Below are 57,071 nucleotides of genomic sequence, written 5' to 3'. Positions count from 1 at the left end.
CATCCGAAAAAATGATGAATTTACCAGAAACAACCTTACTTACCGCGTTTAGCTTTCTTATGAAAATGCCAATCAGCAATCACTAGAAGATAAATCCGATGATCTAAAGCATGAAGAAATCCAATAGCTCGCTATGAGCAAGGCTGATAAGCGAAAAGTGCCAAGGTTTGACGAGGAGTGATAGCTATTAGACAGTGTAGGTCGGATAAGCGAAGCGCCATCCGACACAGTAAAATACCTTGCCAATTATAATCAATATTTTATGTTGTCGAGTGGCTGGAGAGTGCCAACAGCGGACATTAGTAACGAGACTGTAGAATAACCCCAACAGCCAAATTCAATTAAAAAACGAGCTCCTGTAATTAACTCTAAGCGTTTTTAAAGCATGAGGTAATGTATTTTGAGGTACGAAAAACAGCAAACTGTTTTTTGTCCTTTTGAGCAACTTGTAGTTGCCTAAGCACAACACCAGTGCTAACATTTGTGAGCACAAAATATAATTAAGGTAACTATTATGGATACTCGCATACAATTTAGAGTTGATGAAGAAACTAAACGCTTAGCGCAATTAATGGCTGAAAGCCAAGGACGCACATTAAGCGATGCATGCAGAGAGCTTACCGTTGGCTTAGCTGAAGAACAACGAAAAACAATGACCCAAGATTTATGGTTAACAGAACAAATAAATGCTGCATTTGACAAGATTGATAATGGTAAAGCTAATTTTATTGAACACAATGAAGCTAAAACTCAGATGGAGGCTAGAAAGAATAAGATCCGTAATAGAGATAAAATATGATTTTTTGGGAAGAGGAATCACTCAATGACCGAGAAAAGATATTTGAATTTTTATTTGATTTTAACCCTAGCGCAGCAGAGAAAACGGACCAAATAATAGAAACTAAAGTTGAAAACTTACTTGAGCATCCATTAATGGGTGTTGAAAGAGATATTTTTCGTGGTCGTGTATTAATTATTCCAGAAGTATCTATGATTGTCTCATATTGGTTAGATGGTGACACTATCCGAATAATGCGAGTGTTACACCAGAAGCAGAAGTTTCCACAAGATTAATAAAGGCAACTAATACCTTTATCAGAGCACACTTTCCCTATTTTAGCGCGAAAACGTCCTTATTTTATGAACTTATACTAATAGCAAATAGTGTAAGCTATTGCCAGCTATAAATATTATGCTTTCTGTAGCCTATATAAACATGTAAAAAAGAGGAAAGTTTCCTCTTAGTCTTACTTAGTTGACGGCAAGTCTCCTGAATGACCAGTTATCGCTCATTTTGTCTGTCAGGTTTCAAGTATTAGCTTCTACATATCAATAATTAGCTCTGGGTTTAATCGTACTTGGTCTAGCTCTGTTTAAGCATCATATTGTGATGTTTTCTGTAATAGTCCTCACTATGTTTATGCCTTTAATATATTGCTTAACTGGTTTGTTAGCGCAATTTAAAATAACGATAAAGCAGCGTGCTTACGTTTTTATTAAAGAAGCTAAATTGTGAAGTGAGTTTTAAATTATTAAAATTTAATGAAGTAGCAATGGTTAGTTTGTAACTTTTATTTTGAAGGATATTTAGTTTTTAAAAGCGCGATGTAAAATCGCGCCTACGAATATATCCAAAGCTCGGTACTGTCTCTTACTAAAAACTAAGTACTGTCTCTTACTAAAAACTAAGTGCTGCCTCAGAGAATTACTTTCTAAAAGTCATAAAAAAGCCTAAAAGTGGTTACCCGCTTTTAGGCTTAATAATTTTTGTGTTATAAACACGTATTAAAAATATCTATTTAAAACACTTATTTCATTTATGCAGCTAAATTAGCTGGCGATCATAATGCTTTTAACATTCACAAATTCGCGCATACCAAAACCGCCGTGCTCTCGGCCATAGCCACTGCCTTTAACACCACCAAACGGTAAGTTAGGCTGTGCTAAACCGTAACCGTTAATGTTGATCATGCCGGTGTCGAAGTATTTTTTAGCAAGCTCGATGGCTTTTTTCTCATCTTTAGAGAAAATACCACCGCCTAAACCGTAGCGAGAGTCGTTGGCGATGCGCATTGCATCGTCGTTGTCTTTCGCTTTTATTAGCGAAGCTACTGGGCCAAATAGTTCGTCATCGTATGCAGGCATGCCAGGCGATAAGTTATCTAGTAGCGTTGGTGGGTAGTAGTAACCTGTTTGCGATGGAATTTCGCCACCTGTCACTATGTTTGCACCGGCTTCAACTGATTGCATAACTTGGTCATGAATGCCGTCACGCAAGTCTTCACGTGCCATTGGACCTAAGTCTGTATCATCTGCCATTGGGTCGCCCATTTTCATGGCTTCAAATTGCTCTTTTATTTGCGCTTTAAAGTCATCATAAAGAGACTCAACCACTACATAACGTTTAGCTGAAACGCAGGTTTCGCCGTTATTAATCATACGGCCTGTTACACAGGTTTTAACTGCTAACTCTAAGTCTGCGTCATCAAGTACTAAGTAGGCATCGTTACTACCAAGCTCAAGTACCGTCTTTTTAGCATGCTTGCCAGCTTCTTCAGCTACTTTTTTGCCTGTAGCATCACTACCTGTAAAGGTTACGCCGCTAATTGCTTTGTGCGCAATGAGTGAGCTGGCGGTTTTACCGTCGATGAGTAAGTTGCTGAAACAGTACTCTGGGAAACCGGCTTGTTTAAATAGCTCTTCAATTTTTTCAGCCATGCCAAATACGTTACCCGCGTGTTTAAGTACGGTTGTGTTACCCGCCATAATATTGGCTGCACTGTAACGAATTACCTGATAAAGCGGGAAGTTCCAAGGCTGAATACCTAATAATACGCCCGTTGGTTGGTAGCTAATAATAGCGCGGCCACCTTCCATATCACGTTCTTCGTCGGCAAGTACTTGTGGGCCGTTTTCGGCGGTGTAACGACAAATAGCTGCACACAGCTCAACCTCTTGAAAGCCTTGCTCGTAAACTTTGCCCATTTCTTCGGTCATAAGTTTTGCAATAGCTTCTTTTTGCTCTTCGAAAAGTGAGGCTAACTTATTAAGATATCTCGCACGTTCAGTGAACGACGTTAAGCGCCATTTTAAATATGTTTCGTGAGATTTTTCGATTACCTGCTCAGCTTCCTTTTGAGAAAGTAGTGTGTAGGTATTAATGGTTTGCTCAGTTGCCGGATTAATCGTTTTAACTGTGTTACTCATTTCTATCTCCTTACAAATTAATTATCTATAAGGGTGCAAAACAAAAGCCAGATTAGTAGTTATCAATAAATTATTTATAACTATATGTAATATTTGAGTTTTTATTTTAACTTTTATAAAAGTATAATTTTTATTTAAAATGCTTTCTGATATGTTCTGTAAATAATGCAATTAGCAGAAAAAGTTACATAGGGATTAAAATGATACGTTTCTTCTAATCTTCACTTACTACTTATAGATTACTGATGGTTACTGCGCACGTATAAAGCTTAGTGCAGCGCTGATAATATAAGGTTGTTTACTCAATATGCTAATACGAGTGCAGCTAAAATTCGCAAATGATTAAAATGGCAAATAAATGAGTCAAACATATGTATTTGAACTGGGCGATAGTTATGCCGAGCTTACACACGTTTTAAAACAAAAGCTGGCGGGGCAATACTCAGTTAAGCAATTTTCCCGAGATACAGTGCTATTACAACAAGGCGAAACGCAGCGTTATGGTTATTTAATTATTGACGGTGTACTTGGCGCTTTGCACTCTACAATTGATGGAGGGCAAAGGTGTAAGGAGTTTTATTTTAAAGATGAATTTGCGCTATTGTTTGCTAATTGGCTTACAAACACAGAGGCTTTTTATCAGTTAAAGGTTATAAAGGCTGCCACAGTTATCATTGTCCCATTACATATATTTGATAACAGTGAATGGGTCGACATTAAAAACCAGCTTGTTGTTCAGCAGCTTATATTTAAAGAGGCAAAGGAGGCTTTTTTACTACTTAATAGTCCTGAGCAGCGTTATCGTTATTTATTACTAAAAAAGCCGCACTGGCTTGCACAGCTAAGCTTAACCGAAGTGGCTATGTATATTGGTATATCGGCTATTTCGTTATCACGAATTCGTAAACGACTTAACTTAAGTTAAGGGTAAAAATAGTAAAGCTGGTTAGACTGCTGCTTTTTCAGGAGTCACTATGTTTTTATTTGCTCAGTGCTTGGTAGCCATCGCTACTTTATTAGATTTAGCTTCTTTTCAGTTTAAGTCTCGTTCGCTTATTTTAATGTGTTTATTTAGTTCTGTTTTACTTACGTCAGTTCATTTTTTTATGCTTGGCCATGCTAGTGCGGGCAGCTTAATGCTAATTGCTGCAATACGTTATTTATATTGTGTATTTGCTCGAAAAACATGGGTAATGTTGGCGTTTATGTTACTTAGTTGCTTAGCCGTTTATATTACTTGGTATAGCTGGCTAAGTGGTTTGGCACTTGCTGCAACACTTATTCAGACTTTTGCCTCATTTCAAAAAAATGATCTGTATTTACGCTTAATTATGGTGGTGGGTACATCGCTTTGGATAAGTCATAATATATTAGTAGGCTCGCCGGTTGCGGTATTAATGGAAAGCCTATTTATGGCCAGTAATTTAGTAGGGCTATATCGGTTTTATACCCCTAAAAAATTAGCTTAGGGGTCGGTATATTTCGTTTTCTAAACAGGTAAGTAGACGTTAAAAAAGCTGTTCAGCAATCTTTTTAAGTAAGTAGGTTTCTCGCAAAATAGAAAGCCCTTGTTTTTCGCTGTTGGCAAGCGTGCGCTCGTTATGTGCAATTGCATCATTAATATTGACCCATTTAGCAGTCATGCCATTTTGTTGCTCGTAATGTTCAAGCTGGGCTTTACCAAGTTCGTCGGCAATATTACATACGTAGCAATACGATTTTATATGGATAATGTCAAAATCGTCTTTATACCAAGGGCGATACTCTTCGTAGAGTCCAAAGGCTTTTACTACACTTATTTGCTGTGCACCGGTTTCCTCATTTAGTTCGCGTATTAAGCCTTGCTCAATGCTTTCGCCTTCATCCACGCCACCACCGGGCAAGCTATAATCTTCATAGCGGTTTGTGTACATTAAAAGTATTTTACTATTTTTAATTACAATGGCACGCCCTGTTATGCGAGTAAATTGAGTGCCTTGGTCGATATTAATACCTGAATGAATCAGGGTTTTTAATTGCTGCATTTCATCTCCTTTGTGGGATGTTCATATTATCAGTTACTATCATTGTGTGAATAGGAACGATTTAAATTATTTTTTATGATCGATTTTTTTAAGCATACGTAAATATTGAGTTGGTAACATAAGTAGCATCAAATCACTTAATTATTTAAGCTATAAGGTTTTAAGTACGCCTTTAAATTAGTATTTATGATGCGTAGAATAAGAAAAAAGCATAGGGATTTATCATGTTAAACATACTTTTAGTAGATGATGACGTCGAGTTTAGTGACGTTGTATGCCACATAGTCGAATTCCTCGGCCACAATATAAGCACCGCCACCAGTTTAAAAGAAGCACATCAATGGTTTGAAAATAATACCTTTGACCATGTGCTGTTAGATTTTATGTTGCCAGATGGCAGCGGCCTGCATTTACTCGATCATTTAAAAATGATTGGGCAATCTCCAAAAATTACACTTATTTCGGGCCACCCTTCAGTGAAGGGTATTTTAGCTGAAATGTGTGAGCCAAATGTTGGGCATTTATTAAAGCCATTACAACGCGAAGATTTAGAACTGGTTTTAAATGGCCCTAAAAAAGCAGTTAAAAAAGCAAAGTCGAGTGGTATAACGCGTCACTTTGGTGGCTTAATTGGCGAATCAGAGGTAATGCACAAGCTTTACAACATGATTGAACGCGTTGCTAAAACAAATGCTAACGTGATGCTCATGGGTGAAAGTGGTGCAGGTAAAGAAGTTGTAGCTCAAGCTATCCATAACGCCAGCCAGTGTGAAGGCCCGTTAGTGGCGAGTAACTGTGGTGCGCTTTCAAAAGAGTTAATTGGTAGTGAATTATTTGGCCATGAAAAAGGCGCTTTTACCGGTGCTATAGCTCGTAAAGAAGGGGTATTTGAGCAATCAAATAACGGTACTTTATTTTTAGATGAAGTAACCGAAATGCCAATTGATATGCAGCCAAATTTACTGCGAGTGCTTGAAACTAAAAAAGTAACGCGCGTCGGTGGTAACAGAGAAATACCAACAAATTGCCGTGTTATTTCAGCCACTAACCGCTCGCTTACCGATTTAGCGCAAAATAATATTATTCGTGAAGATATTTACTTTAGGCTAGCGGTTTTTCCTATTGATATACCGCCACTTCGCGATAGAAAAGAAGATATTCCTTTATTAGCTAAAGCGTTTTTAGATCAACTTAATGACGAAAATGGCACTGCCTTTAGTTGGACGCCAGCACAGCTTAAAGAGTTGCAAAGCTATGAATGGCCGGGTAACGTGCGCGAAATTCGCCATGCGATACACCGTGCATTTATTATGAGTGATCCGCAAACTAGCGATATTATTTTGCCTGATAATTTAGAATCGCCGTTTTCGCGTGTTAATAATCAAACTGCAGAAAAGCCAGTATCGGCAGGGCAAACAATTGAAGAAGTTGAAAAAGAACTTATTCATGCAACGCTTGATAAAGTGCAAGGTAATAAAACACTTGCTGCGCAAATGTTAGGTATTAGTACAAAAACACTTTATAACCGCCTTAATGCGTATGGCGGTATTGGCGAATATAAATAGATCTGAGGAAGGGTATGACATCAGACAATAAAACAGAGCAGCTTAATAAATTAGTACACGATGCAAGAGGGCCGCTAAATCGTATTTCGATGAATGCCGAGCTTATTAAATTGGTACTTGAAAACGATATGCCAAAAGAAAAAGCGTTAGATGCACTTGATAAAATTATCAATAATTGCCAACAGTGCAGCGAAAGTTTACAAAAAATATCAGACTCTCAATAAATACAGTGTTGTTTAAACACTAACTCGGGAAGCTAATGAACAAGCAAAAACATCAAAGCAAAGCGAATATTACTTGGGCAGCTTTTATAGTTGTTGTGTTGAGTATTATTGTAGGTAACGCATTTTTAGCATTGAACACTATTCAAGGTTTAACACAAACCCAAAAGAGTTTAGACAACACAAGTATGCTGACAACGGCAATTGAGCAATTGCATTTATCTATAGTGCAGGCTGAGTCGGGTCAGCGTGGTTATTTATTAACGGAAGAGGCTGATTATTTAACGCCTTACTATGATGCGATTGGGCAAATACAGGCACAAACAGATCATGTTAAATCGCTTCACTCTGAAATTGATGGCCAAGCAGATCGTATTGCTCAGTTACTAGTGCTTGTAGATAGTAAAATTAACGAGCTTAAAAAAACCGTTAACCTTGCACTTGATGATAGAGAAAGACGTGCATTGTATGTGTTAAATACACATAAAGGGCGAGATCTTTATAGGCAAATCCGTGAACACGTAAATGAAATACAAGACCGCGAATTACTTTTCAAAGTGAGTCATTTTTCAAAGTTAGCAAAGATAAAAAATGAGGCTAAAATTACGTTTGCTATAACGGCAATAACAAGTGCACTACTTATTATTGGTATGTTTGTAATGACGCGTCTTAATTTAAGAAATGCTGCAAAGTATCGTTTTGAGCTTGAAAAACAAAACGAAACATTAGCAACGAAAGTGTCTGAACGTACGCAAGAATTAACGTTGTATTCTGACGAGTTGAGCCGAAGTAACCGAGAGCTTGAAGAGTTTGCTTTTGTGGCGAGCCATGATTTACAAGAACCACTTAGAAAAATTCAAGCCTTTAGCGATCGTCTTGAAACAATGTTTAAAGATGAACTTGGTGAAAAAGGGATTGATTACATTGGCCGTATGAAAAATGCAGCTCAACGTATGTCTAACTTAATAAACGACCTATTAGAGTTTTCGCGTATAGCAACGCGTGGTAAAGACTTTGACGATACAAATTTAAACGAAGTGGTAACCGATATATTAAGTGATTTAGAAATTGCGATAGATGAGTCTAATACACAAGTAGATGTAGAAGACTTACCGGTTATTCAGGCTGATAAAAGCCAAATGCAGCAATTGTTTTTAAATTTGTTGTCGAATGCGGTGAAATTTAGACGCCCAGATGTAAGTCCACATATTAAAATTAGTTACCAGCATGAAAATATCTTTAGTGCTGATCATAATACCGAATTAAGTTTTCAAGTTATTACAATAGAAGACAATGGCATTGGTTTTTCACAAGACTACGCCGATAAAATATTTGTACCGTTTCAGCGTTTACATGGCCGCTCAGAGTATAAAGGCACGGGTATTGGCCTTTCTGTATGTAGGCGTATTGTGGAGCGACATGGCGGAACAATTACAGCCCAAAGTAAAGACGGTGAAGGTGCAACTTTCACCATAAAACTACCTGTGGAAGCTGCGCTTTTCACATTGCAAGGAGAGGCTTAAATGCCCTATACAAAAGTAAAACCGATTACTATTTTAATGGCAGACGATGATGAAGATGATCGTTTATTAACACAAGATGCCCTTGCCGAAAGCCGTGTACTTAACGAACTTCACTTTGTTGAAGATGGTGTTGAGTTACTTGAATACTTAGAGCGTAAAGGTAAGTTTGAAGACAAGACAACATCGCCTCGCCCAGGGCTTATATTGCTTGATTTAAATATGCCTAGAATGGATGGCCGTGAAGCGCTTGAAGCAATTAAAGCAAACCCTAACTTAAAGGGTATTCCGGTTGTAATTTTAACTACGTCTAAGCAAGAAGAAGACATGGTTAAAGGGTATAACCTAGGCGCTGCATCTTATATTACAAAACCTGTAACGTTTGATGGCCTAGTTGATTTAATGAAAACACTTGGAAAATACTGGGTAGAATTTGTAGAGCTACCGACAACATTTAACGATTAATGGAGATTGTATGTTAGATAAAGTGACTCAGTTGCTGCTTGTAGAAGATGATGAAGATGATTACATACTCACCTGCGACTATCTGGACCAATTGGATTCACACACGTTTAACATTCAATGGATAAGCTCCCCTGAGCAGGCAATTGAAACGCTTAGCAAAAATGAGCACGACATTTGCCTGCTTGATTACCGCTTGGGTGCATCTAATGGTTTAGATGTATTAAAAGAAGCCATTACTAACGGCTTTAGCGGACCTATTATTATGCTTACCGGGCAGTCAAACGACGAATTAGATTCAGCGGCACTTGATGCTGGCGCGGTAGATTATTTAATAAAAACAGAAATGAGCTCTAGCCGCTTTGCGCGTGCTATTCGCTATGCTTTGGCGCGTAAGGATGTTGAAGGTGAGCGAGTAGAGCGTTTAAAAGCCGAAGCAGAAAACCGTTCAAAAGACCGATTTTTAGCGCACTTAAGCCACGAATTACGAACTCCTCTATCGTCTATTTTAGGTTATACCGAGCTATTAATGCAGAGCGACTTTAGTCAGCAAGCAGAAAATGAGTTAGGTGTAATTTATCGAAACGGTAAACACTTATTGAGCCTATTAAACGATGTGCTCGATTTATCTAAAATAGCCGCCGATAAACTAGAGCTGACTCTAAGCGAAGTTAACCTTGATAGCATGCTTGCCGATGTATACACGTTAATGCGCGTATCGGTGTTAGATAAGGGCCTTACGCTGCGATTTGAATCACATCAGCCATTGCCTTTAGTTGCACGACTTGATGCAACAAGAGTTCGCCAAATTTTAATAAATTTAATAAATAATGCGGTTAAGTTTACCGATAAAGGCGAAATTGTTGTTAATGCGTGGACGCAGTGGGTTGATGACACCGAAATGCTGTTTTTTAGTATTAAAGATTCAGGAATGGGTATAGCCCCTGAAAAACAAGAACTGATATTTAAACCGTTTGAGCAAATAGCTGATGTAGAATCGCGCTCTGTAGGTGGTGCAGGTCTTGGCTTAGCAATATGTGCTGAGCTGTTAGCGCGTATGCGCGGTGATATTAGTTTGCACTCTGAAGTTGGTAAAGGCTCTACGTTTACTATTTCGGTTTACCCAGGTGATATTAGTGAAGTAGAGCGCCAAGTACTTAACTTTAGCAGTGCGCCGCAACTACAAAGTAAATCGGATCCATGCAAAGTGCATGGGCGAGTATTAGTAGTTGATGATTTACGTGATTTACGCATGCTAGTTGGTCATATGATCAGTACTTGTGGTGCGCGCGTCGATTATGCCGAACATGGCCAGCAAGCGCTTGAAAAAGTGCGTATTGCAGATGCGTATAAAGCGCCTTACGACATTATTTTTATTGATATTCATATGCCTGTAATGGGCGGCAAGGAAGCTACCATAGAGCTTAGAAAAATGGGTTACAAAGGCCCAATAATCGCGCTCACTGCTGCTACTATGAAAGGGATACATGAAGAACTTGCTGCGCTTGGCTTTAATGATGTAATACCAAAACCGGTTGATAGCACCGCTTTGTATCAATGTTTGCAAGATTATTTGGTAGCGCCAGAACATGCTCCTCAAGCTAAAGATATAAATAGTAGTTCGGACTTAACAGAGAAAAAACAGCGCTTTTTACTTGTAGAAGATGACCACGATGCAGCGCAAATTACACAGCTACTTTTAGAAAGTTTAGGTGTAGAAACTGTGATTGCGTCTAGCTGCGCGCAATGTTTGCAAATACTTAATCACGACCAACAATTTAATAAAGTATTGTTAGATATGCATTTACCTGATGGGTGTGGCGTTGATTTAGGTCAGCAAATTAACGACCGTTACCCTGAACTACGCTTAGTGATTGTAAGTGGAGCTGAGCCAGACCCAAGAGAAATAAAAGATTTAAATATTGACCGAGTTTTACTTAAACCTATTAATTTGAGCTTGTTAGAAACACTAATTAGCTAGGGCCTGTTTATCTTTCGAGGTTGAATTTGCAGCAGTATGTTTGGTATTTAGGCAAGGCAGAGCCTGTATAGTGTGGTTACTCCCCATAAATAGGCGATAACGTAGAACAAATGCCAAACATGCGCTGCCCGAAGGGTTCTGCCCAGGGACTATTTACTTTTTGTTGCCTACATGGATTTAGGTAAGGGGCGTGAGCAGGACGCGGAAGCTTTGCTCGGTTTTTACTTATTCTTACATGGATGTAAGCCAGTAGAGTAACGCAGGAGCAGTTACCGAGCCCACTAGGTTACAAACCTCGCGCCGCGATTAAATAGCCCCTAGATTGAACAAATTTCAATCCTGAAAGGTCAACAGGCCCTATTAACTGAGATGTTATTATATGCATTCAATAAAGTTATTATCTGAGAAATTAACACCATCAAAAGTAGTCTGTGTTGGCCGTAACTATACCGCACACATTGCAGAGCTAAATAACGAAACGCCAGATCAAATGGTTTTATTTAATAAGCCAAATAGCGCAATTACTAATACGTTATTTGCAGCTCACAACGGCGATACGCTGCATTATGAAACCGAGTTATGTTTTGTAATTAAAAATAAAAAGTTTGTAGGGGTTGGGCTCGGCCTTGATTTAACTAAGCGCACTGTGCAAAGTAAATTAAAAAATAAAGGGCTACCTTGGGAGCGGGCTAAAGCGTTCGACGGGTCTGTTATTTTAAGTGACTTTGTTGAATTAACAGATGCAATGCAGCACTTTACCTTTGAACTTAAAATTAATAATGAAGTGACTCAGCGAGGGGATACTCATTTTATGCTGCATAACCCAGATTCAATTTTACAAGAAATTAGTGAATTTATGAGCTTAGAAGATGGTGACGTAGTAATGACAGGCACACCGTCGGGCGTAGGCGAGGTAACACCTAAAAGTATTTTCTCTGTTGCGCTTTATGCTAATGATCAGTGCTTGCTTGAGCATCAGTGGAAGGTAAGTAAAAATTAATGACTTGCTGTTGGTAGTGTTTATCAAAGTCGGCAAAGGTGGTTTTAAGCCAATTATGCTGACTTTGCTGATATTCAGGCGATTGTAGTACATTAGTTTTTAGTGCGCGATTAATTTTTTTAAGCGCCTGGTCTGCAAAATTATTAGGTGCGTTAGCCGCACAGCCTATTGCTCCTCTTATAAATTGAACATCATTTTCTGCTATTGGCACACTCTCTATATTGTTAAATTCCCCTTGTTTATTAAAGTAATCAGCCATAAACGGGTAATCAATTGAGTAGTCTAAAAAGCCGTGACTCAAGCGGGCTATAACGGCCTGACTTTCGTTTTCACTGCCCCAGGTTAATGACGATTCTTTATCTTTTTTTGTGTTTTCAATAATCTTATTTATTTTAGTTGTAAATTTACGTGCTGCGGCTTGCCCATATACGTATTGTGGGTCAGTTAATAAATTAATCAAATGAATTGGTGAACCGTGTTTTTTCTCTAATTGCGGTTTTAGCTCTTTAGTCGTGATAATCGAAAATGGGGGATATACCGTTGTTGGGTTTGAATAGTTAAGTAATTGGTTATTATGTTTATTATAAATAACACACGGAAAACATACGTTTTTTCCTTCACTTAAATATTTATTTATACGCTGCTGAGGGACAATTAAACGAGTATGTTTTACATCAGTAATGGTTCTGATTAGTTGCTCGGTTAGGTTGTCGCAAATCCCACCTTGTGGTGCATTTTCGCTTGTAGCCATATGAAAAGGGGGCGTGTAACTTTGTAGCCAAATAATCTCCTCAATAGGTTGCACTTTTTGCTCAGCGGCGTATGCGTTAAATACAGTTAATAAGCAAAATGCGTAGTATCTGTTTTTAAACATAGTTAAACGCTCGAGCATTGATAAAAGTTAATTAAAGTATAGTGTTAGTCTTTGTGGGGGCAAACTTTTGCGGCGGTTTTTAATTTTAAAAAAATAGCCTTGCAATAAGGCTATTTTCAATTGAAGTATAACTAATAAGGCATTGGGTGATTTTTAAATATAACCCCAATTTCGCTAAGTAGCTCATCGCTAAGGGTAATGTTAAACGCGTCTATATCTTCTTTTAATTGCGCCATACTTGTCGCGCCAATAATTGAGGACGTAACACCATCAACTTGGTTACACCATGCTAGCGCAAGCTGCGCTGGGGTAATATTATTTGCATGAGCCAGCTCAACATATTGCTTAGTTGCTTGTTCTGCATTTGGTGTATCTCTAAAAATACCGTTGCGCTGCATGAAGGTCCATCGAGAGCCTTCAGGGCGAGCACCATTTAAGTATTTACCCGTTAATAAACCGGCAGCCAGAGGCGACCATGGTAAGTAGGCAATATCTTCATGAACACATTGCTCTATTAAATATGGCCAATCTTTAGCATGCGCTAGGCTAAATTCGTTTTGAATAGACACCATACGCGGTAAGTTATGCTCTTTAGCTAAACTTAAAAACTGGCTTATACCCCATGGCGTGTCGTCAGATAAACCGCAGTGCTTAATTTTTCCTGCTTTTACACATTCATTAAGTCCTTCTAGAATATCGAGCATACTAGCTTGCTGCTCTTGTGTATTTACGTCGGTAAATTTAAGCGTGCCAGGCCACTGCCTACCAAAATGTGGTGTTGAACGGTTTGGCCAATGTAACTGATATAAATCGATGTAGTTGGTTTGAAGGCGCTTGAGTGAATCGTCCACGGCTTCTATTACTGTTTGGCGAGTAATATTGCCACCATCACGTACCCACGATAAACCATTGCCTGCAATTTTTGTGGCAAGTACTACATCGCCGCGTTTTTGTTTATTACGCGATAGCCAATCGCCAATAATTTCCTCTGTTTTACCATAGGTCTCTGGCGAAGGAGGCACAGCATACATTTCGGCTGTATCAATAAAGTTTACGCCTTGCTCTAGCGCGTAGGCTATTTGCTCATCCGCATCGTTTTGAGTGTTTTGTTTGCCCCAAGTCATACTGCCTAGGCACACTCTAGATACGTCTACACCACTGCTACCTAGTGGGCTGTATTTCATAAAAATTCCTTAGCTAAATTAGTGTTGAGCGTGGCTAGTTAAAGCCGATAAAAGAGGCTCAGAAATCGCAGCTTTTTGCCCTGTTGTAAAATCAAACATGACAACTTTAGAAGTACCCGTTGTTGTTATAGCCTTTTGAACATGGCTGTAAACGGTGTAATTCATGGTGAAGCGGTCTGTTTTTATATCAGTAATAGTAACACCCACTGTAAGCGTATCGGGAAAAGTGACAGGGCGTTTATAGCGAATATTATTTTCGCTAATTACTGGGCCCACACCATTAAGGCTTATTGTATCGAACAGATTTATTTTATTTAAGAAGTCGATTCGGGCTATTTCAAAGTAACGTAAATACACTACATTATTTACGTGTTGTAGTGCATCCATATCAGCCCACGCTACGGTGATGTCGGTATGGATAGGGTGCTGATCTTTAAACGTTTGCATGCACTTTAACTCTTTATTTTAAAGCACTAGATTACCAATATGACGATATGACCTCAAGGTAATTAGTGTGCTGTTTTTATGTATGACGAGTTTACTAAACTTGAACCCACCATAATAAATCGATTAACCAGAGTTTAGGAGCTTGCTTATTAATAATGATTAAATAATAATGGCTGTATAAATAAACAGTGTTGTAATGGTGATGAAAAAGTTTATTCACATAGACATGGATTGCTTTTACGCAGCAGTAGAAATGCGAGATAACCCAAAACTTGCACATGTACCGCTTGCTATTGGAGGCAATAGCCGACGAGGCGTGCTCTCAACTGCTAACTATATAGCGAGAGAGTATGGCGTGCGCTCGGCTATGTCGAACTATCATGCTAAACAATTATGCCCCGATTTAGTTATTGTTCCTGGGCGCATGGCTGTATACAAAGAAGCTTCAAATCAAATACGCGAAGTATTTAACCGCTACACAGACTTAGTTGAACCTCTTTCTTTAGATGAAGCCTACCTAGATGTAACAGACAGTAGTGCTTGTAAAGGCAGTGCCACGCTTATAGCACAGCAAATAAGAGCGGATATTTACACAGCCACAGGGCTTACTGCATCGGCAGGTATTGCACCTATTAAGTTTATTGCCAAAATAGCCAGCGACGAAAAAAAACCGAATGGTCAATTTGTAGTTTTGCCTCACGAGGTCGATGACTTTTTGGCGCAATTACCGCTGGGTAAAATTCCGGGTGTAGGTAAGGTCACCCTCGAAAAACTCAATTTAAAAGGGTTATATACCGGCAAAGATGTACGCGAAAAAGGCGTAAATTGGATGCAGCAACATGTAGGTAATTTTGGCGTGTCGCTTTATCAAAAATGTGCAGGTGAGTATGTTGGTAAAGTATCAACAGATCGCATCAGAAAGTCGCTGAGTGTTGAGCATACCTACGAATACAATAAAACAAGTTTGCAAGAGTGCTTAGATGAGCTTCCAAAACTGTTAGACGAATTAGTTTTAAGGCTTAATAAGCAACAATTACAAAACCGTATAAATAAACTGAGTGTTAAAGTGAAGTTTGCAAATTTTGTAGTAACCTCAGCCGACCAAGCATATCACGAGCTGAATACTGAAATACTTGTTCAACTACTTACCAAAGCCTATCAACGAGGTCTACAACAGCCTGTTCGGTTACTTGGTATAGGCGTTGGCATTAAAAACGAGCCAGAACAAAACTTCCAACTGAGTATTCTCGATTAAGCTGTAAAGCCTGTAACCCCAAGTTGCCATTTATTGGCAACTTGTATAATTAGCTCATCGCACCTAGCTGGTCTTCAATATTTAAATCGACGATAATAGATGCTTATGTTTTCTAACAGGACTTTATTTATGGCATACCCTCAAGCGGTTAGTGCAAGCCTTGAATGCACATCTCATGATGCGCTTATTATTATTAGTGATGACTTTTCTCAATTACCAAATAACTCATTACGTGATGCTATTTTAGACCAAGCAAAAGTTGATTCTCGCATTGGTAAGCAAGTTACTTTATTAGTGATTGAAAACAAGCGTGTTGTACTTGCGCCAACCGGTCCGTTAAATAGAGATTACGACGACGTTCGTCGTTATTTTGATGCAGCTAAACTAGCAATTAACGAAGCAAAAGCATCGGGTAGTGTTAATCCTACATTATTTTTACCAAATTTAAATGGTGATAGCCGTTACCAACATGCGCTAGAAGTTGCTTATTTAGGTGCTTGCCAAGCATTATGGCAGCCATTAGAGGCGCGTGAATATCACGGTGAAAGTATTGAGCCTATTACTCAAATTGGCTTAATGGGCGCGAACGAGCAAACAATTAAAGCAGTTAATGCCATTGCAGCAGGGCAGTATGCAGCACGCGATTTATGTGGCACTGAACCAGAGCGTATGGCTCCACCGCGTTTTGCTGATTACTGCGTTGATTTGTTTAAAGGCTCAAATGTGGCCGTTGATGTAATTGATGATATTACTGCTATTGATAAAAACTACCCAATGCTAAGTACGGTTGCTCGTGCATCATACGCAGTTGAGCGCCATCACCCACGTGTTGTTAAGCTTGAATATGTACCAGAGGGCGAAATTACTCGTACACTTATGTTTGTAGGTAAGGGCCTTGTATACGATACAGGCGGTGCAGATCTAAAAGTAGGCGGCCATATGGCAGGCATGAGCCGTGATAAAGGCGGCGCAGCATCTGTTGCGGGCTTTATGAAAGCTGTTGCAGATTACCAACCTAAAGGCGTTAAAGTAGTATCGTATTTAGCTGTTGTTCGTAATTCTATTGGTTCAGATTGTTTTGTGCCAGATGAAATTATTACTAGCCGCGAAGGTGTACGTGTACGCATTGGTAATACCGATGCAGAAGGGCGTTTAGCAATGGGCGATCTACTTAGCGAAATGAAAGATTTAGCTAAAACGCAGGTTAATCCAACGTTATTTACTGTTGCTACATTAACGGGTCATGCGGCTCGTGCAATGGGTCCTTACGGTGCGTATGTTGAAAATGGCCCTGCTCGAAGCGCTGGTGTATCTCGTCAAATTGCTGACCTTGGAGATTTGTGGGCTGATGGCGCTGAAGTATCGCGTTCTCGCCGTGAAGATTACGACTTTATTAAACCACGCACACTAGCTGACGATGTTTTATCTAGCAATAACGCGGCATCGGCTGTTACCGCTCGTGGTCATCAGTTCCCAATGGCATTTATGGCTATTGTTGGTGGGCTTGATAAACACGGTAACGACTCTGCACAGCCTTTACCTTATGTGCATATGGATATTGCGGGTAGCGGTGTTGAAGGTGGTGATTGGCAGCACGGTAAGCCAACTGCCGCATCAGTAACGAGCTTGTTTGCACGTTACTGTTTGTAAGCTAAAAACTTACATGCAATAAAAAAGCCCTGTTAATTCAGGGCTTTTGCGTTTCATGATAACGGTATCGCTATCAATCTAATTTAAAGCGATTAACTACGCTCGAAAGCCCTTGGCTACTTTGCTTAAGGTTATCGCTGGCATTTGTAAGCTGTTTAGTATTATTAAGTGACTGCTCTGTTGATTGAGATAGCTCGTTAATACGTAAATTAACCTCGTCGGCAGCTTGAGTTTGCTGCTCTGTAGCACGTGCAATTTGGCTGTTCATTTCGGTAATAATTGAAACAAGTCGTTCTATTTCATTAAGTGAAGTATTGGCAGACGACGCCTGATCTACGGTAGAAACCGAAAGTGCTTGGCTTGATTTAACTGCTTCAACAGCTGCCTTTGCACCTTCTTGTAGTTTAGTGATCATGATTTGAATTTCGTCTGTGCTTTGCCCTGTACGGCTTGCCAATGTTCTTACTTCATCTGCAACAACTGCAAATCCTCGGCCGTGCTCTCCTGCGCGAGCAGCCTCAATGGCGGCGTTTAATGCCAGTAAGTTTGTTTGCTCCGATATACTTCTGATTACATCAAGTACAGAACCTATATTATGACTCTCGTTGGCTAAATCTTCTGTCACGCGGCTAACGGTTTCTATGTTACTTGAAAGTGTTTCTATGGCTGTTATTGTTTGCGCCACCACATTTTTACCCGTTGATGCGTTTTTTGCTGCATCTTTAGCTGCTTGCTCTGCGGCTTCGGCGTTACGGCTCACATCATGTATTTGGTGAGTCATTTGCTCCATGGCAGCTGCAACTTGGGTTGAGCTATCGTTTTGAAGCTCAATAAATGAGTGGCTCGTTTTACTTGATTCGTCAACGGTATGCGCATGCTCGCTTACGTCGCTTGCGCTTTGTGATACATGAACAAGCGATTCTCGCATTTTTAAAACAAATAAATTAAACGAGTGTGATAGTTCAGATATTTCATCGTTACCGGATTCATTTAATGTACGAGTTAAATCGCCTTCGCCTTGTGAAATATCTTTCATCATATCGGCTGCTAAACGAGTAGGTATTAAAATGCTTTTGCCTATAAAGTAACTAAGTAAAATAACAGCAATAATCATAATTGTTGCACTGACGACTATAAGGTTTCGTTGCTCACTAAATGCTTCGTCTATTGAGTCAAGATAAACCCCTGAGCCAATAATCCATTGCCACTGATTAAAACCTTTAACAAATGCGATTTTTTCAACTGGTTTTTCTTTACCTGGTTTTGGCCATTTATAAGGTATAAACCCTTCACCATCACGCTTAACTATATTAGCCATTTCTACAAAGAGCGCCTTGCCATCTGGATCTTTATTATTACTTAAATCTTTATTATCGAGAGCAGGCTTCATTGGATGCATTATCATTGTAGGCTGATAATCATTTATCCAAAAATAATTAGTATTGTCATAGCGCAGTGCTTTTATTGTTTCAAGAGCTTGCGTTTGAGCTTGCTGCTGGGTGAGTGAGTTACTTTGCTCAAGGTCATAAAAGTGCTCGATTATACTGTACGCAGTTTCTACTACATTTTGTGTTTTAAGGTACTGCTCGTTTTTAAGAGAGCTATATTGGTGAGTTAGGCTAGCTACACTAAGCGCTATAAGCCCAAATATCACAATTGCTATGAGCAGCGAGAAACGTTGAAATATACTAAAACTACGTAAACTAGGCATACATTTATCCTCAAAAAGTGTGCGCTTTAGCGCATAGAATAAGCGTAGCTAAAAAGAGAGTTTAATCTAGGCTTAACAACCATTAATGCAAAAAAAAGGCTGATTTATCAATCAGCCTTTAGTCTACTTTTTAAACTTGTTTAACTATTTAACATCAAAATGACGATTAAAGAAGTTTGTAATTGTTTGATGCAAGTGCGTTTGCACTTGTTTACCACGTAGGCTGTGCTTAGAGCCTGGGTAGGTCATCATTTCAAACTGTTTTTCGTTATCTTGTAGTTGTTTAAACAATTTAGTTGAATGCGTAAACAACACATTGTCGTCGGCCATTCCATGATAAATCATTAATGGACCTTTTAAGCCATCTGCGTATGGGAATACTGCGCTGTCCTCATAACCTTTAGCATTTGTATCAGGGTGACCTAAATAGCGCTCAGTGTAATGCGTATCGTATAGAGCCCAATCAGTTACTGGAGCACCCGATACGCCTGCTTGAAAGTAATCGCCCGCTTTAAACATAGTCATAAGTGCCATGTAGCCACCGTAACTGTGGCCATAAACACCAATGCGTTGTGGGTCTACGTAATCAAGTGTTCGTAAAAACTCTACGCCTTTAATTTGATCGGCAACTTCCACTACACCTAAGTGTTTATAAATAGCATCTTCAAACTTTTTACCACGGTTGTACGAACCACGGTTATCCAGTTGAAAAATTACGTAACCTTGTTGCGCCATGTATTGAAAATACAAGTTTTTGCTGCGCCAGCTATTCGTTACTCGTTGAGCATGCGGACCACCGTAAACATTAACAATAACAGGATGCTTTTTGCCATCGGTTACGTTACTTGGCTTAAATAAACGGTAATGCATAACTTGGCCATCTTCGGCTTTAATTGTGCCGTATTCTGGTTTTGTTAAATCGCTTAAATAAGGGGTAAGCGGGTGGCTACTATCTAGCTTGTTTTCTTCAAGCCATGTAATAAATTCGCCGTTTATTTTGCGAAGCGCTGCTGAGTTTGGTGTGTTATCAGATGAGCTATTATCGATAAAGGTTTTGCTGTCTTTTGCTAGCACAACATTATGGTACTGACCTTTTTCGGTGATACGTTTAGCATCGCCTTTTTTAAATAAAGGTGCGCTGTATAAATGGCTTTCAAGCGGTGTATCTTTTCGACCGGCAAAGTAAACAATGCCTTTTTTCTCATCAATGCCTTTTAAGCTATCAACAACCCAATCGCCAGAAGTAATTTGGCGAACAAGTTGACCGTTAGTGCGATATAAGTATAGATGTTTAAAACCGTCGCGCTCAGATGCCCATACAAAGTGCTTTTTGTCTTTTAAAAACTCAAGATCAAAATGTAGATTAATCCATGTATCGCTGTTTTCGGTTAGTGCTACTTTTTGTGCTTTAGTTTCGCTGTTATAAAAACGAAGTTCTAATTTATGTTGCGAGCGATTTTGCCATTGGTACGACAATGTATTGCCGTCTTTTAGCCATTTAGCACGCGCTATATAAATGTCTTCATCTTTACCTAAATCAATCCAATCTACTTTTTGATCGTTAAGTTTAACAACACCCAGTTGGATTTTTACGTTATCGGTACCTGTAAACGGGTAGCGTTGGTTGAATAACTTAACTTCATCAGCGTAAATTTCGTTACGGATAGCTTCTTTTACTGGGGTTTCGTCAACACGGGTATAGGCAATTTTAGTTTCATCCCCTGACCACCAGTAACCCGTCATACGGCTCATTTCTTCTTGAGCAACAAACTCGGCCATACCGTTTTTAATTACGCCACCGCCATCTTTACTAAGCTGAATCTCTTTACCTGATTCAAGCTCTAAAGCATAAAGATTTTGTTCACGAATAAACGATACATAATTACCTTTAGGTGAAAAGCGTGCATCGGTTTCAAATGTTTCAGTGTCGGTTAGCTTTTTACTTTTACCAGAGGCTAAATCGTAATAGTAAAGGTCGCCGTTAAGTGGGAATAAAAGTGCTTTACCGTCTTTAGACCATTTGTACTCAAGTATGCCTTTACCAAAAATACGTTGGCGTTCGCGGCGAGCTTTTTCTTCATCGGATAGATTTTCTGGGCCTGAAAATAACTTTGCCGAATCAACTAGCACACGGTTGGTGTTATCTTTTAAATTGTATTCCCATAAATCGTAGCGGTTGTAGTCATCGCTTTTACCTTGCAGGTAAGTTACACGGCTGCCATCAGGCGAAAATTTAAGTTGTACAGGTGATTTACCTGACAGGCTTGGATCGTCAAAAATACGTTCCAACGATAAAGGTTTTGCTTGAACACTAATAGCGCCAACCATTAACGGTAGGGCTAGTGAGAGGTGTTTTATTTTTTTTAGCACAAGGTTGCCTTAGCTTATTATAAATATTGCTTTGATGTTAAAGCCAAGCGTGTGCAACTGCAACTAAATGCTATAAAGTGGCGATTATTAAAGACAAAGTAGGACATAACAATGACAAACCCTAAATTTGAACTTGCACCAGAGCTTAAACGTGACTGTATAGAACTTGCTGATTGGCCGCTGTGTAAAGTACTTTTATTAAACGATAGTCAGTATCCGTGGTTTGTATTAGTGCCAAGGCAGGCTAACTTAAGAGAAATAATTGATTTATCTGAGGATGATCAAGTAGTTTATTTAAAAGAGTCAGCCAAGTTAAGTAAGTTATTAATGGATGTGTTTAGTCCGGATAAGTTAAACGTAGCGGCTTTAGGTAATATGGTACCGCAATTACATATTCATCATATTGCGCGCTTTACGAGTGATGCTGCTTGGCCTGCGCCAATTTGGGGTAAATTTTCTGCAGTCCCTTATACTGATGATCAAATAGTAAAATTAAAAAACCATTTTTAATAGCTGTTCGGGTTTATTTATCTTTCGGGGTTAAATTTTTAGTAGTCTGTTTAGTTTTTAGGTAAGGCCGAGTTTATGTTTATGTTGTGCGTCTGCTTCGCATAAATAGGCGATAACGTAGTATAAATGCCAAATATGCGCTGCCCTAGGTCGAAAAAATTTTAATACTGAAGGTCAACAGACTCTAATCAATAAGGAATAAAATGAAACTAATCAATCAACTTTGTACGGGTTTATTTATTGTCGCATTATCAGGAGGGTACTTTGCAGTTGCAATTGAGCAGCCAGTTAACACTGAAATTATTAAAAAAACAGACATACAAAATTTAGTTGAACATAGTAATCATGTTTACTCTGCTGCCCAACCCAGTGCAGAGCAAATTAAGCTGTTGTCACTTGCAGGTGTAAAGCATGTAATAAACCTACGCTCCTCTAGTGAACAAACGTGGGATGAAGGTGAGCTTGTGCGATCTTTAGGGATGAGCTATCACGCATTACCTATTGCAGGTGCGAAGGATGTTACTGTTGAAAATGCGCGTAATTTAACAAACTTACTTAATGAGTTTGAGGGAGAATCGATTTTAGTGCATTGCGCAAGTAGCAATCGAGTTGGAGCGTTGATTGCAATTTCTGCACATGAGCAGGGTCTTGATGTAGGGGCCGCGCTTGATAAAGGAAAACGCTGGGGTATGAAAAGTCTAGAGCCTGTAGTGCGTGAAGTGGTAAACGATAAATAATAAAAAAGCGCTGCAGTTATAAACTACAGCGCTCTTAAATTATCACCGTGCTAGGTTATTTTAAACCTAGTACTTCCTTACCTTGTTTAAACGTAACATCTACAGGAATATTTGCTTTGCTTAGTTTTTCTAAGTCTTTAGCAAGTTCTTCTTTAATATCACCATGAGTTGCGATTAGTTGATCTACTTTTTCGTAATCGCCATCACCTTGTAAGGTTAAAATTAAGCGAGATAGGTCAGCAATAGCAGTGCTCATTTTTTCCATGTTTATACTATATAAGCCCGCTTCATTTTTAGAAAACGCGCCTTCTTGTGCAAAAAAGTTAAAGCGGATCATATTCGCTTGACCATGCGCACTTGATGCACCAAAACGTACTGAGCGGAATATGCCAGCCATAAACGTCGTGTAGTAATCTTCAAGTGTACCTTCAGTGATCTCGCCTTTTTTAAGCAATTGCTCAACCATGTACAAACCTAAAATATCGGCTTTGCCTTCTTCAAGCGCACTCGCGTGCTCTTGTAATGATTGACGAACAGTTCCTTTACCAGTGATTGTATTTTTAATACCTAAACCATGCGCTACTTCATGGAACATAGTGTTGGCAAAAAAGGCATCAAAAGTAATGTGTTTACGCTGCTCAGGTACAATTAACTGCTCTGAAATTGGCACTAAAATTTTATCAAACTTAGCGCGCATTGCATTTTTAAGTTGCAGGCGACGAGTCCCTTTTTCTAACTGTACTTGCTCATCGTTTGGTAAGTTAATTGCAATTGTTTTGCTGCCAGCGTTTGAATGCCCTGCGTAGTAAACAACATCATAGGCATTTAGATCGGCGTCAGAGCCTGGTACTTCTTGTTTGTACTTAGCATCAACAGGTAAGTCTTTTTGAAGTTCAGGTAAAAATGCTGCAAATTTAGCTAAACGTTCGCTCCATTTTAAATCTTTAATAAGTACGTAAGATTCATAAGCAGCACGGTAACCAAATAATTGATCTTCATAAGTTTCAATTGGGCCAATAACCACATCTACTGGGTTGTTTTTCATGTCCATCCAAGCAAAGTCAGAAACTTGGAAGTCATCTTTTTGTAGAGCGTCAGCACGCAGGTTTAGGTAATTAGCAAACTCTTTATCATCGGCAAGTTTACTTGCTTCACGTAAAAGGTCGGCTGTTTTTGCAAGCTCAACGGCATACTCTTTTGAATATGGCACACTATAAAGCTTACCTTGCTCATCACGCTTAATTACAGAGTAAAGCCCTGTTTTGTCTTCAACATCTGCATTGTTTAACTCTTCTTTAGTTATATCGGCAGGGTAAAACTGTGCGCCAAGAGGCTTTTCTTTATAGCTAGATAAAAACGCTTCATCGCCATTTAAACGGTCCCATGGGCCGTAGTTAATATCGGCAAATTTACGTACTTTTTCGTCACCTAACTTTGCTAAAAAAGCATCTTTATTCTCACCAAAAGATTGCTTCCAAAATAACTCGTCCATTATTTTTGAAGCATCAATAAGCTTTCCAACCATCGCTCTTTGGTTGTCGCTCAAGTGTGATAAATCACTTTTCAAGCTAAAGTCGGTGTAAATATCTAAACGTTGTTTATCTGCATTAATAAGCTTAGGACCTGATTGTGCACTGCTTTTTTGAGCAAGCTCTACGGCTGTGTTGTCGGTAGAAGACGGTGCTTGTTCAGAACATGCACTAAGAAAAACAACACCAGAGAGCATAATTGCTTGGCTAATTTTATTTAAGATCATTATATTGCCTGTTAAAAAGTAAGTTTAATAATTGTACTGCTTTAGTTAAAAGGCTAAATACGTACAAACGCTTCCTTATTGTGAGTGCATTAAAGCAAAACTAAATGGTAAATAGCAAGTATTTGGCGTTGTAAGGCAAGCATGAGCGGTAAAACATTATAAATAAAAATAAACTTCTATAATTTTCTTAACTTTATCGGTAAGTTAGACAATACTAATTATATTACTAATACAAAAATTAACTGCCTGAGTTTGCAGTTACTTTACAGGCTGAACACAAAAGGACGGCAGCTTTATGTCTACAGAAAACGCTTTATTAACGATTCTAGTCGATAGAATAAATAACGATACGTTGGTTTTACCAACGCTACCTGAAGTAGCGATTAAGGTTCGCCAAGCTGCAGATAACCCTGATGTTAATTTAATGCAAATGTCAGATGTAATCTCACAAGATCCAGCGCTTTCAGCTCGTATGATAAAAGTAGCTAATAGTGCAATTATGGGACGCTCTGTAAAAGTATCTAATTTGCATCAAGCAGTGACGCGTATTGGACTGCGCCAAATTAAAAATATTGCAACGGCTATGGCTATGGAGCAATTATTTGTATCAAACAATGAGCTAATTAAAGGCTACATGGGTAAGGCATGGCAAAAAACATTAACGGTTGCTAGCCATTCAATAACACTCATGGAGTTTTACTTAAAAAACAATAAACACACTTCATTAAACCGTGATTCAATTACATTAGCTGCGCTTGTTTATAATATTGGTGTATTACCAATTTTAACTGAAGCTGAGCGCCACCCAGAAGTATTTGCAAATCCAAGCTTTTTAGCTCACGCAATTCAAAAGTTGAGTGGAAAAATTGGCTCATCCATCATGCAAGCTTGGGAGTTTCCTAAAGAGTTTGTAGATGTGGCTCTAAGCTGGGCAGATCCAAGTTACAAACCTGATAAGGTTAGTTACGTAGACTTTATAAGAGTAGGGGCTATTTTAGAGGGGACGTTACAAGTTTCTGATAAATCGGCAGCGCTGCAAACATATATAGATAAAGGTGTAATACCATCTATGCAATTATTCACAAGTGATGAATACAACGATATGCTAACTGATGTGAAAAACATGTTTAGCTAAACATGTTTTATTACACAAACAGAAAGGGTTAACTTGCGTTAACCCTTTTTGCTTTTATTGAATGGCGTCTAATACTATCCCATCGGTTCTACGAGTGGGGTATAGCGATTCAACTACAAAGCTTGGTATAAACCCTTTAGCTGATGACACCACTACTTTAGATTTAGCACCAATAATACGAGCATTAACAATAACGCCACGATTAGTGTACGTAAGTGTGCCAGTTAAGGTGTATTCAATATGTGGATAGCCTTTAATGTCTTTACCATTTCGGCTAAACGAAAAATCACCCAAGGGCGTCACGTGCACTGTACCTGTATGTTTGTAATCAACAACTGACAAACCAAACTCTTGTAATTCAGTAATAAAGCTTTCAGCTAAATGATTACCAAAAATATTAGTGGTTTGCAGGTTATCGTCTAAATTTACAAACGAAGTGATAGCGATAGGCGTACTACTATTTATGTAATTCATATTTTCAATCAGCTTCATTGCTAATTGCTCTGTATAATTACTTAGTAACTTACTGCTGTTAATTGGGCGGTAATTATTTTCAGGAAACTGCCAGTTACTAACGCGAGGCTGGTTATATTCAGCATAGCGATTGTGAGCGTTATTATAGCCAATATTGTTTTGTGGTGCATGTCCATTATAAATGGGATGAGTAGAACACGCTGAAAGTGAAAGTGTAAAAAGTGTCGATAAAGTAAGAGATATCTTTTTTGATAACATGTTTTCTTCCTGAAACATAAGGGGATTTTATAAATACCCCTCCTTATCGACACACTTTTTGATTACTTTAATTAAATTTAATAATTAATTTGTTTATTTTTGATTATGGTGCTTTTGTAACCTCTTCTTTTTTATAGCGAAGCTTACCTGCTACCCATGTTTGTAGCACGTTCGTCTTGTATATCTCGTCAACAGGCACTTTAAAGTAGTCTTTATCAATTAAAATAAAGTCGGCCCATTTTCCTTTTTCTAAACTACCCACCTTAAATTCTTGATGAGCTGCATAAGCGCCTCCGAGAGTAAATGCACGTAATGCATCTTCGCGGCTTAGTACTTCACTTGCGCGCCAGCCATTTTCAGGCAGCTTGTTATGATCCATGCGTGTGATAGCTGAATACAAACCATCAAATGGATTTGCAAGCTCTACAGGGTAATCAGATCCTGCTGCAACAACAGACCCTTGCTTTAAAAATGTTTGCCAAGCGTAGGCACCGCTTAATTGTTTTTCAGTTAAACGCTGCTCTGCCATATGCATATCAGAAGTGGCATGCACCGGCTGCATTGAAGGAATTATTTTTAACGCTTTAAAACGAGGGATATCCTCAGGCGTTACAATTTGTGCGTGCTCGATACGATTGCGCAGTAATATACCGCCGGTTTTTTTAAATACATTTTGATAGGCATCGAGTACTACTTTATTTGCTTTATCGCCAATTGCGTGGGTGTTTGCGCTAAAGCCGCTTTTAAAGCTTTGTGTAAAGAGCGCCTCGAGTTTTTCTTGTGTTTCAAGCATTAAACCATAGTGGCCAGATCTGTCTGCATATTCTTCAATCAGAGCGGCGCCGCGAGAGCCCAGTGCGCCATCGGCGTAAACTTTAACACTGCGAATTTCCATAAAATCATTTTTGTCGTGGTATCGGCCTGCTTTTAACATTGTGCCTAAATCAGGACTTGCACCACTTAACATTGCGACAATACGTAGCGGTAAATTACCAAGGTCGCCGCGCTCTTTGTAAACTTCCCATGTGGTTTTATCAATGCCAGCATCGTGAGTAGAAGTAATGCCTAAACTTAATAAATGCTTACCTGCTGCATCTAGTGAGTCACTTATATCTTGCCTTGAGGGGGCTGGCATATGCTGGGTAATTAACGATTCTGCTTTATCTACAAAAATACCTGTAGGATTACCAAATTCGTCTTTAATTATTTCACCTCCATCAGGCGCTTTTGTTTGAGCAGTAATACCAGTAAGTTCGAGCACTTTTGAATTAACCCAAATGGCATGGCCATCAACCCGCGAAAGTACCACTGGTCGATCGTTTACTACTTTGTCTAGATCTTTAGCTGTAGGGAAGCGTGTATCAGCCCAAAGTTCTTGGTTCCAACCACGTCCTATAATCCAGCCTTGTTTTTTATCGGCAAATATTTTTAGTTTATTTGTTACTTCATCAACTGATTTTGCACCGCGTACATCAAGTTGCGATAAGTTATCTCCTAGGCCAATAACGTGCCCATGGGCATCAATTAAGCCAGGTAATAAGGTATTACCGTGTGCATCAATTAGTTTAGCGTCTGGGTAACTATCTTTAAGTGTATCGCTACCTAGCTTTACTACTTTGCCATTTTTAATAACGAGGGTAGTGAATTGCTGTACTTCACCTTGGTATAAAGGGGTATAACCATTCGCGTTATAAATTACTTTTGTCTGTGCGATAGCATAGCTAGAGCCAGCAAATAAGCTGGCTAGTATGAGCGGTTTGAGTACTTTTCTGAGATACATAGTTACTTAATTTTTATTGTTAATTTACTTACATTAACAAACTTAATTTTATAATACCAATGAATTGATAGAGCCTGATTCTAAGGTTTTTCTCTATATTAACTGTTTACAAAATAGGTAATTGATGTGATTATTTAGTATGTAAAACAATCAATAAAGCATAAGGAAACGCTATGAAAGCCCTCTATTTATTACTCCCATTAACTTCATTACTTGCGGCATGTGGATCGACACCTACTGCAGATAAAAGTGTAGAAAAGCTAAACCATACTGATGTATCAAATGCTGAAATACGCAATTATATAGATTTATCAAGTGTTGAGCTGCGCGATAGGGTGAAAGACTATTGGAGTATTTTTACAAAAGTTGAATCACGATACCCAGTAGAGGCAGCAAAAAAAGGCTTAGCGGGCTGTGTAGAGTTAATGACTATTATTAATTCTGAGGGTAAGGCGCAGGGGTATAAAGTAATTTCCTCATATCCTAAAGGGTTATTTGATGAAGCCGCAGCGAGATCTTTAAGTGCATGGGCTTGGCTACCTACTGCCGTAAATGTAGCTAAACAACCTGTTCTTACGCATATCAGAATTGATTTCATGATTGATTCAATACCTGTAGGTAAAAAATATCTAAAAAATTGTCCGGCTGGTGAAACATTTTTAGTAACAGGGGAAATAAAAAAAATCTCCTACTGATGAAACATTTCAAGTAACGAGAAAAATTACAAGGTTTGAAAAAAAGTACTTATTTACCTCACTCTAAAGTTACTTTAAGTGTGTGTAACGTTTTAGATCGAACCTTTATAAAATCTGATGAGTATGAGTATGAGTATGAGTATGAGTATGAGTATGAGTATGAGTTTAATACGAATATTACAAATAACTAAATAAGCATCAAGAATAAGGAAATACTATGAAAGCTCTCTATTTATTACTCCCGTTGAGCATATTGCTAACAGCATGTAGCTCAACATCTGATAAACAAGCAAACGAAGAGATGCCGAGTTTTATTGATTTATCAAGTCCCGAACTTCGAAGTAAAACTGGTGAGTATTGGAATATTGCTAAAAGGGTCGAACCACGATACCCGTTGGAAGCCGCAAAAAAAAGCATTTCAGGTTGTGTTGAGTTAGCAATGGTAATTAATTCACAAGGTGAAGCCCAAGGGTATAAGGTTATCTCGTCTTACCCTGAGGGCGTGTTTGATAATAATGCGGCAGCTGCTGTGGGTTTATGGCGCTGGAAAGCGACAGCTGAAAATACGAGTAAGCAACCTATTTTAACTTATCTTAAAATGGATTTTATGTTAAGCCCAAAACCTACCGATGCAAAATATTTGGCGCATTGTTCTAAAAATAAAGCCTGAACGTAATTAATATAAATATAATAAGCTAGGTGTTTTGCCTAGCTTTAGTATTATTTGCTAGCGTATAAGCTGTATTCACTTAGCGTTAGCTTACCGTCTTTGTCTTGATCGTAGCTTGAAAACCGAGACCAAAGAGCGGGATCTACTGCTGTTTCTGCGCGTGTTAAAAAACCATCCTGGTTTCTATCAAGTTTTTCAAATTGCTCTGCAACATTGTTGCTTGCAGCAAAGCCTAATGTGCTAAAAATACTAAACGCAAAAAGCGTTATATAGCTTGTTTTTTTCATGAAAAATACTCAGTAGAGGTTATTAGTAAGGTAATTTTTAAATTCGATTAACGAAATTTGGTTATCTTGATTTTTATCCCATTTTACAAATGTGTTTAAAAGTTGTGGTTGGGGATCAAGTTCGTCATGTGTCAGATAGCCACTTTTGTCATTATCAAGGTGATCAAAGCGTTGCTTTACATCAAGTGCAGCGGCATCAAAACTTAATAGCATTAAAATGCTTATAACTAGAGAAAGTATCTTCATGGCGTTCCTTCCAAAAGATGTATTAAAATTTTGTGGCTGAAATAAGAGGAAAAAGCACTTGCCGTAATTTAACTCCCAACATTAAATCCTTTTACACACTCCCTCAGGGATTATGGCAAATGCTTTTAATTCCAGTCTACCTATAACAAGCTTAAGTAAAGCTTAATCAATAATTACTGATTAAGGTTTAAAGCTTTCAAATTCTTTTTTTGAGATTTTTTCATCACCGTCTTCATCTAAGTCGGCAAACTGTCTCATTACTTCTTTGTCTTCTTTTGCTTCTACAATTGATATTTGTCCGTCCATATTTTTATCTAAATGGGAAAAACGCACGTTTATTGGCGATGCTAGTACGGTTGCACTAATGGCTAAAAACATTAATGAAAAAGCGGCTATAAGTTGTTTCATAATCACGTTCCTTATTAAATGAGTTTATTGAATAAATTTTTTGAATTCATCTAGCGACAATTGCCCATCTTGATTGGTATCAATTTGAGAAAAATTCTCGTGTAAAACAGCATCTTCACCTGCTTCGGCTTCACTTAATGTGCCGTTGCTGTCTTTATCAAGCTCGTTAAAAGTCGCGTGAACGTCCATAGCGTGTGCGTTAGCGCCTAAAAAGCCTAAAGCCAGTAATGATGAAATTACTAAAATGCGTTTGTTCATAATTATTTCCTTATTGATTAAAGTTATTACTCCTATTACAAAAATGATGCCAAAAATAATAGTTGTTATTTTTCAATGTGTTATTGTTTTCACTTTAAGAGTGTGAGAGATTTTTACGGGGTTTATTGTAATTCTTGTGTGCCTTTTGCAACATTATTTAATGATTTTGATGAGAGGGTTTTAAAATCAGCAACTTACGTTGTCTCCATTTGGCGACACGCTATTTTGTTAGTGTTAGTTGTTAATCGTATTAAATATAATTGCTGGTTCAGCTAGTGTATAAGGTAAGCACTTAATAATAGAGTGCTTAACTTAAAAGGACGAAACGCAATGCCAGCAACCATAGCTAAAAAATACCAAGCAATGCTTAACTGGCGGCCTAATTTAATTGGGCAATTTGCAATGAGTATGCTGCTTTCGTTACTCCCCCTTTCTATAGTGGTAATTGTGTTTTTAAATGCCCTTAATAAGCAGTTAGCGGTTACTCAAAGTATTGTAAGTAACAACTACCAAGTTACCAAATCGTTTAATACTCTAAAGCAAGAACTCAACAGCCTTGAGCGTGCCACTAGGCAAAACTGGGTGTTAAAAAGTGAATCACTCGATAAACTAATTATTGATAAATGGCAGTCATCCCTGCAAAGTATCGATGAGCTTAAATTTGTAAACACGAATAAAGATTATACTCACCAATGGCAGCGCTTATATACCACCTTACAAACCGCGCATGCTGAATTGGTTGAGCAAAAACAACAACAAGCTGAGCTGTTTGTGCCAGTGAGTGATTTAGTTGCTGAGCTTACTTTATGGCTACGTGATAAAAACGAAGCGCAAATCACCAATAACCAAAATGAGCTGACAAGCTTGCAAGCTTCATTTATAAACTGGCTGGTGGCACTTATTCCACTTACTTTAATTGTAGGAGGTGGTTTTTTATGGCGCATAAGTGGGCGACTAAAAGGGTTAACTACGGTTATTGATAAGCTAGGGCAGGGACATTGGCAGCAAAAAATATCTGTGAAAGGCTCCGCTGAGCTAGTTGAGCTAGGAGAAAAACTCCAATGGGTGCAAGAGCAACTTCATATGCTTGAGCAGCAAAAAGATACTTTTTTACGCCATGTAACACACGAGCTAAAAACGCCGCTTGCTTCAATGGTCGAAGGCACTGATTTACTAACTGATGAAATAGTAGGCCCAATTACAGGTGAGCAAAAAGCAGTGCTTGAGCTTATTAGCCAATCTATGGTGCGCCTTCGTACAATGATTGATAGTTTACTGAGTTATAATGCGATTCGCACCAGTAAAGACAGCCTAAGCGAAGTTGAATTTAGCCTTCTTATTAATAAAATTAATAGTCATTTTGAGCATCGTTTAAGTGCGCGTGAGCAGGCTTTAAAATGGCAAAATAACTTACCAAATAAACCGCTTGCTTTACCTAGTGAGCTTATTGAGATGATTTTAATTCAGCTTATTTCAAATGGCTTAAAATTTTCAGAAGATAAGCAGATCGTTACTATTAATTTAGCACTTGAGCAAAATCAACTTTGCATTGCTGTTCTTGATAAAGGATGCGGTATTAAAGAGCAAGAAAAAACCCAAATTTTCAGCGCGTTTTATCAAGGTAAACACAGTAAAAATGTTACGCTGCAAGGCAGTGGGCTGGGCTTAACTATTGTAAAAGAATCTGTTGAACAGTTAAGAGGAACACTTACTGTTGAGCATAACGAGCCGCATGGTTGCCGGTTTTCAATTAAAATTCCCATAACAAAAAATCTAGGAGTTAATTAACATGCGCTTGCGTTTAATCGCTATTTTAAGTGTGCTCAGTAGCAGCATGGTTATATCAGGTTGTGAAATTAATAATGGGCAAGAAGAGCGTGTGTCAATTACACCTGCACCTGTGGTCGATACCAAAATAAAAAACGACAAAAACAGTAAACCTAGTCCAAAACCCAGACCAAAAATTGAACCTAGTTATCCTCCAGCAGATCAAGTTATTGCATGGCACGCTAATCAGTGTGGTGGATTTAAATTAGTGCCTAAAAAAGATATTTTCACAGGCGAGAGCGACCTTAAACGCTTTTTTAAATTTATGTGTTTAAATATAAATGATGATCCAAATACAGTAATGACTAAGTTACTAAAACTCGATTTAGCTTACTTTTGGCCAGATGACATCAAGCAGTATTTATGGCTTCAAAAACAGCAAGTGACGATGCAAATAAACGCTAAAAAAGAGCAGCAAGCACTTAACAATAAAATGCAAGAAACACTCTCATCGTTAGCAACTATTGAGCAACAGCTTTTACTACGAGAAGAAACTAAGGAGCAGTAACTATGGCAGCAACTAAAGTGCAAGGTGCAAAAGTATTACTCGTTGACGACGACGCTAGCTTATTAAAACTGCTCGCTATTCGCATTGAATCAAAAGGGTACGAAGTAACGACCTGTGAAAGTGGCTTAATTGCACTACAAATACTTAAAAGCCAAGTGTTTGACGCTGTAATAACCGACTTGCGTATGGATGAAATGGATGGCATGGCACTGCATCGCCAGTTGCAAAGCCGTTACCCTGCGTTGCCTGTCATTATGATGACAGCGCACGGCTCTATTCCTGATGCGGTAGAAGCGACCAAACAAGGCATTTTTGCATTCATAACTAAACCTGTAGATAAAGATGAGTTATTTGACAGCCTTGCTAAAGCGATAGAAATTCACGGTGTGAACGCTGATGAAGCCGCGCCAAAAAGCAATATAGTTACGCGTAGTGGCACAATGCTTCACTTGCTCGAACAAGTAAAACTACTTGGGCCAACGCAAGTTAATGTACTTATATCTGGTGCCAGTGGTACAGGTAAAGAGTTACTTGCACAGGCTATCCATCAACATAGCCACGTAAGCGACGGACCTTTTGTTGCAATTAACTGTGGGGCTGTACCGGGCGAGCTTTTAGAATCCGAATTATTTGGCCATAAAAAAGGCTCTTTTACGGGCGCAATTAAAGATCACCAAGGGTTGTTTCAACAAGCTGAGGGTGGCACGTTATTTTTAGATGAAATAGGCGACATGCCACTTAACTTACAGGTTAAGCTACTGCGCGTATTACAAGAAAAAACGATTCGTCCGGTGGGTTTTCAAGAAGAAATAGCAATTGATGTACGCATTGTATCGGCAACACATAAAAATTTACCCGAAGCTATTTTAAACCAACAATTTAGAGAAGATTTATACTATCGCTTAAATGTCGTTAATTTAAAATTACCGCCACTGTGTGAGCGCCGCGAAGATATAAGCTTATTAGCGCAGTACTTTAGCGCAAGCATTGCCAAACGTATGAATCAAAATGAAAAGCACTTTGCCAGCGATGCCATGCATGCGCTTGTGCGTTACGATTGGCCGGGTAATATTCGTCAATTACAAAACGTCGTAGAGCAAGTGGTCGCATTAACACCAAGCGAAGTGATCTCAGAACATTTAGTGTTGGCTGCACTAAATAGTAATGAAACAAACGTAGAGCCGTTATCACTTAACGACGCTAAAAAAGAATTTGAACGCGACTACGTAATCAATACTTTAAAAATGGCAGGTGGCAATGTAGCCGAAGGGGCTAAGCTTGCTAAACGTAATCGCTCAGATTTTTATAAGTTGATTAAAAAGCATAATATTGATGTTGATAATTTAGGTTAAGGAAAAGCATGCAGTTATTTATGGTGTATTTGGGTGGCAGGATTCAAGGCTGCCACATTGAAATGCACGATATTCGCTTTGTAGTAGGGGAGAATATTGAGCAAACCTACTCAAAGTTAAAAAGCCAATGGGTGGGCGATAAAAGCAGTGTTCATATGGATAGCTTTATGGCAATAAACCACATTGATGGATTTAAAGTAGAAGTGGTTGATAGCTACGTTGAACAAAATAAACAACTTTATTTTGTAAACTTAGGGGCTTATAGAAGTGACTCTATGGCTGAGCAACACGACTTTGCACTGTATGTAGCAAGCAGTAGCCATGAAGCCAAGCAACGCGCTAAAAACGATTTACTTGCAGGCCTTAGCCATATTCATAAAGACGATTTGCACGACGTAGACGATTGCTTTGCGATTGATTTACTCGACAGCCAATTAAATATTAAGCTGACTCCAAGCGGGCAAGCTCAAACAATAAAGCCAGACTGGTTTGGCTACCACGTACTTTAAATCAGCCAAAAAGCAGGATTAAGAGTCCTGCTCGTTTTGTTCATCCTTTTCGCTTTTAGCCGCCATTTTAAATGCCACAATAACCAATCCAAACATAGCAAACGGCAAAGCCGCCAACATGTATTCAACCATATTACTGTCTTGAAAATTTGCTTGTAGCAAAAAGTGACCCGCCACACACATTAAAATAACGACTAATAAAATGGGCAGTAACATAAGTTCTTTTTTTGATGAATGATTTTTCATTAAATACGTGGCTATAGCTAAAAATAATGCGCCATTGTAATGAGCTTACATAAGCTTGGCAAACATCACAGAACTTATTAATTAATGATATGATTAGTGTCAAATAATTAAGCTGATGTTATGGGGATAAAGTGAAAAGTAACTTAAAGCAAGTTTACCTCGTTGGTGGTGCAGTGCGCGACAAGCTGCTAAATATAAAATCAAAAGATAACGACTATGTAGTTATAGGCGAGACGCCACAGACTATGGAGTCGCTCGGTTTTGTACCAATCGGTAGCGACTTTCCGGTTTACTTACACCCAAAAACAAAAGAAGAATATGCCCTGGGGCGTACAGAGCGCAAAAGCGGCAAAGGTTATACTGGCTTTGTGGTTGATGCCAGCCCAACCGTTACGCTAGAAGAGGATTTAGCAAGGCGTGATTTAACCATAAATTCAATGGCGCTTGATGAGCACGGTAATATTATAGACCCGTTTAATGGCCAAGCTGACTTACAAAGTAAAACTCTGCGCCACACCACTGAGGCATTTGTAGAAGACCCTGTTCGAGTACTGCGTATTGCCCGTTTTTTAGCGCGCTATGGCAGTGATTGGCGTATTCACCCAAGTACGTATGCATTAATGCGTGAGCTTAAAAATAAAGGTGAGTTAAATCATTTAGTATCTGAGCGGGTATGGCTCGAGACCGAAAAAGCCCTTGGCGAAAAGCACCCCGAACTTTATTTTGAAGCACTGCAGGGCTTAGGGATATTTCCTGAGCTTGAGCGCATGGTTAATGTACCGCAACCAGCAAACCATCACCCCGAAGGTGATGTATTTGTACATACTATGTTGGTACTTAGGCGCGCAGCTGATTTAAACTTTAACTTAGAAACTCGTTTTGCAGCCCTGACTCATGACTTTGGTAAAGCACTTAGTTTTAAAAAGCATGGAAATTTACGGGGGCATGAACGCGAAGGTGTAGCGGTAGTTGAAAAGTTTTGTGAGCGTTTAAAAGTGCCTAACCGTTTTCGCGACATTGGTGTACTCACCAGTGATAACCACACGCTTTGCCATACGGTCGATCAACTAAGGCCGCAAACCGTTCACAAGCTAATAGTGACTAACTTAAATGCGTTGGTGCATCCGAATCGTTTTACAGCGTTTACCCAAGCGTGCCAATGTGATGCACAAGGGCGTGGTGAAACGCTGGTTGATAAGCCATACCCGCAAGCAGTTAAACTGCGAGCAATTCATACTGAACTACAAAAAATGGATAAAAAGCAGATAGTGCAAAATGCACTTAAAAATGGCAAAAAAGGCCCTGAAATAGGCGAAGAAGTAAAACTAGCAGAAATAAACTGCATTAAAGCATTTTTAGAACATGAGAAGTCCCAAGCGTAATAAAATTAGACTAAGTAGTGCGATACGCCTTGGTTTTTAGTTGTGTCGTGCTTTCTTAGTTCTTTGTAGTTAGTACTTTTTGGTTTTACATTTTCAGACTCAGGTTTTTTAGAGGGCCTGTATAAGTCAAAAATAAAGTCTAGTTCTTCACGCTCTAGTGATGGTTTCATGAGTATTCCTTCAATTTAATACTTTAATACGATGTAGAGTATGGTCATTCGACTGAATAAAAAGTGAATAGTTACATTTGAAATAGCACTAAATTGTAATCGGCAGTTTTGAAGGGGTAAGCGGCGCGTTAAACCGCTCTATTAGCTATTTTAGTTATGTAAAGGCAAGCTCACAGTAAATACCACACCATCGCCTTGTTCGTTATTTTGCGCTGTTACACTGCCTTTATGGTAATCGCACACCAGCCTTACTATATAAAGCCCTAATCCCAAATGTGGCTGTTGCTGCATTTGCTGGCTACGTACCGACACCATAGAGTCAAAAATATGCTCAGTTAATCCTTCGGGTAAAGTGGGGCCTGCGTTACTCACTGTTAATGTTGCTTTATTTTCGCTCTGCTTAAGGCTTACATTAATCGCCGTATTGGCTTCACTGAACTCCAGCGCGTTATTAATAAGCTTATCAAGTAGCTGAGCTATAAACTCGGGTGCACCTTGCATAGGTAATTTGTTTTGGCATACATCAAGCGCAAATAATTGGTTTGGATAAGTAAGCTGATAGCCTTGCATACAGCCATTTATTACTTTTTGTAAATCAAAAGGCTCAGGCTCGTTACTTTGAATACTTTGCTCGAGGCGAGTGGCTTCGCTCATGGTAGTTATTATTTTACCTAAGCGTTCAACGCCTTCACTGGCGCGATCGAGGTATTTTTGGCTCAGCTCGTTTTGCGGCAAGCTTTGTAAGTTTTCGAGGGACGAGCGCACTACGGCAACAGGCGTGCGCAGCTCGTGTGATAATCGCGACGACATATTTTCTAAGTAATCGGTATAGCCACCAAGTCTACTAACAATGTTTGAAAAACTACGCGACAGATCGCCAATTTCATCGTTAGCATCACTGTAATTAATACTGCCGGTAACACGCCCTTGTGCATCAATTGCTTGCTCAGCTGTATCGCGCAGTCGCCTAATACGGCTCGATATACGCGAGGCAAAAAAGAATAGCGTGACAGTACCAATTAGCATCACGGCTAAAATAACGTTGAATAGTTTTTCGAGCGATTTATTACGCAGCGTACGTACGCCGTTTGTGGTTTCCTCTGCTATTACCGCGCCAATTACTTGATCTTGAATCCAAATAGGGTAAGCGGCCGATAGAATAACGGCTTTACTGTCGGGTGTTAATCGCCAAGACGATGCTGGTTGTCCTTTTAATGCTTTCGCTAAGTGCGTGCCTTGCATAGAAGCTACATCGTGCAGGGTATCTAAAAATTCGTTTTCTGGGCGCGTTAATATTTTATAGTAAATTGGGTGCAAGTAATTTTGCTCAAAGCGCTGCCACCACGTCTCAGGAGCCTGGTTAGCAAGTCCATCAGCCCAAACGCCATCTGCATTTTGAATAGTTCCTGTTTGTGCCAATACCCGATGATGATTATCGACCACCCAAATGCGGCTGCCACTGTGGCCCATGCCTTTTAAAATACGGCTGATTTCTGGAGAAGGGACTAATACCGAGCCTAAATCGTTCGGGTTATTTAAGTTTGAGGTCGACATTATTTTTGGTTCTAACAATGCCTCTTTGCTATCAATGTCAACAATGGCAAAGCCAAGTTTGTTGCCCAGCATGCTTATAGGAAAGCGCAGTTCTACATTATAGCCAGTGTCAGTACTTTCAAAATACCCCTGAATTTTTGTAAAAGGTATTTTGGTTTTAGCATCAAACGCATTAACCCAACCGTTTTGGCGCGGGGCAATAATGTAGGTATTAAATTGGCCGTCAGGCGTTTTTAGGCCAATTTTTAAATAATCGTTATTGGTAATGCTTAAGCTATTTTTAGCGCGATAAATAAGCGTGTCGTCAGTTACTTTAAATAGCGCATATAAGTAATTATCAAATTTTCCCACCATGTGATCAAACGACAAGTCGCTGGCTTTATGAGTACTGTTTGTTTTTTGTAAGTAGCGTTTATCGTAATGCCAAAATAGTGGTTGGTAGCTGTCCCAATCGGTGAGTTTACCGTCTAATTGAATAGGATTTTTAAGATTATAAGCGTATAAATCGCGCCCTTTTACTACTTGGTCTAAAAAGTTGGTTTGTTCGTCAAATAATGCGGGGCGTTCGTGCAATGCAGTCGCAAGTGCGCGAGTGGTGCCTACTAGGGTTTTTTCTTGGCCTTGGCGTAAAAACTTTTCCATTTCCCATACGTACTCGTAGCCAAGCCACGGTAGCAAAAACAAAAAACATGAAAGTAATATAAATTTACTGCGCAGGCCAAATCGTAGCATTAGTGTTGTTCCCACCTGTAGCCCATGCCATACACGGTATCTATACAATCAAAGGCGTCATCGAGTGCTACAAACTTTTTACGAATACGTTTTACGTGCGAGGTAATTGTGCTGTCGTCTACGTAAATTTTTGCATCGCTCATTAATTCGTTACGGCTTTTAACATGGCCGGGTCGCTGGGCGAGTGAATGCAGCATCCAAAATTCGGTTACGGTTAAATCAACGAGTTGTTGCTGCCAAAATACCTGCATACGTTGCGTGTCGAGCGTTAACTGTCCGCGTGTTATGAGTGCGTTTGCATCAGCGGGTTGTTCAAGTGCTTCCATTCGGCGAAATAGTGCACCAATACGTGCAGCCAAGTGAGCCAAGCTTATGTCTTTTGTTAGGTAGTCGTCGGCGCCCATGCGCAGGCCGCATACGGTATCTATTTCGCTATCGCGGGCGGTTAAAAAAATAATAGGCAGTGTTTTAGAAAGCGAACGCAATGTTTGGCACAGTAAAAACCCCCCATCTATTTCATGGCCTAGGCCAATATCAACAATGGCTAAATCGGGTAGGGCATTTTTAAATTCAGCTTCTGCGCTGACGCGATCTGCAAAGCCACTCACTTGGTAGCCCTGTGCGCTCAGCATTTCTATGTAGTTTTCGCGGATTGCGGGTTCATCTTCAACGATGGCTATTTTTTTCATTCTAATCATTATCCGATTGCCTCTGTTGTGCACTATAACGAAGTTTTTAAGCTAAGTACGCTTAAAAAGGCAATTGCCATTTTTTTGCCACAATTGCTCAGCAGTTTGCCATTTTTGCTCCCCTTTGTTGCCACTTGAACTTGTTTTAATAGAGCCATCAAAACAAAACATCGCAAATTAAAAAGTAAGTTTAAGGATCACATCATGAAGAAGACATTAATCGCGTTAACACTCGTTGCTAGTTTTTGTACTCCAGCAATTGCCTCAACATCTAACACGCCATCAAAAGAAGCCCATAAAGAAACGGCTATTGGTTTAGGTGCAGGCGCTATTATTGGCGGCGTAGTAGGCGGGCCAATTGGTGCGTTTATTGGGGCATTTTCCGGTGGCTTAATAGGCGATTCAAAAGTAGCTGATAACAAAATTTCAGAGCAAGAGCGTGCCATTACGGTAATGAAAGAAAAAACCAACGATTACCAACACGTGCTTAACCACAACAATATGTTAGAGCAACAGTTAGAGGTACTTGCCAATCAAAATGAGCAGTTAACTCAAGTTCAAATTAATAACTTATTGGCGATGACGGTGCAATTTAAAACAGGTTCTAGTGTTATTGCCCCGCATTTTTCACTGCAGTTAGACCAACTTGTTACCTTGTTAAACAACCAACCACAACTCGCACTTGATTTAAGTGGCTTTGCCGATCAGCGCGGCGACGAGCAAGCCAACCTTTTACTTTCTAAAGCGCGTGTAAATGCGGTGCAAAGCTATTTAATAAAACACGGTGTGAGCCACAAACGCTTAAGTACGCAAGCATTTGGTGAACAGCAAGCATTAGCTAACAGCAACACAGTAGAAGATAACTTTTTTGATAGACGCGTAACGCTTACCACTCGCTCAATGAACCCAGCAAATGGCCAAACGGCGAGTAACTAAAACTATTTAAAACAAAGCGTTCGATGGAGTGATTTTATGTTGAGTAAACCAACCAAAATGCTTACTAAAGTAAGCATTTTTATATTCATAGCGATTGTGCTGTTAGTGAGCTTTAAAAGCCATGCGCAATCACCCAAGTTAGAGCTTTTTGATAGCAATGGTGCGCCAGCAGGCCCAGCAATAATATTAAAAAGCGACGCCAATATGACCTTAACTGGCCTAATTAATCATGTTGTAGTTACGCAAACCTATCAAAACGAAAACCCGTTTGCAGTTAACGCGCGCTACGTTTTTCCATTGCCAGATGAAAGCGCCGTGCACGCCATGACGATGCGTATAGGTGAGCGAGTCATTAAAGGCCAAATTGATAAAAAAGTGGAAGCCGAAAAAAAATACGAGGAGGCTAAAAAAGCAGGTAAGCAAGCTGCCCTAGTACGCCAGCAACGCGCCAATATGTTTATTACTAATGTGGCAAATATTGGTCCTGGTGAGCAAGTAGTAATTGAGCTTGAGTATCAAGAAATAATTGACTACAGCAGCGGTACATTTGCTATTAGATTTCCGACTACCATTACACCGCGTTATCACGCGATTAGTGGTGAGGTTGAGGTTAATACTCAACACCAAACGCACGTTACCCCATTGCCAACTGGGTGGTTAAGCCCTGTTTACAGCATTCAAAACATCACTCAAAATAGTACTCAAACTGATAACGTACCAAGTAGTAAATTTAGCTTAAACATTGATATAGATGTAGGCTTAGAACTGGTGGATATCAATTCTAAATTTCATAATGTTGATGTACAAAACACAGCATTTGGGCAATATAAAATAGCGTTAAATGAGACAAATGCAGTTAATCGCGACTTTGTACTTGAGTTTAAACCGCTGCAAAAAGAGCAAGCTCAAGCCGCATTTTTTACTCAGCAGTTTGAAAATGGTGACCGATATGGGCTTGCTATGCTAATGCCACCGGGGGATCACTTTACACAAACTCAGCGATTACCTCGCGAAATGGTATTTGTAGTTGATACATCTGGCTCTATGCACGGGCAATCTATGGAGCAAGCTAAAAAAGCGTTGTTTTATGCGCTGTCATTACTTGATAGCGACGACAGTTTTAACATTATTGGTTTTGATAACATAGTGACTCCAATGAGCGATAAACCACTTATAGCCAGCGACTTTAATTTACGCCGTGCAGAGCGATTTATTTATAGCCTCGAAGCCGATGGCGGCACTGAAATACAAGGTGCCCTTAATGCCGTACTTGATGGCAGCGAGTTTGATGGTTTTGTACGCCAAGTTGTATTTTTAACTGATGGTAGCGTAAGTAATGAAGACGCATTGTTCAAAAATATTCAAAGTAAATTAGGTGATAGCCGCTTATTTACAGTGGGTATTGGCAGCGCACCTAACAGCTTTTTTATGCGCCGAGCGGCAGATATAGGCAAAGGCTCATTTACGTTTATAGGCAGCACAAGTGAGGTGCAACCTAAAATGCAGCAGTTGTTTGATAAACTTGCACATCCTGCGATTACTAATTTGGCGCTAAGCGATGAAAGCGGTAACAGCTTAGATTTTTGGCCATCACCACTACCTGATTTATATTTTGGCGAGCCTATTATGGTCGCTATAAAACTTAATAATGCTAAAAGTGTGGTACTTGCTGGGCAAACAGCACAAGGGCCTTTAAGTATTAAATTAAGTACACAAAATAGCTCAAGCGCTCAAGGTATAGCAAAACTGTGGGCGCGCCAAAAAATCAAGTCATTACTTTTATACAACGAGCAAAATACAGTTAAAGATGAAGTACAGGAGCTTGCACTTACTCATCAATTACTTAGCCCGTTTACTGCTTTTATAGCGATTGAACAAACTCACATAAAAGAAGTGGCAAAGCAAACGGCGCAAGCTACTAATGCAGTACCACAAGGTATGGCAATGCGTTTACCACAAACAGATGGGCAAAGTAGGCTGCACATATTATTAGGCTGTATTTTATTATTGGGATTTGGCGCTCTTAAAATAAATCGAGGGCTTAAATTAAGCAGGGCACGTAAATGAAAAAGTGGCTAAGCGCGGGCTTACTAATCGCTGGGCTTGGATTATTTGGTCACGGTGCATATATGCAGGCAAAAGCGTGGCTTGCTCAAGTATTAATTGAACAAGCATGGCAAGAGGCGCTTAAATCACCCAGCACTAAAGTAAAACCGTGGTATTACGGCGACAGCTACGTGACTGCAAAGCTTGATTGGCCAAGCCATAATAAAACATTAAGTGTATTGGCTGGAGCGAGTGGTCGTAATTTAGCGTTTGCGCCAAGCCAATTTTTACCTGCAGGAGAGCTTGGCGGAAAAGAGTTTGGAAACGAAAAAGGCGCGCTAATAGCAGGGCATAACGACACCCACTTTGCATTTTTACAAAACGCAAAAGTGGGAGAGGCGTTTACTTTACAACTGCAAAGTGGGGTGATTCAAAATTATAAGGTAACGGGGATTGAGGTTATTCATCAATCCCAAAACTCATTTTTACAAACACCTGGGCTGTATTTGCTTACCTGTTACCCTTTTGATTCGCTTGCCTCGGGTATTGATTTAAGATTGCTTGTATCTGCGCAAATGTCTTCGCCTGATTCACTAAGCGGTATATCAACCACAAGTTCTTGATGGCGCTGGCTTACCATTACACCAATAAATACCACAAATATGCTCAGCCATTGCCAAACGTTGAGCACTTCGCCCAAAATAATAGCTGACAAAATAAGTGTAAAAATAGGAATTAAATTAGAGTACGCTGCAGCGGTTAATACCGATACTTTGCTAATAGCGTAGTTGTACATGCCGTAGCCGCCAAGGGTTACACACGAACCTAAATACAAAATGCTCATGAGCGCAGTTAAGTCGTGTTGGTTTTCGCTTGGTAGGTCGATAAAAAATAAAAATGGCGCAAAAAACAAGCTGCCGCTAATACCTTGCAACGCAATTAAAGTCAGGGGCGAGTAGCGATTAGCTAAATGTTTAATACTTACGGTATAAAATGCAGCGCACACCATAGCCATAAGCTCTAAAAAGTTACCCAACAACGGATTAGGTGCCTGCTCAGAACTTGGTGAAAGAAGCGTAAGTAAAATACTGCCGCCAATACACAGCGTAAAACCAACAACAATGGCTTTGCTTATGTATTCTTTAAGTAATAAAAAGGCAAGTAGCGCAATAATTATAGGCAAGCACGACACAATAACACCGGCCTGCGAAGCTGATGTGTATTCCATTGCATGGCCTTCAAATAAAAAGTACAAGCAAGGCTCAGCAAGCGACATACCCACTAAATACTTCCAGTCACCTTTTAAATACTCAAACCGAATAACATAGCGCCATAAACAAAGCGATAAAACTAACGTGGTGAGCATGCGTAAAAATATTACCAATGCAGGGTCGTAAATAGCAATGGCGTATTTGAGCGCTATAAAAGAGCTGCCCCATAAAAAGGTGGCAATAATTAAGCATAAACTGGCAGGCATAGAGAGTAATTTACATAATTTAATAAAATCAGATCCTAGCATGAAAATTTTTAACTTGTTCAAAAATACCGAGCTGGTATAAATTAATTCATCTTTAATTAATCAGTAGTAAAAAGCATATGCAAAGGGAACAGGTAATAGTTGTAAAGCTTGGTACAAGCGTTCTTACTGGTGGCACCGATAAGCTAGACAAAGCACATATGGTTGAATTAGTACGCCAATGCTGCGAGCTTAAAAAGCAGGGGCATCAGGTTATTTTAGTATCGAGCGGCGCGGTAGCTGCTGGGCGCGAACAACTATTAAAACCCTGTGGCAGAAGCTTAATTGATAAACAAATGCTTGCTGCAATTGGACAAGGTCAACTTATTCATATTTGGCAGAGCTTGTTTGCTTTATATGGGGTAAATGTAGGGCAAATGCTGCTTACTCGCGCTGATGTAGACGACAGAGAGCGCTACCTTAATGCCCGCGATACACTCAATGCGTTATTAAATTACGACGTTGTGCCCATCATTAACGAAAATGACGCAGTCGCTACCAGCGAAATAAAAGTAGGCGACAACGATAACTTGTCGGCACTTGTCGCTATTTTGGCTAATGCTAATAAGTTACTGTTGCTAACCGATCAAGAAGGGTTATTTACCAGCGATCCGCGCACCAATGCCAATGCAACCCTTATTGGCGAAGTTACACATATAAACGATGAGCTGCGCCAACTTGCTGGTGGCAGTGGTACAAGTTTAGGCACCGGCGGCATGGCAACTAAATTACAAGCCGCCGACATTGCAAGGCGCGCAGGTGTTGAAGTTATTATTGCTAAAGGCGCAGGTAAAAACGTTATTTTAAAATGTATGAGTGACGAGTTACCAGGCACACGCTTTTTAAAACTCACCGCCCCAAAAGATGGGCGTAAAAAATGGTTACTAGCTGGGCCTAAAAGTACCGGCCAAATTGTTATAGATGCAGGTGCTATTGGCGCCCTTCAAAATAAAGGCGCTAGCTTACTCGCTAAAGGCGTTACTAATGCATTTGGACGTTTTGAACGCGGTGATTTAATTGATTTAATAGATAATAAAAATCAAGTGATTGCACGGGGCTTAACGCGCTTTAGCAGTACCGAGGTGAATAAAATAAAGGGTGCGCATTCTAGTCAAATAGGTAAGTTACTTGATTACGATAGCGGCGCAGAAGTATTGCACCGAGACGACTTAGTATTACTTTGATAATTATCATTTATATAGGCTTACTCTGAAGTCTGATTGAACTGTAATTAACGAACTGACTATTGATAATAGTATTGAGCTTTTTTGATTGTAAATTTGTGCTAAAATCTGGCTCCTTAAATTGTTGTAAATAGAGTGCTAAGCATGAAATTAGTTCGTTGGTTACTAGGTTCTATAATTTTATTTTTTAATTTTGTATTTACTCCTCGCAGTAAAAAGCGTGCAAGCGATGTGCAAGCGCAGCTTGATCAGCAAACCTCACAATTTAAACTGTATCAATTTAAAGCATGCCCGTTTTGTGTAAAAGTACGTCGCGCTATTAAGCGCGAAGGCTTAAACATAGAAACGCGTGATGCAAAAGACAATGAGCAATATCGTCAAGAGCTACTAGAGCAAGGTGGCAAAGTTAAAGTGCCTTGCCTGCGCATAGAGCAAAACGGCCAAGTAGAATGGCTGTACGAATCAAACGATATTATTGCTTACTTAAACAAAGTAGCTGCATAAACCACTTTTATTATCTCACTTATCTAAAGAGACATTATCATGACAATCCGTACTCGTGTTGCCCCGTCGCCAACAGGTGACCCGCATCTTGGCACTGCTTACATCGCCTTATTTAATTACTGTTTTGCTAAACAACAAGGTGGTGAATTTGTACTTCGTATAGAAGATACAGACCAAGTACGTAGCACACCAGAGTCAGAACTTGCGATTATGGATAGCCTACGCTGGTTAGGGCTTGAGTGGGATCATGGTCCTGATGTGGGTGGCGAGTTTGGTCCTTACCGTCAATCTGAGCGTAGCGATTTATATAAAAAATACGCGCATCAGTTAGTTGACGATGGTAAAGCGTTTTACTGCTTTGCAACAAGCGAAGAGCTTGATCAAATGCGTGAAGAGCAAATGGCAGAAGGCCTACGCCCTAAATATGATGGTCGTGGTTTAAAGCATACCGATGAAGAAATTAAAGCTAACTTAGCTGAAGGCAAACCTTACGTTATACGTATGAAAATCCCAAGCGAAGGCACATTTAAGTTTAACGACTACCTACGTGATGAAATTGAGATCCCGTGGGAAAACGTAGACATGCAAGTGCTTTTAAAAGCAGATGGTTTCCCGACGTACTTTTTAGCGAACGTAGTTGATGACCACCATATGGAAATTAGCCATATTTTCCGTGGCGAAGAGTGGATTAACTCAGCGCCTAAGCTATTAAAGCTTTATGAAGATTTTGGTTGGGAAGCGCCAGTACTTGGTCACTTACCATTATTGCGTAACCCAGATAAATCAAAGCTGTCTAAGCGTAAAAACCCAACGTCTATTAATTACTATAAAGAAATGGGTTACCTGCCAGAAGCCGTGCTTAACTATTTAGGCCGTATGGGTTGGTCAATGCCTGATGAGCGTGAAAAGTTCACACTTAATGAGATGATTGAAAACTTCGACATGAAGCGTGTATCGCTTGGTGGCCCAGTATTCGACGTTGATAAATTAAGCTGGTTAAACGGCATGTGGATCCGTGAAAACCTAACCGACGAGCAGTTAATTCAGCGCTTTGTTGATTGGAAGTTTAATGGCGAAATGCTCGCTAAAATATTACCCGAAGTTAAAACACGTATTAATACGCTGTCGGATATGGTTGAGCTTGCAGGGCACTTTGTAGGGGGTATTCCAACTTACGATCCTGCGCTATTAACAGCCGGCAAAGCAGACGAAAACGTGATTCGCCAAGCGCTACAATTTTTTGTATGGCAGCTTGAAGGTTTACGTAGCTTTGAAAAGCCCGCTATTTTTGCAATTGCAAAAGAAGTGGCTACATTCCACGAGCTAAAAATTAAAGACTTTTTAGAGCCAATATTTGTCGCCATTACAGGCAAAACATCAAGTACGTCAGTGCTTGATGCAATGGAAATATTAGGGTCTGACTTATCACGTGCTCGTTTACGTGTAGCACTTGCCCATTTAGGTATTTCTAAAAAGCAGGCTAAAAATATAGAGCGTGCGTACCGCGAATACCCAAGTGCATAATTGCTAAACAATGTACTTTTAAAAGCCGAGCTTTATTAAGCTCGGCTTTTTTGTTTCAGATAGTTTTATATAAGGGTCTGTTGTTCTTTCAAGGTTAAATTTACAGCAGTCTGTTTGGTATTTAGGCAAGGCAGAGCCTATGCAGTGTGGTTATTCCCCATAAATGGGCGATAACGTAGCATTAATGCCAAACAGGCGCTGCCCAAAGGGTTCTTCCTAGGGGCTACTTACTCTTTGTTGCTCGGTTTTTACTTAGCCCACTAGGTTACAAATCTCGCGCCGCGATTAAATAGCCCCTAGTTTGAATGAATTTTAATCCGCAAAGAACAACAGACCCTAGTCTGATTGGCTATATATCATGGCGTTTTAGTCTCGTTTAAAAACGAAGTAAGACCCAGCCCAATGATACAATAAGACACATAAACAATATGGAGGCAGTATGATTGCAACCGTTAAAAACAAAGCTATTTTTAGCAGTAATACATTTTCGATAAACCTTGTTACTTACCCAACTAATCACAGCGTAATGAATCATATTGACCCTGTGCAGCAAGGGCGCTATTACAAGCTCAACTTTGTATTAGAAAAACCTAAAGCGGGTGGGGTATTTAAATGCTCAAAATGCATTATAAATTTATTTAATCGCGTGTATTTGTTTAGACCCGATAAGTACGAACACAGCGTATCTAAAATCGAGTCTGGAAAGCGTGTACTACTGAGCTTTGCGCTTAATATATAATTTGCACTTTTACTTATTAATAGTCGTAGGCCTGTCCGGTGCATAAAACAGATAGGTCGCAATACGATACAGACGTTTCACTACAAGAGTTAATAGTAAAAGCATTCCCGCCTCTGCGCATGGCATCAGCTTTAAGTAAATCAATCGCATTTGATTTAGAGCGATTGTAGCTTACATTGTTGTTACCTCTACCATCGCCATCGCAGCTTTCACCTTCTATTCGCCCTAAGAGTGTTGCGCCACTTTCGTGTGCTTCTTGGTCGCTATAAAATTGCTGCAAATCTCTTTTATTAACGTAGGTGCCAATTTCTTGAGATAAAACGTCGTTGTCTATATCTGTATGATAAGTCATTCCTGAACAACCAGTTATTGTGGCGAGCACTGTTATTGCCATTATAAAACGTAGCATATTTATTAGTCCCTTAATTTATTATTTGAAATAGTAAATTACTAACAAAATCAAATGCAGGCAATGTTTGCTAACGGGTAAATTGTTAGCATTTGTAAATGTATTTAGATTTTATTGAGCATAGGGTAAGTAAACAAAAAGAAGTGGCAAATATTAACTAACCAATGGCATAAAATAGCCCACTCTAAGCGCTGCGTTTTATAAAAAACATAGCCATATCCTAGGCCTGCAATAAATGAAACCAATACATAGTTAATTCCTCCAGCAAAATGTGCCAAAGCAAAAAGACCTGCAGTAATTACAGGAGCAAGTATTGCTAAGCGAGTTGATGTAATAATTTGGCTAAGCTTGGTTTGTAATAAACCTCTAAATAAAGCCTCCTCAGCTACACAGGTAAATAAAAGATTAATAGCAATAAAGGTTAACCAAAAGTCAGGAACTTTAGGATTAAAGCTCACAAGCCCAAGCATTAAAGCCGCAGTGAGCGCAGCTAAAACAGTAGCAATAATTATTAAACTGGGTTGTTTAACGTTTAATGGGCCCACTTTATTAGAGTCTGCTTTTAAAGTTTTTTTATTCGAATAAAAGTAAGCACAAAGAAATAAACCCGCCATAGCTTTATCAAAATTAGCATAAAGGGTAAAAGCAATCGCATCGCTTGTAATACGCTCGTTTATAACAATGGGGAGGTTATTAAAACCAGGTACCCAATGAAGTGCCAATGCTAATGAGGAAACTATAAACACAGTACTTAAAGTAGCGCGTATTATTGCCTGCTTTGTATTTAGCACACAGTAGTATAAAACAACGTAAAGCCCAGTGAACAGCAGAGCATATAAATTTATATAACCTTGAAAATATGCACTCACAACACCTAAAGCTAGTAAGTAGTGCCAAAGGGGTTGTCGCATTATTGATATTTTGCAATACGGAAAAACACATATAATTGATAGCGCTAATAAATAAAAGGTCATTGTTTTTTATTGCTCTGTTTTATTTAGCAACTAATCTAACAGATTCGACCTCTCAGTATTTTTTTTCTGGTAATATAGATAGGTTATAAGCAGTTTAAGCAGTGAACAAACTATGTTAAGTCCTTTTTTTCAGCAGCATGCTGATTATGTTTCTATCTCTCGTGAGCAGGGTTGTCGATTCGCTAAATGCGTTGCTGACGATTTTAATCCACTTCATGACAAAGATGCCAAAAAGTTTTGCGCGCCAGGAGACTTACTTTTTTCATTGGTACTAGACCGCTACGGTATTAGTGAACAAATGGAATTTACTTTTGCCGGTATGGTTGATGAAAACACCAAACTTAACTTCCCTGAAGGGGCTGATGAGTTTGATGTAACCAATGGCGAAAAAGTTATTTTAAAGGTAAAGCGCAGCGGTAAAACCAGCCAATGCCCAGCACTAACTAATAGTCTTATAAAAAATTATGTTGAGTTTTCTGGTACTACTTTTCCGCATGTAATTATTCCATTAATGGGCAAGCAAGAGGTAATGATAAACCCTGCTCGCCCAATGATTATTTACGAATCAATGCTTATCAACCTTGATAATCTTGATATTACAGCACCAGAACTTGAGTTTGCAGAGCCTAGTTTTGAGTACGCCGGTAAGCGTGGAAAAATCACACTACGTTTTAACCTGTTAGAAAACGGCGTTAAAGTGGGTAGTGGTGAAAAGCACATGGTGGTTTCGGGTATTCGTGAATACTGCCAAGCAACAGTTGACGATTTAATCGCGTTTTACAACGAACGTAAAGCGACGTTAAAACCCGCTTAAAGCTATATAAAATTATAAAAAGGCGCTAAATACGTTGTTATTTAGCGCCTTTTTTATTGGTTTTAAGAGTACAGCTAGATTAGCCGAGGGATTGGATACTTTTCTGGATTGGTTAATTTACGCAGTACAATAATATGCGTACAATAGCGCTCTTTGTTATTTTAAAGCTAAGCCTATGTCTGCCACTACGTTCTCATCACTTAATCTCGACCCGTTATTATTAACAGCGATTGAGCAAAATAATTACACTACGCCTACCGCAATTCAGATTAAAACTATTCCGCCTATTTTAGCCGGAAGTGATGTAATGGGCAGCGCGCAAACAGGTACGGGTAAAACTGCTGCGTTTGTTTTACCGCTTTTACATAAGCTTTTAAATACCCCTAAAAAAGATGAGCAAGGCCTTGCCCGCGTTGTGATTTTAACGCCAACACGAGAGCTTGCTCAGCAAGTATTTGCTAGCTTTGAAAAGTACGCAAAAGGCACTAATATCAATGGCGCTTTAGCTTATGGTGGAGCAAGTATAGGCCCACAAATAAAAGCGCTTAAAACAGCCCAAGTGATAGTGGCAACACCAGGTCGTTTGCTCGATCATATTGTAAAAGGCAGTGTGGTACTTTCAAGTGTTGATTCGCTTGTATTTGACGAAGCTGACCGAATGCTTGATATGGGCTTTATTGATGAAATTAAACGTATATTGCGCCATATTCCAGGCGATCGCCAAACTTTACTATTTTCAGCGACATTTGATGACAGCGTATTTGAGCTAAGTAAAAAGCTACTTAAAAATCCAGAGCTAATTGAAGTTGATAAACGAAACTCAGCCGCAGTTGAAGTAGAGCAAGTTATTTACTCGGTAGACGAGGATCGTAAACGCGAACTTGTATCGCACATGATTGGCATGAAAAACTGGCGCCAAGTGCTTATTTTTACTCGCACAAAACAAATGGCCGACCAACTCGCTAAAGAAATGTGTAAAGACGGTTTAAAAACCGAATCAATCCATGGCGACAAATCGCAAGGCGCGCGCGACCGCGCACTACAAAACTTCAAAGAAGGTATTACCCGCGTACTTGTTGCAACCGATGTAGCTGCGCGTGGTTTAGATATTTCTACACTTAGATACGTAATTAACTTTGAACTACCGTACATTGCCGAGGATTACGTGCACCGTATTGGCCGTACAGGTCGTGCTGGCGAACAAGGACTTGCTATGTCGCTGGTAAGTATTGATGAGCAATGGCTGCTAGAAGAAATTGAAGTACTACTCGATACGCGTTTAACGCCGCAGTGGTTAGCAGGTTACGAGCCCGATCCTAATAAAAAGCCAAAAGATAATCGTAAAAACACCAATAAGTCGCGAAAAGATCGCGATAAAAAACGCATCACTGGCAAAAGAGAGCCAAGTAGGCGTCGTAAATAATAGCTTTTACTTTACTTTTTTGCCTATACTGGAGCTACTAAAAAGCCGAGGTAAAGTTAATGTTTGAAACTGATAAATGGGCATTCTCTGGTATTGATGGCCAAATATCTTTGCATAAATGGCAAAAAACAATCGACCTTATAACGGGGCTTTTTTCAGCCCCGTCGGGTTATATAGTTCAGGCAACAAGCAAAGGCTATCGCGTTGTTATTAGAAGTAACGAAGGCGGCTCTAGCTTTGAGACCAATCCTATCCTTCCCCCTCAAACACCTCTTTTTTGTCGGTACGTTGCTGAAACTAAAAATATTTTATATGTTAATGATGCAAGCAATAACGATGCATGGAACACCCTACCAGAAGTCGTTGAAGACGGTGTTGAATCTTACTTAGGTTTGCCAATTCATTGGCCTGAAGGCGAGGTGTTTGGCACGCTGTGCTTAAAAGACACCAAAATAACAAGTTACACCGATGAATACTTTGAACTCATAGAGCAACTACGCGATTTGATTGAAGACGACTTAGCGCTTGTTTACAGTTATGAGCAAATGCGTGAAATAGCCATGTTAGATTCACTCACTGATATTTATAACCGCCGAGCACTTAACTTATTAGCCCAACAAAAACTTAATTTAGCACTGCGTTTAGGTTTTGATGTGTGCTGTTTGTTTATTGATATAAACGACTTTAAAAAATTAAACGACACTTGCGGACATGAAGTGGGCGACAAAGCCTTAATTATATTGGCAGATACACTAAAAACGCATTTAAGAGATGCTGATATAGTAGGGCGTTTAGGTGGCGATGAGTTTGTTGCAGTAATGCAAGTAAGCGATAAAAGTAAGATTAACTACATCATGGATAAAATATCTTCTGAGTACTCAAAAGCCTTACTCAAAGAAGAGGTTTGCGATTTATCGCTTAGTATTGGTTATAGTTTTACTAATAAACAAAAGCAGCCCTTTGAAGCGCTATTAAATGATGCAGACCACGCAATGTATAAAAATAAACAAGCGTATAAGCTCGCTAAAAAAGCACAATAATAAAAGCATTTCACTTAATCTTTGCCCATAAAAAAGCAAGCCATTAGGCTTGCCAAGAAGGGTGTGAATTTGTTTAAGCCCTAAGCTATTAGCTTCTCAGCTAGATTTAATTCCATTGTCGCTTTTAATAAACGGTATAAGTTAATTGACGCGTCAATTTCTTCTTTACGGTTTGTTAAGCTTTCAATATTTAATCCCAGCGGCACATCTAAATGCGCACAGCTTTTAAGTATTAAGTCGAGGTTTTCGCGGCAAATACGCACTGATTCGCTTAATGTATTGTCTGCATCAAGCATGCGCCATTTAGTAGCTTCTGGCACTGAAATACCCAACCACTTCATAAAGTCTAAGGTTTTTTCGCCGCCGCACGGGGTAAACGTTAATATAATACGTTGTGGTGTAATACCTTGTGCTTTACATGTACGCGCGTAACTAGTGATTAACTCTATAGTCGCTTGTGCGTCGTAAACAGCTTGCGATATAAAAAACTGACAACCTTGTGCTGTTTTTTCTATTAATCGTTCGTGCTCATTTCGTTTGCTTGAATGGCGCTCAGCAATAGTAACGCCACCTAAAAAGAAATCATCTGAGTGCTCAGCCAATGCTTTATATGCATCTGGCAGGCTTAACTTGATATCGCCTACCGATGACGGGCTACCTACTAAAACTACATTTTGTAAATCGTAGTCGTTTTTAGTTTCACTTAACCAATCTTTAAATTCACCCACGCCACGCTGCGCCACACTTTTATAAGTAATTACATCTTGTGCAGATAAATTACGAATTAAATGGCTGTATTCACGCGGATCAACGGTTTGTTTAAACGCAAATGGACGATCTTGATTTGTACGGCTGCTTTCGTCTTGAATGTCGTAAATTATTACGCCATCGTATTCAATTTCGTGTAAGCGACCCAGTAGCTTTTCTGCAATGGTTTTTAATTGCGCTTTATCGGTGCCAATTTTAGGCGGCGTAGTACCAATAAGATAAACACCTTGTTTAGTGTCCTCTATTTTCTCTTTTAATGATAAAGCCATAATCCTCATTCCAGCCAAGTGCGTGTTGATGGATTTAATATAGCAGCCATTTAGACGTCTAGATAGATTTATTTAATGAAAGTTTTTCAACTAACATGATGTTTATTCATAGTGCATGTTCCCATTACTTATAATTGACACAGTTGTTTACATAATAAATTCCCTTGGGACTCTTATATTTATTGGCTTTGGGGCATAATCGAGGGTGAGTTAGTGTTAAATCTAACAATAAATTTGCTCAATTTAAAAAGGGACAACAATGAAATTTAAATTATTAGCAACCAGCTTAGCGGTATCGCTGGCGTTAACCGGTTGCGCAATGCAGCAAAACCAAAGCACGCAAACAACAGCACAACAAGAACAAGTAAATAAAGCTGATGATCGTGTTTTTTCACAAGATTACTTAATTGAAGAACTAGAAAACGGCTTACGCGTAATGGTTGTTAAAACCGATTACCCCGATGTCGTGTCGCTGCAAATTCCGGTATCGGTTGGATCGCGTAACGAAGTTGAAGAGGGCAAAACAGGTTTTGCTCACTTTTTTGAACACATGATGTTTAAAGGCTCACAAAAATACCCTGAAGATGTGTATTCAGACATATTAAAAAATTCAGGGGTTGATAACCGCGCGTATACAACAAACGATTACACCAACTACCATTTAAACTTTTCAAAGCAGCATCTTGATAAAGTACTTGAGCTTGAAGCTGATATTTTTCAAAACTTAACCTACACCGAAGAGCAATTTAGAACCGAAGCACAAACGGTAAAAGGTGAGTACTTAAAAAACAACGCGAGCCCAGTTCGTAAATTATTAAGCGCTGTACGCGAAGAAGCGTTTGATAAGCACACGTATAAACACACCACTATGGGCTTTTTTAAAGACATAGAAGCGATGCCCGATCAAATGGCGTACGGTAAAGAGTTTTTTGCTAAATTTTATAAGCCTGAGTATGTATCGATTGTAATTGTGGGCGATGTAGAGCCAGAAGAAACAATGGCTATGGTTAAAAAGCATTGGGGCAGCTGGAAAAAAGGTAACTACGTTGCTGACATTAAAGCAGAGCCTGTGCAACAAGCACCAAAATATTTGCACCAGCAAGATGAAGCGCTACCAGGGCATTGGTTGCTTGTATCGTACAAAGGCGCTGCGTGGGAGCCTGCTAAAAAAGACAGGGCAGCACTTGATTTAATCTCACAGCTTTATTTTTCAAATAATTCAGATTTATATCAAGAGCTAGTGGTCGACAAACAAATTGCCAGCCAAATGTTTACCTATAACCCAGAGACTAAAGATCCGGGTTTATTACACGTATTTGTTAAAGTAGAAAACGCAGACGATTTAGCCACTGCGCGCGATGCCATTAACCGCACTTATGCAAAAGCACGCACAGAGCTTGTTGATGAGCAAAAGCTGAGTGATTTAAAATCAAACCTTAAATACAGCTTTATTAATGGCCTTGATTCGTCGCAAGCGATTGCATCAACCCTTGCAAGCTACATGCATTTTGAGCGCGATCCTGAGGTTATAAACCAGCTTTATAAATCGGCTGATAACATTACCAGCGCAGATATTAAAGCCGTTGCTAATAAATACTTTACCGATAACGCACGTACCACATTAACGATGTCGGCACTTGATAAAGCCCCAGGGTTTGAGCAAGAAGTTGATTTAAATGCGCTTACTGCAAAGCTTGAACAAGCACCAGCGGCACCTGTGTTTAAAGTACTTGATAAAACGAATAGCTCGCCATTAATTGATGTTAACTTTTTATTCAATACCGGTGCGGCTGCCGACCCTCAAGGTAAAAAAGGCGTTGCTGCACTCACTGCGGCTATGCTTGCACAAGGTGGTTCGCAGGCGACAAGCTATAAAGATATTCAAAAAGCACTTTATCCGCTTGCGGGTAGTTTTGGTTATCAAATAGATAAAGAAATGCTGTCGTTCCAAGGGCGTATTCATAAAGATAACGCGGCGCAGTGGTATGCACTTGTGAGCGATCAATTACTAAACCCAGGCTTTAGAGATGATGACTTTAAACGCCTTAAAAAAGAAATGATCGACGGTATTAAGTCTGGCTTAAAAGCATCTAATGATGAAGAGCTAGGTAAAGAAGTGCTATACAGCGCGCTTTACAAAAATCACCCTTACGAAAGCTACAACTACGGTGATATTTCTGATTTAGAAGCGTTGACGCTGGATGATGTTAAAGCATTTTATAACAGCGAGCTTACGCAATCTAAACTCACGGTTGGCTTAATTGGGGCTGTGCCTGTAAAACTTAAAGCTAAAATGATGAGCGATTTTGCAACGCTACCAAAAGGTGAGCAAAGCCGCTTAAGTATTCCTGATGCGCCAGTGCTTAAAGGTCATCATGCAACTATCGTAGAAAAATCGGCGCAATCGACTGCGGTATCGTTTGGTTTTCCTATTGATACAATAAGAAGCAGCGAAGACTGGACAGCCCTTTGGCTTGTGCGTTCGTACTTTGGTGAGCACCGTAGTTCTAACAGCTTTTTGTATGAGCGTATTCGTGAAACTCGCGGCATGAACTATGGCGATTACGCATACATTGAGTATTTTCCACGTGGTATGTTTCAAACCAAGCCTGATGCAAACCTAGGGCGCTCTGAGCAAATTTTTCAGGTGTGGTTACGCCCACTTCGCTCTAATAACGATGCGCACTTTGCAACACGTACAGCCTTATTTGAGCTAGATAAGCTAATTAAAAATGGTATGAGCGAAGATGACTTTGAAGCAACGCGTAACTTTTTAATTAACTTTGTGCCGCAAATGGTTGCAAGTCAAAATCGCCAATTAGGTTACGCACTTGATAGCGAATTTTACAACACAGATAGCTTTGTAAGTTACGTCACTAACAAACTTAAAACGCTAACGCTTGCTGATGTTAATCGCGTTATTAAAGAAAACCTACAAACAGAGAACGTTCGATATGTGTTTATAACCGCAGACGGCGCTGATATGCAAAAACGTTTAGCATCGCAGCAAACATCGCCAATGGTTTACAACACCGATAAACCAGCTGAGCTAGTTGCTGAGGATAAAGTAATTGCTGATTATAAATTAGCAATTCCTGCAAAAAATATTGAAGTAATGAAAGTCGATAAAGTATTTCAATGAAGGTTTAAATAGTTATATAAGATAATTAAAATGCCCCATATATTGGTAACACCATTCAGTTAAGCATGTTTTGACTTAATGGTGTACCGAGTTTTTGAAATTCGAACGGTCCTACTTTTGGGCCGTTTT

At 39.4% G+C, this 57,071-nt stretch carries 55 protein-coding genes and 1 pseudogene; 34 read left to right on the top strand and 22 right to left on the bottom strand.

Annotation, left to right across the window (positions count from 1 at the left end):
• Positions 1–52: 52 nt before the first annotated feature.
• From GQR55_RS20345 to GQR55_RS10185, 3 genes and pseudogenes are all read left to right on the top strand, one after another.
• Positions 53–127 (top strand): annotated as a pseudogene (locus tag GQR55_RS20345) (endonuclease/exonuclease/phosphatase family protein); the annotation flags it as partial.
• A gap of 387 nt (positions 128–514) precedes the next feature.
• Positions 515–799 carry a damage-inducible protein J gene (locus tag GQR55_RS10190; RefSeq protein ID WP_166420502.1) on the top strand — a complete coding sequence of 95 codons (285 nt, stop codon included), beginning with the start codon at positions 515–517 and terminating at the stop codon, positions 797–799.
• Positions 796–1,074, top strand: coding sequence for a type II toxin-antitoxin system RelE/ParE family toxin (locus GQR55_RS10185; protein WP_166420501.1), 279 nt, complete (start codon positions 796–798; stop codon positions 1,072–1,074). The genes GQR55_RS10190 and GQR55_RS10185 overlap by 4 nt, the downstream gene beginning before the upstream one ends.
• Before the next feature lie 756 nt (positions 1,075–1,830).
• Here GQR55_RS10185 and GQR55_RS10180 read toward each other — a convergent pair.
• Positions 1,831–3,207 (bottom strand): NAD-dependent succinate-semialdehyde dehydrogenase, encoded by a 1,377-nt coding sequence (locus GQR55_RS10180; RefSeq protein WP_166420500.1) that lies wholly within the window; start codon positions 3,205–3,207, stop codon positions 1,831–1,833.
• 358 nt (positions 3,208–3,565) lie between these two features.
• Between GQR55_RS10180 and GQR55_RS10175 the strand changes: the two genes are divergently transcribed.
• Positions 3,566–4,132: a Crp/Fnr family transcriptional regulator gene (locus tag GQR55_RS10175; protein WP_166420499.1), complete on the top strand. Its 567-nt coding sequence runs from the start codon at positions 3,566–3,568 to the stop codon at positions 4,130–4,132.
• Between the two features lie 49 nt (positions 4,133–4,181).
• The gene (locus GQR55_RS10170) at positions 4,182–4,676 is read left to right on the top strand and encodes a YgjV family protein (protein WP_165727627.1); all 495 of its coding nucleotides are present in this window, start codon (positions 4,182–4,184) and stop codon (positions 4,674–4,676) included.
• 39 nt (positions 4,677–4,715) lie between these two features.
• Here GQR55_RS10170 and GQR55_RS10165 read toward each other — a convergent pair whose 3' ends face one another.
• Positions 4,716–5,231 (bottom strand): NUDIX hydrolase, encoded by a 516-nt coding sequence (locus tag GQR55_RS10165; RefSeq protein ID WP_165727626.1) that lies wholly within the window; start codon positions 5,229–5,231, stop codon positions 4,716–4,718.
• A gap of 224 nt (positions 5,232–5,455) precedes the next feature.
• Between GQR55_RS10165 and GQR55_RS10160 the strand changes: the two genes are divergently transcribed.
• From GQR55_RS10160 to GQR55_RS10135, 6 genes are all read left to right on the top strand, one after another.
• A complete protein-coding gene (locus GQR55_RS10160) occupies positions 5,456–6,796 on the top strand; it encodes a sigma-54 dependent transcriptional regulator (RefSeq protein ID WP_165727625.1) in 1,341 nt (446 codons plus the stop codon).
• 14 nt (positions 6,797–6,810) lie between these two features.
• A complete protein-coding gene (locus GQR55_RS10155) occupies positions 6,811–7,020 on the top strand; it encodes a histidine kinase dimerization/phospho-acceptor domain-containing protein (protein ID WP_166420498.1) in 210 nt (69 codons plus the stop codon).
• A gap of 35 nt (positions 7,021–7,055) precedes the next feature.
• Complete coding sequence (locus GQR55_RS10150; protein WP_166420497.1) at positions 7,056–8,540, top strand: sensor histidine kinase; 1,485 nt, start codon at positions 7,056–7,058, stop codon at positions 8,538–8,540.
• Positions 8,541–9,002, top strand: a complete 462-nt coding sequence (locus tag GQR55_RS10145) for a response regulator (protein WP_165727623.1) — start codon at positions 8,541–8,543, stop codon at positions 9,000–9,002.
• A gap of 10 nt (positions 9,003–9,012) precedes the next feature.
• On the top strand, positions 9,013–10,980 hold the full coding sequence (locus GQR55_RS10140) for a hybrid sensor histidine kinase/response regulator (RefSeq protein WP_166420496.1): 1,968 nt from the start codon (positions 9,013–9,015) through the stop codon (positions 10,978–10,980).
• Positions 10,981–11,359: 379 nt separating this feature from the next.
• Positions 11,360–11,980 carry a fumarylacetoacetate hydrolase family protein gene (locus GQR55_RS10135; protein ID WP_166420495.1) on the top strand — a complete coding sequence of 207 codons (621 nt, stop codon included), beginning with the start codon at positions 11,360–11,362 and terminating at the stop codon, positions 11,978–11,980.
• On the opposite strand, the gene GQR55_RS10130 is transcribed toward GQR55_RS10135, so the two are convergent.
• From GQR55_RS10130 to GQR55_RS10120, 3 genes are all read right to left on the bottom strand, one after another.
• The gene (locus GQR55_RS10130) at positions 11,931–12,854 is read right to left on the bottom strand and encodes an ABC transporter substrate-binding protein (RefSeq protein ID WP_166420494.1); all 924 of its coding nucleotides are present in this window, start codon (positions 12,852–12,854) and stop codon (positions 11,931–11,933) included. The two genes, GQR55_RS10135 and GQR55_RS10130, sit on opposite strands and share 50 nt — an antisense overlap.
• 131 nt (positions 12,855–12,985) lie before the next feature.
• A complete protein-coding gene (locus GQR55_RS10125; RefSeq protein ID WP_166420493.1) occupies positions 12,986–14,038 on the bottom strand; it encodes an aldo/keto reductase in 1,053 nt (350 codons plus the stop codon).
• 18 nt (positions 14,039–14,056) lie between these two features.
• Positions 14,057–14,485, bottom strand: coding sequence for a thioesterase family protein (locus GQR55_RS10120; RefSeq protein ID WP_166420492.1), 429 nt, complete (start codon positions 14,483–14,485; stop codon positions 14,057–14,059).
• A 202-nt stretch (positions 14,486–14,687) separates the two neighbouring features.
• Here GQR55_RS10120 and dinB point away from each other — a divergent pair, with 202 nt between their 5' ends.
• Complete coding sequence (gene dinB, locus GQR55_RS10115; protein WP_166420491.1) at positions 14,688–15,740, top strand: DNA polymerase IV; 1,053 nt, start codon at positions 14,688–14,690, stop codon at positions 15,738–15,740.
• A 129-nt stretch (positions 15,741–15,869) separates the two neighbouring features.
• Entirely contained in the window at positions 15,870–17,390 is a 1,521-nt protein-coding gene (locus GQR55_RS10110; RefSeq protein ID WP_166420490.1) for a leucyl aminopeptidase family protein, read from the top strand.
• Between the two features lie 73 nt (positions 17,391–17,463).
• Here the strand turns inward: GQR55_RS10110 and GQR55_RS10105 are convergent, their stop codons facing one another.
• Together GQR55_RS10105 and GQR55_RS10100 are read right to left on the bottom strand one after the other, a co-directional pair.
• Entirely contained in the window at positions 17,464–19,101 is a 1,638-nt protein-coding gene (locus GQR55_RS10105; protein WP_166420489.1) for a methyl-accepting chemotaxis protein, read from the bottom strand.
• Between the two features lie 144 nt (positions 19,102–19,245).
• Positions 19,246–21,471 carry a S9 family peptidase gene (locus GQR55_RS10100; RefSeq protein WP_166420488.1) on the bottom strand — a complete coding sequence of 742 codons (2,226 nt, stop codon included), beginning with the start codon at positions 21,469–21,471 and terminating at the stop codon, positions 19,246–19,248.
• Between the two features lie 111 nt (positions 21,472–21,582).
• On the opposite strand from GQR55_RS10100, the gene GQR55_RS10095 reads away from it, so the two are divergent.
• Both GQR55_RS10095 and GQR55_RS10090 read left to right on the top strand, forming a co-directional pair.
• Positions 21,583–21,981, top strand: coding sequence for an HIT domain-containing protein (locus tag GQR55_RS10095; protein WP_166420487.1), 399 nt, complete (start codon positions 21,583–21,585; stop codon positions 21,979–21,981).
• A 203-nt stretch (positions 21,982–22,184) separates the two neighbouring features.
• Positions 22,185–22,718, top strand: a complete 534-nt coding sequence (locus GQR55_RS10090) for a hypothetical protein (RefSeq protein ID WP_166420486.1) — start codon at positions 22,185–22,187, stop codon at positions 22,716–22,718.
• 55 nt (positions 22,719–22,773) lie between these two features.
• Here GQR55_RS10090 and GQR55_RS10085 read toward each other — a convergent pair whose 3' ends face one another.
• Positions 22,774–24,474, bottom strand: a complete 1,701-nt coding sequence (locus tag GQR55_RS10085; protein ID WP_166420485.1) for a Zn-dependent hydrolase — start codon at positions 24,472–24,474, stop codon at positions 22,774–22,776.
• Between the two features lie 295 nt (positions 24,475–24,769).
• Here GQR55_RS10085 and GQR55_RS10080 point away from each other — a divergent pair, with 295 nt between their 5' ends.
• The gene (locus GQR55_RS10080) at positions 24,770–25,609 is read left to right on the top strand and encodes an HDOD domain-containing protein (protein ID WP_166420484.1); all 840 of its coding nucleotides are present in this window, start codon (positions 24,770–24,772) and stop codon (positions 25,607–25,609) included.
• Positions 25,610–25,663: 54 nt separating this feature from the next.
• Here GQR55_RS10080 and GQR55_RS10075 read toward each other — a convergent pair whose 3' ends face one another.
• Positions 25,664–26,341, bottom strand: a complete 678-nt coding sequence (locus GQR55_RS10075) for a FlgO family outer membrane protein (RefSeq protein WP_166420483.1) — start codon at positions 26,339–26,341, stop codon at positions 25,664–25,666.
• 103 nt (positions 26,342–26,444) lie between these two features.
• Positions 26,445–28,121, bottom strand: coding sequence for an amidohydrolase (locus tag GQR55_RS10070; protein ID WP_166420482.1), 1,677 nt, complete (start codon positions 28,119–28,121; stop codon positions 26,445–26,447).
• Between the two features lie 173 nt (positions 28,122–28,294).
• On the opposite strand from GQR55_RS10070, the gene GQR55_RS10065 reads away from it, so the two are divergent.
• Together GQR55_RS10065 and GQR55_RS10060 are read left to right on the top strand one after the other, a co-directional pair.
• Positions 28,295–28,816 carry an energy transducer TonB gene (locus GQR55_RS10065; protein WP_166420481.1) on the top strand — a complete coding sequence of 174 codons (522 nt, stop codon included), beginning with the start codon at positions 28,295–28,297 and terminating at the stop codon, positions 28,814–28,816.
• 217 nt (positions 28,817–29,033) lie between these two features.
• Positions 29,034–29,486 carry an energy transducer TonB gene (locus tag GQR55_RS10060; protein WP_166420480.1) on the top strand — a complete coding sequence of 151 codons (453 nt, stop codon included), beginning with the start codon at positions 29,034–29,036 and terminating at the stop codon, positions 29,484–29,486.
• 50 nt (positions 29,487–29,536) lie between these two features.
• Here GQR55_RS10060 and GQR55_RS10055 read toward each other — a convergent pair whose 3' ends face one another.
• The 4 genes from GQR55_RS10055 to GQR55_RS10040 form a co-directional block, all read right to left on the bottom strand.
• Positions 29,537–29,773 carry an EF-hand domain-containing protein gene (locus GQR55_RS10055; RefSeq protein WP_166420479.1) on the bottom strand — a complete coding sequence of 79 codons (237 nt, stop codon included), beginning with the start codon at positions 29,771–29,773 and terminating at the stop codon, positions 29,537–29,539.
• Positions 29,774–29,782: 9 nt separating this feature from the next.
• On the bottom strand, positions 29,783–30,019 hold the full coding sequence (locus tag GQR55_RS10050; protein ID WP_149593610.1) for an EF-hand domain-containing protein: 237 nt from the start codon (positions 30,017–30,019) through the stop codon (positions 29,783–29,785).
• Between the two features lie 180 nt (positions 30,020–30,199).
• Entirely contained in the window at positions 30,200–30,427 is a 228-nt protein-coding gene (locus GQR55_RS10045; protein ID WP_166420478.1) for a hypothetical protein, read from the bottom strand.
• A 24-nt stretch (positions 30,428–30,451) separates the two neighbouring features.
• Positions 30,452–30,685 carry an EF-hand domain-containing protein gene (locus GQR55_RS10040; RefSeq protein WP_002961641.1) on the bottom strand — a complete coding sequence of 78 codons (234 nt, stop codon included), beginning with the start codon at positions 30,683–30,685 and terminating at the stop codon, positions 30,452–30,454.
• A 330-nt stretch (positions 30,686–31,015) separates the two neighbouring features.
• Here GQR55_RS10040 and GQR55_RS10035 point away from each other — a divergent pair, with 330 nt between their 5' ends.
• The 4 genes from GQR55_RS10035 to GQR55_RS10020 are packed head-to-tail and all read left to right on the top strand — an operon-like array spanning position 31,016 to position 34,881.
• Positions 31,016–32,473, top strand: a complete 1,458-nt coding sequence (locus tag GQR55_RS10035) for a HAMP domain-containing sensor histidine kinase (RefSeq protein ID WP_166420477.1) — start codon at positions 31,016–31,018, stop codon at positions 32,471–32,473.
• Position 32,474: 1 nt separating this feature from the next.
• Positions 32,475–33,020 carry a hypothetical protein gene (locus tag GQR55_RS10030; RefSeq protein ID WP_166420476.1) on the top strand — a complete coding sequence of 182 codons (546 nt, stop codon included), beginning with the start codon at positions 32,475–32,477 and terminating at the stop codon, positions 33,018–33,020.
• 2 nt (positions 33,021–33,022) lie between these two features.
• Positions 33,023–34,372, top strand: coding sequence for a sigma 54-interacting transcriptional regulator (locus GQR55_RS10025; RefSeq protein ID WP_166420475.1), 1,350 nt, complete (start codon positions 33,023–33,025; stop codon positions 34,370–34,372).
• A gap of 8 nt (positions 34,373–34,380) precedes the next feature.
• Complete coding sequence (locus GQR55_RS10020) at positions 34,381–34,881, top strand: DUF1543 domain-containing protein (RefSeq protein ID WP_166420474.1); 501 nt, start codon at positions 34,381–34,383, stop codon at positions 34,879–34,881.
• A gap of 18 nt (positions 34,882–34,899) precedes the next feature.
• Here the strand turns inward: GQR55_RS10020 and GQR55_RS10015 are convergent, their stop codons facing one another.
• Entirely contained in the window at positions 34,900–35,127 is a 228-nt protein-coding gene (locus GQR55_RS10015; protein WP_024611697.1) for a hypothetical protein, read from the bottom strand.
• 131 nt (positions 35,128–35,258) lie between these two features.
• Between GQR55_RS10015 and GQR55_RS10010 the strand changes: the two genes are divergently transcribed.
• Positions 35,259–36,509 carry a multifunctional CCA addition/repair protein gene (locus GQR55_RS10010; protein ID WP_166420473.1) on the top strand — a complete coding sequence of 417 codons (1,251 nt, stop codon included), beginning with the start codon at positions 35,259–35,261 and terminating at the stop codon, positions 36,507–36,509.
• A 5-nt stretch (positions 36,510–36,514) separates the two neighbouring features.
• On the opposite strand, the gene GQR55_RS10005 is transcribed toward GQR55_RS10010, so the two are convergent.
• The 3 genes from GQR55_RS10005 to pdsR all read right to left on the bottom strand — a co-directional run bounded on the left by GQR55_RS10005 (position 36,515) and on the right by pdsR (position 39,654).
• On the bottom strand, positions 36,515–36,679 hold the full coding sequence (locus GQR55_RS10005) for a hypothetical protein (RefSeq protein WP_166420472.1): 165 nt from the start codon (positions 36,677–36,679) through the stop codon (positions 36,515–36,517).
• A 150-nt stretch (positions 36,680–36,829) separates the two neighbouring features.
• Positions 36,830–38,965 carry a proteobacterial dedicated sortase system histidine kinase gene (gene pdsS, locus GQR55_RS10000; RefSeq protein WP_166420471.1) on the bottom strand — a complete coding sequence of 712 codons (2,136 nt, stop codon included), beginning with the start codon at positions 38,963–38,965 and terminating at the stop codon, positions 36,830–36,832.
• Positions 38,965–39,654, bottom strand: a complete 690-nt coding sequence (pdsR, locus tag GQR55_RS09995) for a proteobacterial dedicated sortase system response regulator (RefSeq protein WP_166420518.1) — start codon at positions 39,652–39,654, stop codon at positions 38,965–38,967. Before pdsR ends, pdsS begins: the two co-directional genes overlap by 1 nt.
• A gap of 204 nt (positions 39,655–39,858) precedes the next feature.
• Here pdsR and pdsO point away from each other — a divergent pair, with 204 nt between their 5' ends.
• The 3 genes from pdsO to GQR55_RS09980 are packed head-to-tail and all read left to right on the top strand — an operon-like array spanning position 39,859 to position 43,259.
• Complete coding sequence (gene pdsO / locus GQR55_RS09990) at positions 39,859–40,590, top strand: sortase-associated OmpA-like protein PdsO (RefSeq protein ID WP_166420470.1); 732 nt, start codon at positions 39,859–39,861, stop codon at positions 40,588–40,590.
• Between the two features lie 36 nt (positions 40,591–40,626).
• Entirely contained in the window at positions 40,627–42,657 is a 2,031-nt protein-coding gene (locus GQR55_RS09985; protein ID WP_166420469.1) for a marine proteobacterial sortase target protein, read from the top strand.
• A complete protein-coding gene (locus tag GQR55_RS09980) occupies positions 42,654–43,259 on the top strand; it encodes a class GN sortase (protein ID WP_166420468.1) in 606 nt (201 codons plus the stop codon). Before GQR55_RS09985 ends, GQR55_RS09980 begins: the two co-directional genes overlap by 4 nt.
• Here GQR55_RS09980 and GQR55_RS09975 read toward each other — a convergent pair.
• Entirely contained in the window at positions 43,154–44,113 is a 960-nt protein-coding gene (locus tag GQR55_RS09975) for a DMT family transporter (protein ID WP_166420517.1), read from the bottom strand. The two genes, GQR55_RS09980 and GQR55_RS09975, sit on opposite strands and share 106 nt — an antisense overlap.
• Positions 44,114–44,232: 119 nt before the next feature.
• On the opposite strand from GQR55_RS09975, the gene proB reads away from it, so the two are divergent.
• The 4 genes from proB (at position 44,233) to GQR55_RS09955 (ending at position 48,103) form a co-directional block, all read left to right on the top strand.
• On the top strand, positions 44,233–45,336 hold the full coding sequence (gene proB / locus GQR55_RS09970; RefSeq protein WP_166420467.1) for a glutamate 5-kinase: 1,104 nt from the start codon (positions 44,233–44,235) through the stop codon (positions 45,334–45,336).
• A 144-nt stretch (positions 45,337–45,480) separates the two neighbouring features.
• Positions 45,481–45,840: a glutaredoxin domain-containing protein gene (locus GQR55_RS09965; RefSeq protein WP_166420466.1), complete on the top strand. Its 360-nt coding sequence runs from the start codon at positions 45,481–45,483 to the stop codon at positions 45,838–45,840.
• Between the two features lie 39 nt (positions 45,841–45,879).
• Positions 45,880–47,364, top strand: coding sequence for a glutamate--tRNA ligase (gene gltX / locus GQR55_RS09960; RefSeq protein ID WP_166420465.1), 1,485 nt, complete (start codon positions 45,880–45,882; stop codon positions 47,362–47,364).
• A 439-nt stretch (positions 47,365–47,803) separates the two neighbouring features.
• Positions 47,804–48,103, top strand: coding sequence for a hypothetical protein (locus tag GQR55_RS09955; protein ID WP_021032137.1), 300 nt, complete (start codon positions 47,804–47,806; stop codon positions 48,101–48,103).
• A 16-nt stretch (positions 48,104–48,119) separates the two neighbouring features.
• On the opposite strand, the gene GQR55_RS09950 is transcribed toward GQR55_RS09955, so the two are convergent.
• Together GQR55_RS09950 and GQR55_RS09945 are read right to left on the bottom strand one after the other, a co-directional pair.
• Positions 48,120–48,512: a hypothetical protein gene (locus GQR55_RS09950; protein WP_166420464.1), complete on the bottom strand. Its 393-nt coding sequence runs from the start codon at positions 48,510–48,512 to the stop codon at positions 48,120–48,122.
• A gap of 104 nt (positions 48,513–48,616) precedes the next feature.
• Positions 48,617–49,486, bottom strand: coding sequence for a CPBP family intramembrane glutamic endopeptidase (locus tag GQR55_RS09945; protein WP_166420463.1), 870 nt, complete (start codon positions 49,484–49,486; stop codon positions 48,617–48,619).
• A 112-nt stretch (positions 49,487–49,598) separates the two neighbouring features.
• Between GQR55_RS09945 and GQR55_RS09940 the strand changes: the two genes are divergently transcribed.
• The 3 genes from GQR55_RS09940 to GQR55_RS09930 all read left to right on the top strand — a co-directional run bounded on the left by GQR55_RS09940 (position 49,599) and on the right by GQR55_RS09930 (position 52,763).
• Positions 49,599–50,300 (top strand): DUF3581 domain-containing protein, encoded by a 702-nt coding sequence (locus GQR55_RS09940; protein ID WP_166420462.1) that lies wholly within the window; start codon positions 49,599–49,601, stop codon positions 50,298–50,300.
• Between the two features lie 175 nt (positions 50,301–50,475).
• Positions 50,476–51,723, top strand: a complete 1,248-nt coding sequence (locus GQR55_RS09935; RefSeq protein ID WP_166420461.1) for a DEAD/DEAH box helicase — start codon at positions 50,476–50,478, stop codon at positions 51,721–51,723.
• Between the two features lie 59 nt (positions 51,724–51,782).
• Positions 51,783–52,763: a sensor domain-containing diguanylate cyclase gene (locus GQR55_RS09930; protein WP_166420460.1), complete on the top strand. Its 981-nt coding sequence runs from the start codon at positions 51,783–51,785 to the stop codon at positions 52,761–52,763.
• 80 nt (positions 52,764–52,843) lie between these two features.
• On the opposite strand, the gene GQR55_RS09925 is transcribed toward GQR55_RS09930, so the two are convergent.
• Complete coding sequence (locus GQR55_RS09925) at positions 52,844–53,800, bottom strand: methylenetetrahydrofolate reductase (RefSeq protein ID WP_166420459.1); 957 nt, start codon at positions 53,798–53,800, stop codon at positions 52,844–52,846.
• Between the two features lie 259 nt (positions 53,801–54,059).
• On the opposite strand from GQR55_RS09925, the gene GQR55_RS09920 reads away from it, so the two are divergent.
• The gene (locus tag GQR55_RS09920) at positions 54,060–56,942 is read left to right on the top strand and encodes a pitrilysin family protein (protein ID WP_166420458.1); all 2,883 of its coding nucleotides are present in this window, start codon (positions 54,060–54,062) and stop codon (positions 56,940–56,942) included.
• Positions 56,943–57,071 lie beyond the last annotated feature (129 nt).

Source organism: Pseudoalteromonas sp. Z1A8, assembly GCF_011378855.1.
Taxonomy (GTDB): domain Bacteria; phylum Pseudomonadota; class Gammaproteobacteria; order Enterobacterales; family Alteromonadaceae; genus Pseudoalteromonas.
The sequence above is the reverse complement of the archived record's forward strand: the minus strand, read 5'-3'. Positions and strand labels throughout refer to the sequence as shown.

Excerpts from the sequence above, each read along its gene's own strand:
- GQR55_RS10190 (WP_166420502.1), top strand. The coding sequence starts at position 515 with ATGGATACTCGCATACAATTTAGAGTTGATGAAGAAACTAAACGCTTA.
- GQR55_RS10185 (WP_166420501.1), top strand. The coding sequence starts at position 796 with ATGATTTTTTGGGAAGAGGAATCACTCAATGACCGAGAAAAGATATTT.
- GQR55_RS10180 (WP_166420500.1), bottom strand. The coding sequence starts at position 3,207 with ATGAGTAACACAGTTAAAACGATTAATCCGGCAACTGAGCAAACCATT.
- GQR55_RS10175 (WP_166420499.1), top strand. The coding sequence starts at position 3,566 with ATGAGTCAAACATATGTATTTGAACTGGGCGATAGTTATGCCGAGCTT.
- GQR55_RS10170 (WP_165727627.1), top strand. The coding sequence starts at position 4,182 with ATGTTTTTATTTGCTCAGTGCTTGGTAGCCATCGCTACTTTATTAGAT.
- GQR55_RS10165 (WP_165727626.1), bottom strand. The coding sequence starts at position 5,231 with ATGCAGCAATTAAAAACCCTGATTCATTCAGGTATTAATATCGACCAA.
- GQR55_RS10160 (WP_165727625.1), top strand. The coding sequence starts at position 5,456 with ATGTTAAACATACTTTTAGTAGATGATGACGTCGAGTTTAGTGACGTT.
- GQR55_RS10155 (WP_166420498.1), top strand. The coding sequence starts at position 6,811 with ATGACATCAGACAATAAAACAGAGCAGCTTAATAAATTAGTACACGAT.
- GQR55_RS10150 (WP_166420497.1), top strand. The coding sequence starts at position 7,056 with ATGAACAAGCAAAAACATCAAAGCAAAGCGAATATTACTTGGGCAGCT.
- GQR55_RS10145 (WP_165727623.1), top strand. The coding sequence starts at position 8,541 with ATGCCCTATACAAAAGTAAAACCGATTACTATTTTAATGGCAGACGAT.
- GQR55_RS10140 (WP_166420496.1), top strand. The coding sequence starts at position 9,013 with ATGTTAGATAAAGTGACTCAGTTGCTGCTTGTAGAAGATGATGAAGAT.
- GQR55_RS10135 (WP_166420495.1), top strand. The coding sequence starts at position 11,360 with ATGCATTCAATAAAGTTATTATCTGAGAAATTAACACCATCAAAAGTA.
- GQR55_RS10130 (WP_166420494.1), bottom strand. The coding sequence starts at position 12,854 with ATGTTTAAAAACAGATACTACGCATTTTGCTTATTAACTGTATTTAAC.
- GQR55_RS10125 (WP_166420493.1), bottom strand. The coding sequence starts at position 14,038 with ATGAAATACAGCCCACTAGGTAGCAGTGGTGTAGACGTATCTAGAGTG.
- GQR55_RS10120 (WP_166420492.1), bottom strand. The coding sequence starts at position 14,485 with ATGCAAACGTTTAAAGATCAGCACCCTATCCATACCGACATCACCGTA.
- dinB (WP_166420491.1), top strand. The coding sequence starts at position 14,688 with ATGAAAAAGTTTATTCACATAGACATGGATTGCTTTTACGCAGCAGTA.
- GQR55_RS10110 (WP_166420490.1), top strand. The coding sequence starts at position 15,870 with ATGGCATACCCTCAAGCGGTTAGTGCAAGCCTTGAATGCACATCTCAT.
- GQR55_RS10105 (WP_166420489.1), bottom strand. The coding sequence starts at position 19,101 with ATGCCTAGTTTACGTAGTTTTAGTATATTTCAACGTTTCTCGCTGCTC.
- GQR55_RS10095 (WP_166420487.1), top strand. The coding sequence starts at position 21,583 with ATGACAAACCCTAAATTTGAACTTGCACCAGAGCTTAAACGTGACTGT.
- GQR55_RS10090 (WP_166420486.1), top strand. The coding sequence starts at position 22,185 with ATGAAACTAATCAATCAACTTTGTACGGGTTTATTTATTGTCGCATTA.
- GQR55_RS10085 (WP_166420485.1), bottom strand. The coding sequence starts at position 24,474 with ATGATCTTAAATAAAATTAGCCAAGCAATTATGCTCTCTGGTGTTGTT.
- GQR55_RS10080 (WP_166420484.1), top strand. The coding sequence starts at position 24,770 with ATGTCTACAGAAAACGCTTTATTAACGATTCTAGTCGATAGAATAAAT.
- GQR55_RS10075 (WP_166420483.1), bottom strand. The coding sequence starts at position 26,341 with ATGTTATCAAAAAAGATATCTCTTACTTTATCGACACTTTTTACACTT.
- GQR55_RS10070 (WP_166420482.1), bottom strand. The coding sequence starts at position 28,121 with ATGTATCTCAGAAAAGTACTCAAACCGCTCATACTAGCCAGCTTATTT.
- GQR55_RS10065 (WP_166420481.1), top strand. The coding sequence starts at position 28,295 with ATGAAAGCCCTCTATTTATTACTCCCATTAACTTCATTACTTGCGGCA.
- GQR55_RS10060 (WP_166420480.1), top strand. The coding sequence starts at position 29,034 with ATGAAAGCTCTCTATTTATTACTCCCGTTGAGCATATTGCTAACAGCA.
- GQR55_RS10055 (WP_166420479.1), bottom strand. The coding sequence starts at position 29,773 with ATGAAAAAAACAAGCTATATAACGCTTTTTGCGTTTAGTATTTTTAGC.
- GQR55_RS10050 (WP_149593610.1), bottom strand. The coding sequence starts at position 30,019 with ATGAAGATACTTTCTCTAGTTATAAGCATTTTAATGCTATTAAGTTTT.
- GQR55_RS10045 (WP_166420478.1), bottom strand. The coding sequence starts at position 30,427 with ATGAAACAACTTATAGCCGCTTTTTCATTAATGTTTTTAGCCATTAGT.
- GQR55_RS10040 (WP_002961641.1), bottom strand. The coding sequence starts at position 30,685 with ATGAACAAACGCATTTTAGTAATTTCATCATTACTGGCTTTAGGCTTT.
- GQR55_RS10035 (WP_166420477.1), top strand. The coding sequence starts at position 31,016 with ATGCCAGCAACCATAGCTAAAAAATACCAAGCAATGCTTAACTGGCGG.
- GQR55_RS10030 (WP_166420476.1), top strand. The coding sequence starts at position 32,475 with ATGCGCTTGCGTTTAATCGCTATTTTAAGTGTGCTCAGTAGCAGCATG.
- GQR55_RS10025 (WP_166420475.1), top strand. The coding sequence starts at position 33,023 with ATGGCAGCAACTAAAGTGCAAGGTGCAAAAGTATTACTCGTTGACGAC.
- GQR55_RS10020 (WP_166420474.1), top strand. The coding sequence starts at position 34,381 with ATGCAGTTATTTATGGTGTATTTGGGTGGCAGGATTCAAGGCTGCCAC.
- GQR55_RS10015 (WP_024611697.1), bottom strand. The coding sequence starts at position 35,127 with ATGAAAAATCATTCATCAAAAAAAGAACTTATGTTACTGCCCATTTTA.
- GQR55_RS10005 (WP_166420472.1), bottom strand. The coding sequence starts at position 36,679 with ATGAAACCATCACTAGAGCGTGAAGAACTAGACTTTATTTTTGACTTA.
- pdsS (WP_166420471.1), bottom strand. The coding sequence starts at position 38,965 with ATGCTACGATTTGGCCTGCGCAGTAAATTTATATTACTTTCATGTTTT.
- pdsR (WP_166420518.1), bottom strand. The coding sequence starts at position 39,654 with ATGAAAAAAATAGCCATCGTTGAAGATGAACCCGCAATCCGCGAAAAC.
- pdsO (WP_166420470.1), top strand. The coding sequence starts at position 39,859 with ATGAAGAAGACATTAATCGCGTTAACACTCGTTGCTAGTTTTTGTACT.
- GQR55_RS09985 (WP_166420469.1), top strand. The coding sequence starts at position 40,627 with ATGTTGAGTAAACCAACCAAAATGCTTACTAAAGTAAGCATTTTTATA.
- GQR55_RS09980 (WP_166420468.1), top strand. The coding sequence starts at position 42,654 with ATGAAAAAGTGGCTAAGCGCGGGCTTACTAATCGCTGGGCTTGGATTA.
- GQR55_RS09975 (WP_166420517.1), bottom strand. The coding sequence starts at position 44,113 with ATGCCTGCCAGTTTATGCTTAATTATTGCCACCTTTTTATGGGGCAGC.
- proB (WP_166420467.1), top strand. The coding sequence starts at position 44,233 with ATGCAAAGGGAACAGGTAATAGTTGTAAAGCTTGGTACAAGCGTTCTT.
- GQR55_RS09965 (WP_166420466.1), top strand. The coding sequence starts at position 45,481 with ATGAAATTAGTTCGTTGGTTACTAGGTTCTATAATTTTATTTTTTAAT.
- gltX (WP_166420465.1), top strand. The coding sequence starts at position 45,880 with ATGACAATCCGTACTCGTGTTGCCCCGTCGCCAACAGGTGACCCGCAT.
- GQR55_RS09955 (WP_021032137.1), top strand. The coding sequence starts at position 47,804 with ATGATTGCAACCGTTAAAAACAAAGCTATTTTTAGCAGTAATACATTT.
- GQR55_RS09950 (WP_166420464.1), bottom strand. The coding sequence starts at position 48,512 with ATGCTACGTTTTATAATGGCAATAACAGTGCTCGCCACAATAACTGGT.
- GQR55_RS09945 (WP_166420463.1), bottom strand. The coding sequence starts at position 49,486 with ATGACCTTTTATTTATTAGCGCTATCAATTATATGTGTTTTTCCGTAT.
- GQR55_RS09940 (WP_166420462.1), top strand. The coding sequence starts at position 49,599 with ATGTTAAGTCCTTTTTTTCAGCAGCATGCTGATTATGTTTCTATCTCT.
- GQR55_RS09935 (WP_166420461.1), top strand. The coding sequence starts at position 50,476 with ATGTCTGCCACTACGTTCTCATCACTTAATCTCGACCCGTTATTATTA.
- GQR55_RS09930 (WP_166420460.1), top strand. The coding sequence starts at position 51,783 with ATGTTTGAAACTGATAAATGGGCATTCTCTGGTATTGATGGCCAAATA.
- GQR55_RS09925 (WP_166420459.1), bottom strand. The coding sequence starts at position 53,800 with ATGGCTTTATCATTAAAAGAGAAAATAGAGGACACTAAACAAGGTGTT.
- GQR55_RS09920 (WP_166420458.1), top strand. The coding sequence starts at position 54,060 with ATGAAATTTAAATTATTAGCAACCAGCTTAGCGGTATCGCTGGCGTTA.